We start from the raw sequence: 56,796 nt of genomic DNA, 5'->3' as shown, positions 1-56,796 counted from the left end.
CACAGGGTGCGCTTGCCGAGTTCCGCCAGATTCTCCAGCCCGTCGGTGATGGTGATGAAGTGGTTGCCGGCGAGCTGGCCCATCTTGCTGGAGAACTGGACGCCGCCATAGGCCAGCAGGATCTCGGTCTCGCTGATGCCGCCGGGATAGAGGATGAACTGGCCCGGCGCCGGGTGGCTGGTGTGGTTCTCGTAACCGAGGCCGAAATCGGTGTCGCCCAGCGGAATCCACACCCCTTCGCCGCTCCAGCGGACATGGACGATCTGGCCCTCGTAGGGCAGCAGGCTGCGGAACTTGGCGCAGGTCTTCGGCGCGGCGGCCGTCTCGAAGCGGGCGCCGAAGGTGAAGGGGCCGGCGGTGATGGTCAGGGCGTCCATGGTCGGTGATCCTCGTGTCTGAAATTCAGGAAAGGGCAGTCGTCTCTTCAGGCGGCGCCGACCTTCGGCCGTGCCAGATCCGGCGTGTCGCAGCGCAGGAAGGCGCCGCGGCCGGGCTGCGCCACGCAGGCGCCGCCCTCCACCACCACCTCGCCGCGCGACAGCACGGTCTCCGGCCAGCCGGTCACCTCCAGCCCCTCGTAGGGGGTGTAGTCGACATTGTGGTGCAGCATGGCGTTGGTGATGGTCACCTTGCGGTCGGGGTCGTAGATGACGATGTCGGCATCGGCGCCGATGGCGAGGCTGCCCTTGCGCGGGTGCAGGCCGTACATCTTGGCCGGGTTGGTCGAGGACAGCTCGACGAAGCGCTGGAGGCTGATCCGACCCTTCTTCACCCCCTCCGAGAACAGGATCGGCAGCCGCGTCTCGATGCCCGGCACGCCGTTGGGGATCCAGTTGAAGGGCGTGTCGGCGCCGTGCAGCATCTTGCCCTTGGGATCCTGGTAGCGGAACGGCGCGTGGTCGGACGACACGATGTGGAAGGTGCCGCCGGCCAGCGCGTCCCAGACCGCCGCCTGGTTGGCCTTGTCGCGGGGCGGGGGAGAGCAGATGCACTTGGCCCCCTCCATGCCGTGGCCGTGCAGGTCGTGCTCGGTCAGCACCATGTATTGCGGGCAGGTCTCGGCGTAGATGCGCATGCCGCGGCCCTGCGCCCAGTGGATCTGCTCGATGGCCTCGCGGCCGGAGACATGGACGATCAGGATCGGCACGTCGGCCAGCTCGGCCATGGCGATGGCGCGGTGGGTCGCCTCGCGCTCCACCAGCATCGGCCGGGACTCGGCGTGGTAGCGCGGCGCGGTGTGGCCGGCGGCGAGCAGCCTGTCGGTCAGCCAGCCGATGAAGTCGGCGTTCTCGGCATGGATCATCGCCATGGCGCCGTCGCGCCGGGCGACGCTGAGCAGCTCCAGCACCTGCCGGTCGTTCAGCTTCATGTCGTCGTAGGTCATGTAGATCTTGAATGACGTGTAGCCGTCATGGATCAGCGCCGGCAGGTCCTGGCCGAGCAGCTGGTCGGTCGGGTCGCTGACGATGAGGTGGAAGGCATAGTCGATCACCGCCTTGCCGTCGGCCCGGCGGTGGTAGTCGGTCACCGCGTCGCGCAGCGACTGGCCCTTGAACTGGCAGGCGAAGGGGATGACCGTCGTGGTGCCGCCGCAGGCCGCCGAGCGGGTTCCGGTCTCGAAATCGTCGGCCGACTGCGAGCCGTCGCTGGTCGGCTGGTCGAGGTGGCAATGGCCGTCGACGCCGCCGGGCATCACCAGCCTGCCGGTGGCGTCGATCTCGCGCGCGCCCGGTCCCAGCCCGGCCCCGATGGCGGCGATGCGCCCGCCGATCACGCCGAGGTCGGCGGCGAACACGTCGGACGCGGTGGCCAGCGTGCCGTTGCGGATTACGGTGTCGAACTGCGGCATGGAACTCTCCCTCGGTCCCGAAGGACGGGTCTTGCGGTTGCCGGGATCACGGAAAACCGGGATTACAAAAAATAGCCGCCCGGATTGGCCTCGGCGGCGATGGCGCGGCGGGCGTCGTCCTGGAGGTTGCGCAGATGCGCCAACATGGCAGCCTTGGCGGCGGCGGCGTCGCGCTGCTCCACCGCGTCCAGCACCGCCCGGTGTTCGGTGTCGATCTCGCCCTTGCGGTGGAAGCTGCTGGAGATGCGGAACAGGCGGGCGACCACCCGCATGCGCGTGATGGTCTCGGCCAGCGTCGCATTTCCGCTGACGCGGGCGAAGAAGCTGTGGAAATGGTTGTCGTAGAGCCAGTGCTGCATGTCGTCCTCGCCGCCCTCCAGCGCGTCGAGCCCGCGCCGCAGCCCGGCAAGATCGGCGTCGCCGATCAGCGGCACCGCGGTTTCGATGGCGTGGCACTCCAGCAGCTCGCGCATCTGCATGCACTCGAAGAACTCGCGGGCCGAGACGATGCGGACGCGGTAGCTGCGTTCGCTGGTGCGCTCCAGCAGCCCCTCGCCGACCAGCCGGACCAGCGCCTCGCGCATCGGCGTGCGCGACACGTTCAGCCGCTCGGCCAGCCGCCCCTCCGGCACCTCGGCGCCGCCGGGGATCTCGCGGCTGAGGATCAGCTCGCGCAGGTGCGCGAAGGCGCGGTCGCCGAGGTTGGCGGTTCGGGAGGATGGCGGGAGGGCCGGAGGGAGGGGAGGACTCATGGCCGAGCGCCTCTCACTGGCCGTCGACGATGGCGATGTTGCGGTAGGCGCGGCCGAAATGACGCTCGATGCGGCGCTGGACGATGTCCCACAGCGAGGTCATCAGCAGGTAATAGAGGGCGGCGACCGTGAACAGTTCCAGCACCATGAAGCGCTCCTGGATGAGCAGCTGGGTGCTGCGCAGCAGCTCCTCCATCGAGATGACGGAGGTCACCGAGGTGGTCTTCAGCAGCCCGTTCACGCTGTTGCCCAGCGCCGGAATGATGATGCGGACGGCCTGCGGCAGCACGATGTAGGCCATCACCTGCGCCGAGTTGAGGCCGAGCGCGCGGCCGGCGTTGCTCTGCCCGGCGGCGACGCCGAGGATGCCGCCGCGGATGATCTCGGCCAGATAGGCGGCCTCGTTGAGGATCAGGCCGATCAGCGCCGATTCCGTCACCGACAGCTTGATGCCGATCTGCGGCAGGCCGGTGTAGATGATGATGAGCTGGACCAGCAGCGGCGTGCCGCGGAACACCCAGATGTAGGTCTGCGCCACCCGTGCGATCCAGCGGTAGGGCGACAGCCGCAGCAGCGCCAGCACGCAGCCGAGCACGAGGCCGCCGGCGATGCCCGCCAGCGTCAGCCACAGGGTGGTGATCGCTCCGCTGAACAGGTACCCGTTGAACAGGTACTCGAAGAAACCGTCCCAGTTCCAGCCGCTGGTCATTCCGTCACCCTTTCACTCTTGTCCGATGCGCGGGCGGCGGCGGGGGCAGGTCCCGTCCGCCGCCGCCCGCGTTCCGCCTCTCACATGCCGGGGCCGTTGACCTTGAAGGCGCCGTCGTTGGGCAGCAGGCCGTACTCGTCCATCAGCTTCTTGTAGGAGCCGTCCTTCTGCATGTCGTTGAGGACGCCGACCACGGCCTCGCTCAGCGTCTTGCTCTTCATCGCCAGGGCGACCGGGGTCGGGAACAGGCCGTGCAGGGCGCGCTCGAAATCGCCGCGCTTGGCGTATTCGGCCGCCGTCGGGTCGATGGCCACCGAGGCCTCGGTCTGGCCGGCGCGCAGCGCCTGATAGGCCGTGGCGAAATTGTCGAAGGTCTTGATCTCGATGGGCTTCAGCCCCTTGGCGACCACCATCTTGTCGAGTTCGCGCAGCTTGCGCTCCTCGAAGCCGCCCAGCTCGACGCCGACCGGACGGCCCGACAGATCCTCCGGCTTGGCGATTTTCAGCGGGTTGCCCTTGGTCACCGAGATGCTGATCGCCTGCGATTCATAATTGATCATCGGCATCATCTTGGCCCGTTCCTCGGTCCAGAAGATGCCGGTGTTGATCAGGTCCCAGCGGCCGGCCTGGAGGCCGGGGATCATCGCCGAGAACTCGATGCGGACATATTCCGGGGTCAGGCACAGGCGCTTGGCGATCTCGTTGCCCAGCGTGATGCGCATGCCCTTCAGCTGGCCGCTGCTGTCGACGAACTGCATCGGCGGCAGGGTCGGGTTGGTCGACATCACCAGCGTGCCGGGCTTGACCAGCTCGGAATCGGCGACCGCCGGCTTGCAGGCGGCGGTTTGGGCGGCAGCGGGAAGGGCGAACAGGGTCAGGCCGGCGGCGATCAGCAGCGTGCGAATGGTCATCGTAAACCCCTTCTCTCGTGTTTGGATCTCGGATTCGGGCGGAGCGGTCAGGCGAGGGAATCGATCAGGCCGTAGGCCGCCAGATCGGCGCGCAGGGCCAGGGCGTCGGCCTCCGGCAGCGGCAGGCGCGGCGCGCGGGGGTCGCCGACCGGCAGCCCCATCATGCCCAGCCCGGTCTTGGAGGCGGCGACGTAGCGGTGGCCGCCGACCCAGCGGACGATGGGCAGCATCTTCTTGTAGAGCGCCAGCGCCTGTTCCTTGTCGCCATGGTCGGCCACCAGTTCGAACAGGCGGGCCGAATCGCGCGGGATCAGGTTGGAGCAGACGGCGACCCAGCCCTGGGCGCCGAGCCAGAAGGATTCGTAACCGAGGATGCCGGCGAACACCGTCATGCGGTCGCCGCACAGCTCGATGATGTCGCGGACCCGCGTCACCTCCAGCGTCGATTCCTTGATGTAGAGGACGTTGTCGATCTCGCTGAGCCGCGCGACGATGGGCGGGGTGAGGTCGACGTTGGCGGTCGCCGGGTTGTTGTAGATCATCACCGGCAGCGAGATCGCCTCGCCGATGCGGCGGTAATGGTCGAACAGTTCGTCGGGGGTCGGCGAGCTGTAATAGGGCGGGATCACCATCACCCCGTCGGCGCCCATGCTTTCCGCTTCCTTGGCCAGCGCGACGGCGTCGCGCGTCCATTCGGCGCCGGTGCCGATCAGAACGGGCACGCGGCCCGCCGCCTCGGTCACGCAGATCTCGATGACCTGCGCCCGCTCCTCCGGGGTCATCGACAGGAACTCGCCGGTGCTGCCGAGCGGGATCAGCCCGTGGATGCCCTGCTCGATCTGCCAGTTCACCAGCTTCTTCAAGGCCGGAACGTCCACTGCGCCGCCATCGGCGGTGAAGGGGGTGATGAGGACCGTGTAGGTGCCGCGCAATGCCGTCATGGGTTCCCCCAAGCTCCTGCCTAATTTTTGACCTTGCCTAAATACTACTCGTATACTACCTGTATACAGGAATCCAGCGCTATTTGACGCAGCCTCGAAAAGCGCTTTCCACCGCATCCGGACAAAGCCGACCGCCCATGCGCCTCGAACATCCAAGCGTCCGCCGCAATGGCGCTCCCATCGAGATCACCTATGACGGCGAGCGGATTGCCGCGCTGGCCGGGGAGACGGTGGCGGCGGCCCTGGCGGCGCACGGCGTCGCCGCCTACCGCCACAGCCGCGACGGCGGCCGGCGCGGCCTCTATTGCGGCATGGGCGCCTGCTTCGAATGCCTGGTGACGGTGGACGGCAAGGCGAGCCAGCGCGCCTGCCTGACCAAGGTGGCCGACGGCCAGACCATCCGCTCGCAGCCGCCGGCCGGCACGCCGGAGGACCCGCTGGTCCCGCTGGTGCCGCCGCCGGTGGGCGAAGCGCCGGAGGAACGCGTGGTCGATCTGCTGGTGATCGGTGCCGGCCCGGCCGGTCTGGCGGCGGCGGAAGCGGCGGCGCGGCGCGGTGCGGCCGTGGTGGTGCTCGACGAGCGGCCGCAGAGCGGTGGGCAGTATTTCAAGCCGCTCGCCCCCTCGCACCGTGCCGACCGACCGACCGATCGCCAGTTCCGCGCCGGCCTTGCCCTGCTCGACGCGGCGAAGGCGGCCGGCGCCGCCATTGTCCAGGAGGCGACGGTGTGGGGCGCCCATGCCCCCGACGAAGTCGTCGCCGTCGTCGGCGGGCGCGAGACCGTCTACCGGCCGCGCCGGCTGGTGATCGCCGGCGGCGCCTATGAGCGGCCGGTGCCTTTCGCAGGCTGGACGCTGCCCGGCGTGATGACGACCGGGGCCGGCCAGACCCTGGCGCGCGCCTACCGCGTCGCGCCCGGCCGCCGGGTGGTGGTCGCCGGCAACGGTCCGCTCAATCTGCAGCTGGCCTGCGAACTGGTGGAGGGCGGCGTCACGGTGGCCGCCGTGCTGGAGAGCGCGCCGCGCCCGTCGCCCGCCCAATGGCGGGAGATGCTGACCGCGCTACGCGCCGCCCCCGGCCTGATCGGCGACGGCGCCCGTTACCTGCTGAGGCTGCGGCGTGCCGGGGTGCCGGTGCTGTGGTCGCACGGGGTGGTCGCGGCGGAGGGGGAGGAGCGGCTGGAACAGGTGCGCTATGCGCCGCTCGGCGCCGACGGCGCTCCCGGGCTGGCCGAGACCGTCACCGTTGCCGCCGATGCGCTGTGCCTGGGCTACGGCTTCATCCCCTCGACCGAGATCGCCCGCGCGCTCGGCTGCGCCCACCGGCTGGTCGAGGATCGCCATCTCGGCTATCTCGCCACCGAGATCGCGGTGGACGGTGCCACCAGCGTGCCGGGGGTGTTCGCCGTCGGCGACGGCGTCGATCTCGGCGGGTCGAAGGTGGCGCAGGCGCGCGGACGCCTCGCCGGCATCGCCGCCGCCACCCAGCTCGGCCAGACCGACAGCGACCCGGAGGAGGGCCGGCGGGCGCTGGCCGACCTGCGGCGGGCCGAGGGCTTCCAGGCGGCGCTGTGGTCGATCTATCAAGCGCCGCCGCCGCGGCTCGACATTGTGCCCGACGAGGCGATGCTGTGCCGTTGCGAGGAGGTCACCTTCGGCCGGATCCGCGCCGAGATCGCCGCCGGCCATGACAGCCTCGCGGCGCTGAAGCGCAACACCCGGCTCGGCATGGGCCGCTGCCAGGGCCGCTATTGCGCCGCGACCGCCGCGCTGCTGCTGGAGCAGGCGACCGGCAGGAAGCGGGCGCCCGAGCAGTATCTGGCGCCGCGCCTGCCGGCCAAGCCGACGCCTGCTGGCGCCTTCGCCTTCGAGAAGCCGGAATGGGGCGGCCACCAGCGCGCCATCACCCCCAACCTCGCCCGCCCGCTGGAGGACGGTCCGCTGCCCGACCAGGAGGCCGAGATCCTGATCGTCGGCGGCGGCGTGGTCGGCTCCTGCCTCGCCTACTACCTGACCCAGGCCGGGCGCGACGTGCTGGTGGTCGAACGCGGCGACACCAATTTGCAGGCCTCGGGCGCCAATGCCGGCAGCCTGCACGTCCAGTTGCTGTCCTTCGACTTCGGCGCCAAGGCCGAGGCGGGTGGCGGACCGGCGGCGGCGACGCTGACGCTCGGCCCGCGTTCCATCGCGCTGTGGCGGGAGCTGGAGACGGCTTGCGGGGCGGACTTCGAGCTGGCCGTCACCGGCGGGCTGATGGTGGCGGACAGCACGGCCGGCATGGAGTTCCTGCGCGCCAAGGCGGCGCTGGAGCGGCGCTACGGCGTCGAGAACGCCATCATCGACGCGGCCGAGCTGCGTCGCCTTGCCCCCGCCCTATCGGATGGGCTGATCGGCGCCGAATACGCCCCGCAGGAGGGCAAGATCAACCCGCTGCGCGCGACCTATGCGGTGCTGGAGCAGGCCCGCCGCCAGGGCGCCCGCTTCCTGCGCGGGGTGAATGTCACGGGCATCGCCGCGGTTCCCGCCGCCACCGGAGTTGGGGGCGGCGGCTGGCGGGTCGAGACCTCGCGCTGCCGCATCCGCGCCAAACAGATCGTCAACGCCAGCGGCCCGTGGGCGCGCGAGACCGGGCGGCTGGTCGGGATCGACGTGCCGGTGCACAGCGCGCCCCTGCAGATGATCGTCACCGAGCCGGCGCCCAAGCTGGTCGGCCAGTTGGTCGCCCATGCCGACCGCCATCTCAGCCTGAAGCAGGCGGTCACCGGCGGGCTGATCATCGGCGGCGCCTGGACCGCCGTCTTCGACCCGGCGCGGCGCTTCAACACGGTGTCGCGCTCCAGCATCGAGGGCAATTTGTGGGTCGCCCGCCATGTGCTGCCGCAGATCGCCGGGCTGCATGTGGTCCGCGCCTGGGCGGCGATGAACATCAACATCGACGGCGCGCCGATCCTCGGCCCGGTGCCGGGATTGCCGGGCTTCTTCAACACGGTGACGTCCAACGGCTTCACCCTGGCGCCGGTCGTCGCCCGCATGACCGCCGACCTGCTGCTCGACGGCCGCACCGACATCGACCCGACCCCCTTCCTGATCGACCGGTTCGGCTGATCCGCTTCGCTCATCCGTTCAACGCCCCTCCCATCGCCAAGAGACTCCCCCATGATCGCCATCGAGAATGTCAGCAAGAACTATGGCACCTTCCAGGTCCTGAAGGACTGCACGACCACCGTGCGGAAGGGCGAGGTGGTGGTGGTCTGCGGCCCCTCCGGGTCGGGCAAGTCGACGCTGATCAAGTGCGTCAACGGGCTGGAGCCCTTCCAGTCGGGCCGCATCCAGGTGGACGGCATGGATGTCGGCGCGCCGGGCACGAAGATGTCGGCGCTGCGCGCCCGCGTCGGCATGGTGTTCCAGAATTTCGAGCTGTTCCCCCATCTGACCATCATGCAGAACCTGACCCTGTCGCAGCGCAAGGTGCTGGGCCGCCAGACCGCGGAGGCCGAGGCGAAGGGCGAGGCGTTGCTGGCGCGGGTCGGGCTGGCGACCCAGGCGCACAAGTTCCCCGGCCAGCTGTCCGGCGGCCAGCAGCAGCGCGTCGCCATCGCCCGCGCCCTGGCGATGGACCCCATCGCCATCCTGTTCGACGAGCCGACCTCGGCGCTCGACCCCGAGATGATCAACGAGGTGCTCGACGTGATGGTCGAGCTGGCGAACGAGGGCATGACGATGATCTGCGTCACCCATGAGATGGGCTTCGCCCGCAAGGTCGCCCACCGGGTGATCTTCATGGACCATGGCAGCATCATCGAGGACTGCACCAAGGCCGAGTTCTTCGAGACCCAGCGGTCGGAGCGCGCCGCCCAGTTCCTCGCCAAGATCCTGCAGCACTGACTCCTGCCCGGGAGGGGCGTCGGACCCTATCCCGCCGGTCAGGCCGATCAGAACCTTTGCAGGACAACGGTTCGTCTGCTTTGTTAGGAGAAGATCAGCGTCAGGTGGCAGGACTTGGTATGAGCATGGACATCGAAGCCTTCAAAGCCGCGACGCCGGCCGCAGCCGGCGTGAATCTGGCGAGCATGGCCTACCGCACCATCCTGGAGATGATCCTCGACCGCCGCATTCCCAGCGGCGAGGTGATCGTCGAAGACCGGCTGGCGACGGCGCTCAGCATCTCGCGCACGCCGATCCGCGAGGCGCTGGTGCGGCTGGCGAGTGAGGGGCTGATCCGCAAGGAGTTCAACCGCCCCTACCGGGTGCGCGAGGTCTCCAACCGCGAATATTTCCAGAGCATGCGGCTGCGCGAGATCCTGGAGGGGGAGGCCATCGCCGCCGCCGCCTCCAGGGTCGATCCGGTCCGCTTGCAGGCGATGAAGACCGAGATGCTTCGCCTGCGCGACGAGCCCAAGATCCGTTTCGAGGATCATTGGGCGGCCGACGAGGAACTGCACACCCTGATCGCCGAGGCGTCCGGCAACGCGGTGCTGGCGCAGATCATCCGCGACCTGCGGGTGACGACGCGCCTGTTCGAGCTGTCCGGCCTGCCGTCGCGCATCCGTCCCGACTGCGACGAGCATCTCGACGTCATCGCCGCGCTGGAGAGCGGTGACCCGGCGGAGGCCAGGGCCGCCATGGAGCGGCACATCCGCAGCCTCGCCAAGGATGTGCTGGGCGAGATCGCCAAGAGCTGAGCGGTCCCCTTGAGCGGTTCACTCAACCGCTCACTCCGCCGCCAGACGCTGTGGCGTCGTGGAGCGGAACTGCGCCGGCCAGTCGCGCAAGTCCATCTCCGCCTGGGCCATGGCCTTGTCCTTCACATGTCCATAGCCGCGGATCCGGTCCGGGATGCCGGCGATCCGCACGGCCAAATCCAGCTTTTCCGGGGTGAGACCGGCCAGCATTTCCGCGATGGCCCGCTCGTAATCCCCGATCAGCCGGCGTTCCGCCCGGCGCTCCGCGGTGCGCCCGAACGGATCGAGCGGCGTTCCGCGCAGTCCTTTGAGTTTCGCCAGCACCTTGAACACGGGCAGCATCCAGGGGCCATAGGCACTCTTCTTCAAGTGGCCTGTCCGCTCGTCGCGCCCTGCAAGCAGGGGCGGGGCCAGATGGAAGCGCAGGCGGAAGCCGGCCTCGAACTGCCCGGCCAGCTGCGCGAGGAAGGCGCCGTCGGTGTAGAGGCGGGCGACCTCGTACTCGTCCTTGTAGGCCATCGCCTTGTAGAAGGACCGGGCCACCGCCGCGGTCAGCCGGCTGCTGCCCGGCACCGCCGCCGTCTCGGCCCGGCGGACCCGGTCGACCAGCAGGCGGTAGCGCTCGGCATAGGCCGCGTTCTGGTAGGCGGTCAGCTGTTCGACGCGCCGGGCGATCAGCCCGTCGAGATCGTCGGGTGGCGGAGCGGCCACGCTCGAAGGCTTGGCCGGGTGCGCCGCCGCGAGCGCATTGGGATCGGCGGCCGCGCGGCGTCCCCAGGCGAATGCCGACCGGTTGCCGGCAACCCCGGTGCCGTTGAGGGCGATGGCCGTGTCGATGGCCGCGGCGGACAGCGGAATCAGCCCTTTCTGCCACGCGTAGCCGAGCAGGAAGAGGTTCGCCATGATCGCGTCGCCGAACAGCGCGGTGGCGATGGCGGTGGCGTCCAGCGCATCGACCGCCGCCGGGCCGCCGCAGGCGTCGGCGACCCGGCGCACCAGCAGCGGCAACGGCAGCCGCTCCTCCGGGTTGCGGGTGAAGGCGCCGGTGACCGTCTCGTGTTTGTTGAGCACCGCGCGGGTACGGCCGGCCTGCATGCGGCTCAGCCCGTCCTCGCCGGCCGCGACCAGCAGATCGCAGCCGAGAACGGCGTCGGCGCCGCCGGGGGCGATGCGGGCGGCATGGATCCGGTCGGCCCGACGCGCCAGCACGATGTGCGACATCACCGCACCGCCCTTCTGCGCCATGCCGGTCTGGTCGAGGATGGAGCAGGCCAGCCCCTCCAGATGTGCCGCCATGCCGAGGATCGCGCCGATGGTCACCACCCCGGTGCCGCCGACCCCGGTGACCAGCAGACGGTAGGGCTGTTCGAGCGGCGGTGCCACCGGGTCGGGCAGAGTGTCGGCTCCTGAGTTGGCATCGGCCCTGGCCTTGGCGTCTGGCGTCGGGGCGGCGGCCGGGCGCGCCTTGCGCAGCGTGCCGCCCTCCACCGTCACGAAGGACGGGCAGAAGCCGGTCAGGCAGGAGAAGTCCTTGTTGCAGGAGGACTGGTCGATCGTCCGTTTCGTCCCGAACTCGGTGTCGACCGGCACCACCGACAGGCAGTTCGACTGGGTCGAGCAGTCGCCGCAGCCCTCGCAGACCCGCTCGTTGATGACGACGCGGCGGCCGGGGTCGGGCAGCTTGCCGCGCTTGCGGCGGCGGCGTTTCTCGGCGGCGCAGGTCTGGTCGTAGATCAGCGCCGACACGCCCGGCACCTCGCGGAACTCGCGCTGCACGGCGTCGAGATCGTCGCGGTGGTGGATGGTGACGTAGGGCGGCAGGCCGGAGGACAGGCCGTACTTCTCCGGCTCGTCGCTGACCAGTGCGATGCGCTGCACCCCCTCGGCGCGCACCTGCCAGGCGATGGCCTGCGGGGTGAGCTGGCCGTCGTGGGACTGGCCGCCGGTCATGGCGACGGCATCGTTGAACAGGATCTTGTAGGTGATGTTGACGCCGCCGGCGACCGCCGCGCGGATGGCGAGCAGGCCGGAATGGAAATAGGTGCCGTCGCCGATGTTCTGGAAGATGTGGCGGGTCGGCACGAAGGGCGCCAGCCCGACCCAGTTAGCGCCCTCCGCCCCCATATGGGTGTAGGTCGCGGTGTCGCGGTCCATCGCCTGCGACATCCAATGGCAGCCGATCCCGGCATGGGCCCGCGAGCCCTCCGGCACCTTGGTCGAGCTGTTGTGCGGGCAGCCGGAACAGAAATAGGGCGTGCGCTTGGCAACCGGGCCGCCGGGGCGGGCGGCGGTGCCGCTGCCAGTGCTGTTTTGAAGGCGGGCCAGGGCGTCGGCGTCCACCTCCACGCCGCAGCGGGCGAGCCGCTTGGCGAACGCCACCGCGATCTCGGCGACCGACAGCTCGTCGTGGGAGCGTAGCAGGGGCGCGCCGGACTCGTCGTGCTTGCCGATGACGCGCGGGCGCCGATCCGCCGGCAGGCCGTAGAGGATGTCCTTGATCTGGCCCTCGATCAGCGGCCGCTTCTCCTCGACTACCAGGATCTCGTCGAGGCCGGTGGCGAAGCTGCGCAGGCTGTCCGGTTCGAGCGGCCAGGGCACCGCCACCTTGAAGATGGCGATGCCGAGCGCCGCCGCCCGGTCCTCGTCGATGCCGAGTTCCGCCAGGGCCTGCCGGACGTCGAGATACGCCTTGCCGGCGGTGACGATGCCGAAGCGCGCGTCCGCACCCCCGCCGCCACTGCCGAGCGCCACGCGGTTCAGGCCGTTGGCGCGGACATAGGCCAGCGCCGCCGGGATCTTGTGCAGGTGCAGGCGGGCCTCCTGCTCCTGCGGGCTGTCCGGCCAGCGGATGTTGAGGCCGCCGGGCGGCAGGACGAGATCGGTTGGCAGCCGGATGACGGGGAGGGCCGGGTCGAGGGTCATCGAGACGCTGCGGTCGGTCAGGTCGGCCGTCACCTTCATGGCGGTCCAGCAACCCGACAGGCGCGACAGCGCCCAGCCGTGCAGCCCGTATTCGATCATCTCCGGGATGCCGGACGGGCTCAGGATCGGCATCATCGCATCGACCAGCGCATATTCGCTCTGGTGCGAGGTCGTCGAGGATTTGCAGGTGTGGTCGTCGCCGGCCAGGACAAGCACACCGCCCCGCCCGGCCGAACCGGCAAGGTTGGCGTGGCGGAAGGCGTCGCCGGTGCGGTCCACGCCCGGCCCCTTGCCGTACCACAGGCCGAAGACGCCGTCCCAGTCCGGCTTGTCCTGGAGATGGATCTGCTGGCTGCCCCACAGCGCGGTGGCGGCCAGATCCTCGTTGACGCCGGGAACGAAGCGGATGTCGTGGGCGTCGAGGAAGCTCCGCGCCCGGCCCATCTCCATGTCGATGGTGCCGAGCGGCGAGCCGCGGTAGCCGCTCACCAGTCCGGCGGTGCGCAGGCCGGTGGCGCGGTCGCGCCGTTTCTGGAGCAGCGCCATCCGCACCAGGGCCTGCGTGCCGTTCAGGAAAACGCGGCCATGCTCGGCCAGATACTTGTCGTCCAGGGTCACCGCGCCCGTCATCGCCACGCCGTCCGGCATGTGCGTCCTCCCTCGGTGTCATTGTGTGTTCTGAAGTGTACACACTTTGCGGCGAGGGTCAACGGCGGTTCTGGAGCCGGTTCCGGAGACGGCGTTGCCGCAGCGGTCCTGCCGCTGTCCGGGCCGGTTCAGCTGGCCATGCGGCCCATGTAGATGCGCGCAAGTCCTTCCTTCATGGCAGACACCGCGTCGGCCACGCTGATGCCGATATGGTCCGACATGCAGGCCACCGCGCGGCCGCGGTCGCGCGCCTTCAGCGCCTCGGCAATTGCCAGATGCTCGTCGAAGGTGGTGGTGCGGCGTTGCGGGTTCTCGATCTCGATGCGGCGAACGAAGCGGATCCGCGCATTGATGCTCTCCAGCATGCGGACCAGCTCGGGATTGCCGCCCATCGCGGCGATGCGGATGTGGAACTCCTCGTCGCGGCTGGTCAGCTCCTCGGCGTCCATCGCCGCGCGGCTCGCCCGCACGCCGTTCCAGAAATCCATCAGCTCGGCGATGCGGACGTCGCTGGCGCGCTCGGCGGCGAGTTCGACGCTCAGCCGTTCCAGCGACGCCCGCACCTCGAACAGTCCGATGATCTGCTCGGCGTCGAAGGGGCGGCAGTAGAAGCCCTTGTTGGGCACCAGCGTGATCAGTCCTTCGATCACCAGCCGGTTCAGCGCCTCGCGCACCGGCGTCCGGCTGACGCCAAGGGTGGCGGCCAGTTCCACCTCGTTGATCCGCTGTTCCGGCCGGAATTCGAAATTCACCGCCATGCGCTGGATCGCGGCATAGACGCGGTTGACGCTGTCGGCGGCGCGCGGCGCGGGCGCCGCCTTGATGGTCTTCTTGCGCGGGGTTCCCGCCATGATCGTCCTATGTGCTTCCTGCGGTGCCGGTGGGACAACACCCGAATGCCGGTGCCGGGTTCCGGCGATGGAGTGTCCGGCGACGCACCGTTGCAGTGCGCCGCGCGGGACCATAGCACCGGTGGAATATGCAGGCCAGTATACACAACTGCGACCAATTCGGCGGGACGGGGAGGGTCAATGCACCGGTCCGGCTCCCAGATAGAGCTGGCCGACGGTTTCGTCCTCCAGGATTTCCTGTGCCGTGCCCTCGCGGTGGACCCGACCCATCACCAGCACATAGGCGCGGTCGGAGACCTCCAGCGATTCCGCCGCGTTCTGCTCGACCATCAGGACCGAGACACCCTCGCGGTCGCGGATGCGGCGGATGTGGGCGAACAGCTCGTCCATCATCAGCGGCGACAGGCCGGCCGACGGCTCGTCGAGCAGCAGGTGGCGCGGCCCCGGCATCAGCGCGCGGGCCAGCGCCAGCATCTGCCGCTCGCCGCCCGACAGGCTGTCGGCCCGCGCCCCGGCCTTGCGGCCGAGATTCGGGTAATGCTCCAGCAGCTGTTCCAGCCGGGCCCTGCGCGCGGGCGGCGCGACGAACTGGCCGCCCAGCTCCAGATTCTCGCGGATGGTCAGCGGTCCGAAGATGTTGTCGAGCTGCGGCACATAGGCGACGCCGCAGTCGCGGATCCGCCTGTGCACCGGGATGCCGGCGAGGTCGCGGCCGTCGGCGACCACCCGGCCGGCGCGCGGGCGGAGCTGGCCGACGACGGTCTTCAGCAGGGTCGATTTGCCCGATCCGTTGGGGCCGAGGATGGTGACGATCTCCCCCGGCTGCACTGTGATGGACAGGCTGTTCAGGATGTCGGCATCCGGCACGTAGCCGGCGCGCACCTCGTGCACGGAAAGCGTCATGCTCTGGCTCCACTGGTCCTGATGTCGACCGCCCCTCCAACCGCACCGCCGGCGACGACCCGCAGCGGGACGCCGGGCCGGCGGCGGCCGAGATAGGCCTCGACCACCTGCTGGTTGCCGCTCAGTTCGTCGGGGCGGCAGTTGGCGATCACCGCCCCCTTGTCCAGCGCGAGGCAACGGTCGCAGAGGTCGCCGATGAAGCCCATGTCGTGCTCGACGATGACCAGCGCGGTGCCGCCCTCGCGGATGCGGCGCAGATGATCGGCCATGCGCCGGCGCAGCGACGGGTTGACGCCGGCCGTCGGCTCGTCGAGTAGCAGCACCGCCGGGTCGTCCATCAGCGCCGCCGCCAGCCCGAGCAGCTTCTGCTGCCCGCCCGACAGGCCGCCGGCCGGATGGTCGGCAAGGCCGGCGAGGTCGACCTCTGCCAGCAGTCCCATCGCCTTGCCGATGAAGGCCGCCTCTTCGCGCCGCACCGCTCCCGGCGTCAGCAGTGAGCGCCAGGGCGAGGCGCCGGCGGGCAGCCGTCCGCCGGCCAGCATCACCTCCAGCACCGACATGCGGGCCGGCAGCTTGGGAAGCTGGAAGGTGCGGCGCAGGCCGAGCCGGCTCGGCTGCCAAGCGCGCCGCGCGCGGACAGCGGTGCCGTCGAAGCGGATCTCGCCGCTGGTGGGGGCGAGGAAGCCGCTCAGCAGGTTGAGCAGGGTGGTCTTGCCGGAGCCGTTGGGGCCGACCAGACCGACGATCTCGCGGGCCCCGATCTCCAGGCTGACATGGTTGACCGCGGTCAGCCCGCCGAAGCTGCGGGTGACGTCATGGGCGCTGAGCATGGAACCTCCGCAGCCGTTCGGGGACCAGCCCCTGGGGTTTCAGCATCAGGACGGCCAGCACGATCGAGCCGATGGCGAAGACGCGCAGGCTGCCGGTCAGATCGGACGGAAGGGCGACGACATCCTTCAGGAAGGGAATGCCGGCATAGAGCGTGGTGACCAGCAGGGCGCCGAGCACCGCCCCCGCCACGTTGCCCAGCCCGCCGAGAACCACCATCGTCCAGATCAGGAAGGTCTCGAAGGGCAGCAGCTGGTCCGGCCCGATGAAGGCGAGGTAGAGGGTGTAGAGCCCGCCGGCCAGCCCGGCCATCGCACCGCCAATCGCCAGAACCTTGACCTTGCAGGCGACGATGTCGTGGCCGAGCGCGGTGGCGAGGTCGGGATTCTCCCGCATCAGCCGCAGCACGCGGCCGAACTGGGTTTGCCCAAGCCGCCGCGCCGCCAGCGCGGTGCCGAGCAGCAGCAGCGCCGCCAGCGCCAGGGTGGCAAGCGCGCGCGCCACGCCGTCGAGGCCGGGGAACAGTCCGCCGATGCCGCCGATGCCCTGGGGACCGCCGGTCAGCCAATCCTCGTTGAGGGCGACCAGCCGCACCAGCTCGGCCACCGCCAGCGTCGCCAGCGCCCAATATTCGGCGGCGAGGTCGCGGCCGAGACGGCCGATGGCGAAGCCGCCCAGTGCTGCCGTGCCCATGCCGGCGAGCAGGGCGGCCGGCCAGGGCAGCCCGGCGCGGGTCAGGATGGCGACCGCATAGGCGCCGATGCCGAACAGGGCGATCTGGCCGAAATTCAGCAGGCCGCCGGTGCCGGCCTGGAGGTTGAGGCTGACCGCGGCGATCCCGAAGATCGCCGACATGATCAGCACATGCAGGCAGAACTCAAGCACGGCGTCCTCCCCGGCTCAGCAGCCCTTCCGGGCGGTATACGAGGGTCACGACGATGAGCGCGAAGCCGATGCCGGTCAGGTAGCCGAGCGGCAGGTAGCGCGGCCCGTCGGCGGCGAGCAGGCCGAAATCGATGCGCATCACCAGCGTCTCGGCGAGCGCGATGGCGAAGGCGCCGATCACGGCGCCCGGCAGGCTGCCGAGCCCGCCGACGATGGCGGCGGCGAAGACCGGCAGCAGCAGCATCTGCCCCATGCCGATGTCGAGCTGGGTGACCAGCGCCAGCAGGATGCCGCCGATGCCGGCCAGCGTGCCGCCGAGGAAGACGGTGACCAGCGTGACGCGGCGGGCGTCGATGCCCGACGCGGTGGCCAGCGCCGGATTGGCGGCGATGGCGCGGATCGAGCGGCCGAGCGGCGTCAGCCGCAGCATGGCGAAGAAGCCGATCAGGCAGACGGCGGTGATGGCGATGGCGGCGATCTGCAGATCGGACAGAATGGCGCCCCACAGGTCGTGCGGCGGGGTCAGCGGCGTGTCGAACTGCTGCGGCCGTGTGCCGAAGACCGCCTGCAGGCCGGCGCGCAGCATCATGGCGATGGCGAGCGAGCCGATCAGCGCGCTGGCCGGACCGACGCCGGCGAGCCGTTCGAAGGCGAAGCGGTGCAGCAGCATCGCCGCCAGCCCGGCGGCGAGCGCCCCGGCGATGGCGGCGCCGACCAGCCCGCCGCCGGGAAGCAGGGCGGCCACCGCCAGCGCCACCGCCGCGCCCAGCGGAGCCATCTCGACATGGGCGACGTTGGGGAAACGGCTGACGCCGTAGGACAGGTTGAGGCCGAGCGCGATCAGGGCGAGGTCGCTCGTCCGGATCAGGGTGTCGATCAATATCTGGATCACGGGACGTGTCTCCGGTAGGGCGGGGCAGAGCCCCCGGCCGGGCGGCCGGGGACCCTTCGCGTGCGGGAGGTCCGATCTGGAGCGGCGGCGCCTACTTGGCGGCCGTCTTCAGCTCGCCGCCTTTGTAGGAGACGACGATGTAGGGCTGGGTCTTGCGCTGGCCCTGGGCGTCGAAGGCGATGGGTCCGGTGGCGCCGGCATAGTCGCCGAGCGCGGCCAGCGCCTCGCGGATTTTGGCGGGTTCGGTGCTGCCGGCCTTGTTGATCGCGGCGGCGGCCATCATCACGGCGTCGTAGGTGTAGCCGCTGAAGGTGGTGGCGAATTCCTTGCCGAACTTCTTCCGGTAGGCATCGCGGTACCAGGCGCCGTCGGGGCCGACATAGTTGACCTCCATGCCCATCTGGCCCTCGACCGTCTCCGGCCGGGAATCGGCGGTGCACATCGACAGATAGATGCCGAACCAGGGGGTCTTCGACAGGCCGAGTTCGAAGGCCTCGCGGTTGATCGTCGCCGCCTCCTGGCCGTAGCCGGAATAGATGATGACGTCGGGTTTGGCGGCGGCGATGCGCTGCAATTCGCGCCGGTAGTTCGACTGCCCCTCGGTGAAGAGCAGGTTGGCGACGATCTGGCCGCCCAGTGCCTCGAAGGCCGCCTTGGTCTCGCTGTAGACGCCCTGGCCGTAGGCGTTGTTGGGGGCGAGGAAGACCGCCTTGCGGTGGCCCATCCCGTAGACCGCCTGGGCGGTGAACTTCCCGGCGACGTCGTCCAGCCCGATGGTGCTGAAGGAGCGGTCGCCGATGGTTTTGATCGCCGGCGAGGAGGAGCCGGGGTTGATGTGGACGATCCCCTCGCGCTGGAGATACTGGCCGACCGGGATGGTGTTGCCCGAGGAATATTCGCCGATCACCACCGGGGTCTTCGACACCGAGACCAGCTTGCGCGCCGCATCGATGGCGCTCTGCGCCCGGCCGCCGGAATCCTCGACCGCCACCGCCAGCTTGCGGCCGAGCACGCCGCCGTCGGCGTTGACCTTCTCCACCGCCAGTTCGATGCCGCGGCGCTGGTCCTCGCCGATGGTGGCGCTGGCCCCGCTCAGCGGCAGGACCGCGCCGAGCGTCACCGTGTCCTGCGCCCGCGCCGCACCGCTGCCCAGCATCGCCAGCGCCACCGCGCCCAGCAGCGCGCCCCCCGCCGAGCGCCGCGTCATGCCGTTCATCCTCGCCATCGCACATCTCCCTGCCGGTGAATGTTAAGCTGAATGACAATCTGTATACACTTAAGCGTATCGTCGTCCGCAAGGGGGCGTCAACGACTTTGTTGATGGGGCGAACATTTGTGCAGTTGCACAGGGATCGGGCCCGATTTTTGGGCGATGCAGCATCGGAAAAATTCTGTGGACTATTCTGTATACAGTTGCGTATCGTGTGAAAGGAGGGCGGTGCCGCCTCCCGGCCCGCCGGCTTTTGGGGAGAGAATCATGAGCATCCAGCGTATCGAGGTCGGCCCGCGCATGAGCCAGGCGGTCGTCTGCGGCGGTCTGGTCCACACGGCGGGCGTGGTGGCGCTCAGGGCGCCGGGCGCCCCGGTGGCCGAGCAGACCACCGACATCCTCGGCAGGATCGACGAGCTGCTGGCCGCCGCCGGCACCGACAAAACGAAGCTGCTGACCGCCACGATCTGGCTCGCCGACATTGCCGGCTTCGCCGAGATGAACGGGGTGTGGGACGCCTGGGTCGCGCCGGGCAACACGCCGGTGCGCGCCTGCGTCGAGGCCAGGCTCGCCGCCCCGCAATTCACCGTGGAAATCCAAGTGACCGCGGCGCTGTGACCGCTCTGGCCAGGGGGCTTTCAGGCCAGGGAGGCGTTCATGCCAAGGAGGCGTTTATGAAGGTCATCGTGATGGGCAGCGGGGTCGTCGGCGTGACGACGGCCTACTGCCTTCTCAAGGATGGGCACGAAGTCACCGTCGTCGAGCGGCATGACGGCGCCGCTGACGAGACCAGCTTCGCCAATGCGGGGCTGGTGGCGCCGGGGCACGCCTACACCTGGGCGTCGCCGAAGGCGCCGAAGATCCTGCTGAAGTCGCTGTGGCGCAACGACCAGGCATTGCGCTTCCGGTTGCGGCTGGACCCGGCGCTGTGGTCCTGGTCGCTGAAGTTCCTCGGCAACTGCCGGTCGGACCGGGTGGCGGTCAACACCGCCCGCAAGGTGCGGCTCAGCCTCTATTCGCAGGACATGCTGCATCAGGTGGTCGAAGACACCGGGGTTGCCTTCGACGGCGCCAAGGGCGGGCTGCTCTACCTCTACCGCAGCCCGGCGGCCTTCGACGCCGGTGTCGCCAAGATGAGGATCCTGACCGACAACGGCCTGCCGCTGGAGGTGGTCGACCGCGACCGCGCCGCCGCCATCGACCCAGCGCTGTCGGCCACCAAGGACCGCATCGTCGGCGGCATCTACGCCCCGTCCGACGAGAGCGGCGATGCCCGGCTGTTCACCCGCAACCTCGCGGACTGGTGCGCGGAGCGGGGCGTCCGCTTCCTCTACGGCACGACGATCCGCGGCGTCGAAACCGCCGCCGGCGAGGTGACCGGGCTGGTCACCGACAAGGGCACGCTGACCGCCGACGCCTATGTGCTGGCGATGGGCTGCCAGAGCGCGGCGCTGGCGAAGCCGCTCGGCCTGTCGCTGCCGATCTATCCGATCAAGGGCTATTCGGTCACCGTGCCGGTGGCCGGGCGCAACAACACGCCGCGCATCGGCGGGGTGGACGAGGAGAATCTCGTCGCCTACGCGCCGATGGGCGACCGGCTGCGCATCACCGCGACCGCCGATTTCGCCGGCTACGACAAGCGCCACAGCCCGGCCGACTTCCAGGCCATGCTGGCGGCGGCGCGCGATCTGTTCCCCGACGCGGCCGACTACAGCCGGCCCAGCTATTGGGCCGGTCTGCGGCCGATGACGCCGGAGGGAACGCCGATCTTCGGCCGCGGGCGCCAGCGCAACCTGTTCCTCAACACCGGACACGGCCACATGGGCTGGACCATGTCCTGCGGGTCGGCCCGCATCACCGCCGACCTGATCGCCGGCCGCACCCCGGCCATCCCGCTCGACGGCATGCAGGCCGTCCACTGACAGGTGCGCGGGCGGCGTCAAAGCCGTGCCGGTGCGTCCGCGCCACTCCTCCGCGCCACCCCTTCGCGATACTGGGAGAATCCCCGACATGGATACCAACGTCACCGTCGCCGAGGAAGGCGCCGGTTCTCCGGCCGCCACCCTGGTGCTTCCCTTCGCGACCGATGGCGGCCTCGCCGCCCGCGCCGCCATCGGGCTTCTGGTGCTCGCCACCGACCAGACCATCGAGCATGAGTGGCGCTTCCTGCTCGGAGAGCCGGGGATCGCCGTCTACAACGCGCGTCTTTGGAACGACAAGGAGATCGCGCCGGAAACGCTGGCGCGGATGGAGCAGGACATTGCACCGACGACCCGGCTGATCCTGCCCGGGCTGGAGTTGAACGTCGTCGCCTTCGGCTGCACGTCGGGCAGCATGGTGATCGGCCCGGAGCGTGTCCGCGAGCATATCCGCGAGGCGCGGCCGGGCATCGCCACCACCACGCCGGTGGAGGCGGTGGACGCCGCGCTCGGCTCCCTCGGCGCGCGGCGCATCGGTCTGGTCGCGCCATACCAGCGCCGCGTCGGCGAGGCGATGCGCGATTACTTTGTGAAGGCCGGTTACGAGGTGCCGGTGCTGGCGATCTTCGACGAACCCGACGATACCATCGCGGCCCGCATCGCCCCGGACTCCATCGCCGCGGCGGTGGCGCAGGCCGCCGCCCACTCGGAGGTGGACGCCGTCTTCGTTTCCTGCACCAGCCTGCGCGTTGCCGAGGCGGTCGAGGCCTTGGAGGCACGCACCGGCAAGCCGGTCACCTCGAGCAACCATGCGTTGGCGTGGCACAGCCTGCGCCTTGCCGGCGTCACGGATGTGCTGGAGGGCCGGGGGAGGCTGTTCCGCACCCAGCTGCGGTAGACAAAGCGGTTTGCCGGCGGTCTCCGCTTGCGGCAGTGTGGCCAGGGACGAGTGTGGCCAGGGACGACTTGATGGGAAAGGGGGCGGACCAACCTCTAACCCCAGGGGCCGCCATCTCAGATGGTCGCCATCCCAGGGCCGCCCAAGAGGAGACCGCTGCAATGGCCGAAACCGCCGTAGGCCGCTTCACCACCGGTTCGCCGATGCGCCATGTGATGGTGATGACCGCCACCGGCTCGGTCGGGCTGATCGCGGTGTTCGCGGTCGATCTGCTGAACCTGTTCTACATTTCGCTGCTGGGCGAACGCGAGCTGGCGGCGGCGGTGGGCTTCGCCGGCACCGTCCTGTTCCTGCAATCGTCGCTGTGCATCGGGCTGTCGATCGGCGCCGGAGCGCTGGTCGCACGCGCCATCGGCGGCGGCCGGCGCGCAGAGGCGGCGAGGCTGGCGGGATCCAGCCTGATTCTCACCGCGCTGGTCGCTGCAGCGGTCGGCCTGCTGACCTTGCCGCTGCTGGGACCGGCGATGGATCTGCTGGGCGCCAGGGGAGCCACCAGGGATCTTGCCGTCGGCTATCTGACCATCCTGTCGCCGACCCTGCCGCTGCTCGGCCTCGGCATGGGCTGTTCGGCGATGCTGCGGGCGCAGGGCGACGCGCGCCGCGCCATGACCGTCACGCTCTATGCGGCGCTGTTCACCGCGGCGCTGAACCCGATCCTGATCTTCGGCCTGCGGCTGGACCTGACCGGTGCCGCGGTGACGGTCGTGCTGTCGCGCTGCCTGCTCGCCGCCGTCGGCTGGCACGGCGTGGCGCGGGTGCACCGGCTGCTCGCCGTCCCGGGCTGGACCGGTCTGCTGACGGATGCCGGGACCCTGGCCGGCATCGCCGGTCCGGCGGTCCTCACCAATCTCGCCACCCCGATCGCCGGCGTCTATGTCACCACCAGCATGGCGCGTTTCGGCGATGCGGCCATCGCCGGGGCGGCCATCGTCGACCGCATGGTTCCGGTCGCCTTCGGCACCATCTTCGCCCTGACCGGCGCAGTCGGCCCGATCCTGGCGCAGAATCTGGGTGCCGGGCGCCCCGACCGGGTGCGCGCGACCCTGCGGGCCAGCCTGGTGCTGATGGTCGTCTGGGTGCTGGCGGTCTGGCTGGGCCTGTTCCTTGCCCGCGATCTGGTGGTGAGCGCCTTTTCCGCCAAGGGCGTGTCGGCCGATCTGGTCCGCCTGTTCTGCACCGCAGTGGCCGGTGGGTTCTTGTTCGTCGGCTTCCTGTTCGTCGGCAACGCCGCCTTCAACAATCTGGGCTTTCCCCTGCTGGCGACCGGGTTCAACTGGGGCAGGGCGACGCTGGGGACCATACCGTTCGTTGCGGTTGGCGGCTGGCTGGGCGGGGCGCCGGGGGTGCTGATCGGACAGGCGGCGGGATCGGTGCTGTTCGGTATCGCGGCGGTCCTGGTGGCGTTCCGGGTGACCGGGCGGCTCGGCCAGAGCGGAGGCGGCCTGGCACCGGAGGCCGTGGCGGTGCCGGCTGACGTTCCGCTGTCCGGCAAGGCGGCGGTCGCGCTGGCCGTGCAGGTGAACCGGCCGTAAGGCGGCAGCCGGGGAACTCCACACTCTCCTGCACGTCGGCTCAGCTATCGCGACAAGGCCGACAGCCTCGCCCTGCGCTGGGTGAAATATTGTGCCGGCGTGCTTCCCAGGGCCTTCTTGAACATCGTGATGAAGGCGTTGACCGACTCGTAGCCGAGCGTGTCCGCCACCGTCTGCACCGCGGCCCCGCCGGCCAGTTCGCGAAGCGCCACGACAAGGTGCAGCTGCTGCCGCCAGCGTCCGAAGGTCAGGCCGGTCTCGCGGAGCATCAGGCGGGCCAGCGACCTCTCGCTCATGGCGACGCGCTTGGCCCAGTCCCCCAAGGTGCTGCGGTCGGACGGTTCGACCGTCAGGGCGTCGGCAATCGTCCGGATCTTCGGATCGTTGGAGATGGGCAGGTTGAAGTGTTCGCGCGGCATCCCGGCCAGCTCGTCCAGCGTCACCCGTGCAAGCCGGGCGGCATGGCTGTCCGGCAGATAGTCCAGAACCTCGCCGGTCAGCCGGTTGACCAGCTCCCGCACCAGGGGAGAGATCGACAGGGTGCAGCAGACCTCGGGCAGGTTTGCCGCTCCCGGCTCGACGAACAGGTAGCTGAGCCGGGCATTCGCCGTCGTTCTGACGCTGTGCGGCATGCCGCCCGGAATCCACACGCCGCAATCGGGCGGCACGATCCAGATCTCGTCGTCCGCGGTGCAGGTGACGGCGCCATGCAGCGCCAGAATCAGCTGTCCCCGCCGATGCACATGCACCGGCACTTCCGCCTCGTAGTCCGCGAAGTCGAGCAGGCGTGCGACGGCAGGCCGGTCCGCAAGATCGGGATCGAAGACGGAAACGGCGGACCGTGACCCGGAGATCGCATTCGGCATGGTCGGTTTTGGCATGATTAAGGGATTTTTTGACAGGATACCTAATTTATCTGGATGCGCAATGCGGCGATACTCGGGGGCATGAGAACCCACCATCCTTCGAACCGGCTCCTGACGGCCACCGGGATCGCGCTGCTGCGGACGGATGCGGACGCGCTGCTCTTCTCGGCGAAAAGCTTCGCCGCGGCGATGCTGGCCTATTACATCGCGCTGCGCGCAGGGGTGCCGAAGCCCTCCTGGGCCATCGTCACCGTCTACATCGTTTCGCAGACCTCGGCCGGCGCGTCGCTCAGCCGCGGCGTCTACCGTTTCGCCGGCACGATTGTCGGTGCGGCGGCGACCGTGGCGATCATCCCCTGTTTCGTGAACGATCCGCTTGTCTGCAGCGTGGTCCTCGCCGGCTGGATCGGCCTGTGCCTCTTTCTCTCGCTGCTCGACCGCACCGCGCGGGCCTATGCCTTCGTTCTGTCCGGCTACACCGCCAGCCTGATCGGCTTTCCCGGTGTGTTCAATCCCGCCGCCATCTTCGATACGGCGTCGGTGCGGGTCCAGGAGATCTCCATCGGGATCCTCTGCGCCGTCCTGGTCCATCGCTTCGTCCTGCCGAAACGCATGACCGGCCAGTTCACCGCCAAGCTGTCGGCGACGCTGCGGGACGCCCGCCGGCTGGCGGGCGATGCGCTCCGCGGAAGCTCCGGGCCGGAGATCCGCCGCGACCGCGACCGGCTTGCGGGCGATCTTCTCGCCCTGCAAGGGCTGGCCGGTCACCTGCCCTACGATCCGGTCCCGGTGACGCCGAGCCGCGAGACGCTGCACCTGATCCATGACCGGCTTGCACGGCTGCTGCCGCTGGCGACGGAGGTCGGGGACCGCATCCATGCGCTGCGCAGCGGAGACCGCAGTCTGCCCGACGAACTTGCCGACGAACTGGCCGCGCTGCTGGATGAGGCGGGGCGTTGGCTCGCTGCCGCCGACGCGTCCGGGCGGGATGCCGTCGCGGTCCGGCTGATCGACCGCGCCCGGACGCTGCGGGCACGCATTGCCGCGGAGGCCGCGACGGCTGGCGACAGGCTCGCGGCCAACCTCGCCGGCCATCTCGCCGAGATGATCGGCCTGCTTCACGAGTGCGACCGGCTCGGACGGATCGTTGGGCGGAGCAGCGCCCGGACCGCCATTGCCACCACCATGCTGCCGGACGCCGCATCGCACCGCCGCGCCGGGCGCGCGACAGGCTATGTCTATCACCGCGACCCCTGGATGGCCGCCCGGACCGCGCTGGGCGCGGTCGCCGGCATCGTCATCGGCTGCGCGTTCTGGATCTGGTCGGCTTGGCCGGAGGGCGGACTGGCGGTGTCGATCCTGGGCGTCTGCTGCGCCCTGTTCGGCAACGTCGACACGCCGGCGCCGAATGTCGTCAAATACATGACCGGCTCGGTCGTCGGGGTGGCGGTCAGTCTCGTCTACAGCTTCGCCATCCTGCCCCGCGTGACGGATTTCGCCGGTCTCGCCGCGGTACTCGCGCCCGCCTTCCTGGTCGCCGGCTCGCTGCAAGCCCGGCCGCCGACGACCTACATGGCGCTCGGCATCACTTTGACGATCCCGATCCTGTCGGGACTGGGCGCCAGCTATGCCGGCGACTTCGCCGGGTCGCTCAACAGCGTCGTCGCGCTGTTCGCGGCGACAGGATTTGCCGTCGTCAGCATGAGCCTGTTCCAGACCATCCTGGTCGATGCGGCAATCGGCCGGCTGCTTCGGCTGAACCGGCGGGATGTCAGGCGGCGGGCCCTGGGCGGCGCACCCGACGAGGCGCTCTGGACGAGCCTGATGATCGACCGGACGGCGCTGCTGCTGCCGAGGCTCCGGCTGTCCGGGGCATCCCACCCGGATGTGCTCGACGACACCCTGCACCATCTGCGCGTCGGTCACGCCGCCGGCCGGCTTCATCGGGCGATCCGACATCTCGACCCAAGTGACGGCGCCAGCGACAGCAGCCGGATCGTCAAGGACGGGATCGAGCTTCTCACGGCGATTGCCCTGCGCTTTGGCCCCGGATACCGGGCGGGACCTTCCGATGCCGCTGCACTGCACCGGCGCATCGAAGCGCTGACGGCGCGGATCGCCGATTCTCCGATTGCTGATGGCCCGATTGCCGGCCGTGCTCTGCTGCTCGACCTGCTCATCGACCTCCGGTTCGCCCTCGGTCCGGGCGGTGCGGTGACTTGGGAGAACGACCGATGATCCTCGATCTCGATTTCGGGGGCGTCTTCCTCCCCGGTCTCTTGGTGCTTGCCCTGGCGGCGCTCGCCGGCACCGTCGCGCTGGTCCGTCTCTTCGCGGCTGCGGGGCTCTTCCGCCTGACCGCCAGCCGGCCGCTCGTCGAACTCGCCACCTTCGCCCTCCTCTACGGCCTGCTTTTGCAGGCTCTGCCCTCCAGCGGAACATTCCAATGAAAGCTGTGCTGTCCCTGCTCGGGCGGTATGCCCTGACCCTTTGCTTCGGTACGGCTGCCGCTGTCGTGGCGTTGCAGGTGTGGAACCGTCACGAGCAGACGCCGTGGACGCGGGATGCCCGGGTGAGCGCGGAGGTGGTCCAGATCGCGCCGGAGGTCTCCGGGACCGTGGGCGCCGTCTCCGTTTCCGACAACCAGTATGTGCATCGGGGCGATGTCCTCTATGCGATCGACCCCAGGCGGTTTTCGCTCGCGGTGGCGTCCGCACAGGCCGAGGCCGAAGCCCGGCGCCAGGACATGCTTGTCCGGCAGGCGGCGGCGCGGCGGCGAAGCCAGCTCCGCGAGGTCATCTCGCAGGAGGATGTGCAGCAGACGGCCGGGGCCGCAGCACAGGCGGCGGCGACCTATGACGGCGCAGTGGCGGCGCTCGATCTCGCCAAGCTCAACCTCGCACGGGCGACGATCCGGGCGCCGGTCGACGGGTATGTCACCAATCTGCGGCTGCGGCCCGGCGACTATGCCACGGCCGGCGTGACGAAGATCGCCATCCTCGACGCCACCAGCTTCTGGATCACCAGCTATTTCGAAGAAACGAAGCTGCGGCGGATCCGTGTCGGCAGCCCGGCGCAGATCATGCTGATGGGCTTCGACGAACCGCTGTCCGGCCATGTCGAAAGCATCGGCCGGGGCATCGAGGACAGCAACGGAACGCCCGGCCACCTCGGCCTGCCGAATGTCGAGCCGACCTTCAGCTGGGTCCGCCTCGCCCAGCGCATCCCGGTGCGCATCCGCATCGACCGGGTGCCGCCCGGCGTCGAACTGGCGGCGGGCATGACGGCGACCGTCGCCATCGGGTCCGCAACCGCTGCCGACGCGCTGTGACCGGCCGCGTCGGACGGCTCGGCTGCCGCTCAAGGCGGCGGGGGCAGCCGGCCGCGGGCGATTTCGACCGGGTAATCGGCGAAGAAGACCGGAAAGGTCCCATGCTCCGCTTCCCCCAGCATGGCGACATACCAGCCGGCATAGGCCCAGTCCGCACCCTGGCCGTCGCGGGCGATCTCGGGAAACCGCTCGACGAACTTCGCGGCGAGATGGCGGGCGGAATCCTGCGCCGAATCCTCCCATCCGAAATAGCGGTCCTTCTGGCCCGTGCTGTAGCTGGCGACCTGCCGGCTCCAATCGAGCGGCTCCCATCCGTTCGGGGCCACATTGCCCGCCGGCGTGACGTGGCAGCGCCAATGGCATCCGGACGGGGCCATGCCGGGCGCGATCCTGAGGCGCTGGTACCCGACCTTGTGAAGCTCGCCCACCATGGCGAGCAGGCGGCCGGCCCAGCGGATGGCCGGATCGGTGGGCGGAGACAGCGACACCGGCATGACTTGCGCCCCGTCCATCCGCATCTCCTCCCACGATTGGCCGATCACCGATTCAGCCATCGCCGTTCCGGCCTTGCAAGCGTCCCGGGACAGCCCGGCCCCCGACCGTCAAGCGGCGGTTCCGCGCAGCCCCCGCGGTTTCGCGGTGTTCCGGAGTTCAACCGGCCTCGGCCATCCATGCTTCGGCATCGGCGCCTGCGGGGATGCGCAGCGGTGCCGACGGATCGGTCGCGGTGCGCCAGATCGCCTGCGCGACATCCTCGGCATGGGTCACCGGACCCGAGCCGTTGCGCATTGCCGCCAGCATGCGTTCGATCAGCGGCTGGTAATCGGGGTCGTCGAGGCCGCGCAGATGCTGGCGCGCGCTTTCGCCGAACTTCGTTTCGGGCGAGCGGCCGGGCATCACCAGATGCACCCGGATGCCGAAGGGCTCCAGTTCGACCGCCAGGGATTCGGTGAACGCATCCACCGCGGCCTTGCTCGCGCGATAGACGCCGATCAGCGGCAGCGGCTTGAGGAGGGCGGCCGAGGTGACGTTGATCACCACGCCCGCACGGCGTTCGCGGAACTGCGGCAGTGCGGCCTGGAGCATCGCCAGCGTGCCGAGCGTGTTGGTCTCGAAGAGGGATTTCGCCGTTTCCGGGCTCGTCAGCTCCACCGGGACGGGTGCGCCGAAACCGGCATTGTTGACCAGCACGTCGATTGGACCGGCATCGCCGATCAGCTGATCGATGCTGCTCCGGTCGGTGATGTCGAGCGGCAGGACGCGCAGACGCTCGGACGCGGGCAGCATATCCGCGCGCCCGCTGCGCGTTGTCGCGACGACAGTCCAGCCGCGGTCGAGGAAGAGCCGGACGGTCTCAAGGCCGAAACCGGATGAGCAGCCGGTGATGAGGATGGTGGACATGCGAGGCCTCGTTTCATGGGTGCGGCCTGTATGCTAGCCAGAGGGGGCAGGACGGTATACGGTTAGGCGTCCTCATTTCTACGCAGATGGTCCTGATTTGCGCGTCGATCCGCTTGCCGAAGTCGTCAGCCTCCTGAAACCCGCCGCGCGGTTTTCAAAATTCGTGGAGTGCGCCGGGTCCTGGCGCATCCGTCGCGAGGGCACCGGCGAGCCGTTCTATTGCGCGATCCTGGAAGGCAAATGCCGGGTGATGGTGAACGGCCATACCCTGACGGTGCTCGAAGCCGGGGATTTCGTCATGGTCCCGGCCATGCAGGAATTCATCAACGAGAGTCCGGTGCCGCCGCCGCCCGGTGTGTTCGAAAGGCCGGCGGAGATCGGGCCCGGTCAATTCCGGGCGGGCCAATTCCGGGCCGGATTTGCGGAAGGGTCTCCGGATCTGCGCATGCAGGTCGGGCACTGCGTTTTCGATTCGCCCGACGCCCCGCTTCTGGTGCCCCTGCTGCCCCGCACCGTGATCGTCCGGGGCGAACCCCGTCTTCTGACGGTGATGCAGCTTGTCAGCGACGAATCGCAGGCGCGCAGGTCGGCCCGCGACCTTGTCCTGGAGCGGTTGCTGGAGGTGCTGCTGATAGAGGCGTTCCGCTGTGCCGGCAGCGTGGATGGCGCACCGGGCCTGGCGCGCGGGCTTGCGGATCCGCGGCTGGCCGACGCGTTGGGCGCGATGCACGCCGAGCCGGGCCGCAGCTGGACGGTGGCGGAACTCGCCGCCGAAGCGGGGATGTCGAGATCCGCCTTCTTTGCCCGCTTCGACCGGGTCGTCGGCGTGGCACCGATGGAATATCTGCTCTCCTGGCGCATGGCACTGGCCAAACAGCTTTTGCGCGACAGCGAATTCGGGGTCGAGGAGGTTGCGGAGCGTGTCGGCTACAGCTCGGCCAACACGTTCACCGTCGCCTTCACGCGCTTCCAGGGCGTTTCGCCGGCACGCTACTCACGGTCGCCCGAGACTGGCGACGGCCCGATGCCAGTGGGGGATCGACGCTGAGTTTTCAAATCCGCGCGGCACTCAGCTCCCGCTCCAGACCGGGGGGCGCTTTTCCAGGAACGCGGCGATGCCTTCCTGATAGTCGGCCGACAGGTAGCAGCGGCGCAGCAGGTCGCCGTCGATGCCGCGCGGCAAATCGTTGTCGCGCAGCCGGCGCAGCCCCTCGCGCGTCGCCCAAAGGGTCAGGGGGGCCAGCGCGGCCAGTTCCTCCGCCACCTGCTGCCCATGGGCGGTCAGCTCGTCCTCGCCGGCGACGACGGTGCGCACCGCCCCGGCTGCCGCCAGATCGGCAGCGCTCAGCAGGCGGGCGCTGAAGATCATCTCCCGTGTCCGCGCGGTGCCGAGCAGCATCGACAGCCTCGCCAGATTCTTGACGCTCAGGCAGTTCCCCACCGTGCGGGCGATGGGGAAGCCGAAGCGCACTGACGGCGAGGCGATGCGCACGTCGCAGCAGGAGGCCAGCAGCGCCCCCTCGCCGATGCAGGGGCCGGAGAGAACGGCGACCGTCGGCACGCGCACCGCTTCCAGGGCCATCGCCGCCGCCTCGGCGCGAGTCTCCAGGATGGTGAAATCCTCGGGCGAGGAGACGCTTTGCAGGCAGGACAGATCGGCCCCGGCCATGAAGGCCGGCTTGTCGCCGGCCGCGCCGGTCAGGGCAAGCGCCTTCACGGTGGGATCGGCGTCGACCGCCCGGCAGATCTCGATCAGCCGGTCTTCCATCCAGGGGGTCATGGCGTTGCGGGCGCGCGGACGGTTGAAGATCACCCACTCCACAGCACCGCGCCGCTCCGTCAGGATTTCGGGTGCAGGCTCGGGGGCGGCGCCCGTTGGGGCGCCGGTCGTCAGATCGGTCATGATCGCGAATATCCTCTAAAGGCCGCCAGGGAAGGTCGTCAGGCGGAGGGGGCCAGGATCTGGCAGGCGTCGATGGGGAGATGGACCGTCGTCACCGCTCCCGGTCCGTAACGCCGCTCCGGCGGCACGAAGGCGCGGATCGTCCGCCCCTCGCCGATGTCGACCAGCACGTCGCGATGCTCGCCGAGATAGGCGGAGCGGATGATCGTGCCGGGCAGGCTGTTGCAGGACAGGCCGCCGTCATCGTCCAGCCGCACCTTGGAAGGGCGCACGCAGAGCGAGACGGAACCGCCGCGCGCCACCCCGCTGCGGTCGGGAGCGGTCAGCACGCGGTCGCCGATGCGGATGCTGCCCTCGCCCTCGCCGGTGCCGGGCAGCTCGTTGTTCGAGCCGATGAAGCGGGCGACGAAGGCGTTGGCCGGCCGCTCGAACACATCCTCGGGCGTGCCGAACTGCTGGACCGCTCCCGCCTTCATCACGGCGATGCGGTCGGCGGTGACCAGCGCCTCCGACTGATCGTGGGTGACATAGACGGTGGTGATGCCCAGAAGGTCGTGGACCTGCCGGATCTCGAAGCGCATCTCCTCGCGCAGATGGGCGTCGAGGTTGGACAGCGGCTCGTCGAGCAGCAGGATGGAGGGCTCTACCACCAGCGCACGGGCCAGCGCGACGCGCTGCTGCTGGCCGCCCGACAGCTCGGACGGGTAGCGGTCGCGCAGGGCCTCCAGCCGGACGGTGCGCAGCGCGCGGGTCAGCCGCTCGGCGATCTCGGCCTTGGGCAGGCGGCGGATGCTGAGCCCGAAGGCGACATTCTCGGCCACCGTCTTGTGCGGCCAGACCGCGTAGTTCTGGAAGACCAGCGAGATGCCGCGCCGCTCCGGCGGCAGCACCCCGCGTGGCGAGGAGAGCAGCACGTCGTCGGCCCAGATCTCGCCCTCGGTCGGGCTTTCGAAGCCGGCCAGCAATTGCAGGGTGGTCGATTTCCCGCAGCCCGACGGCCCCAGCAGCGCCAGCAGCGTGCCGTTGGGAACCTGGAGGTCGATGCCGCGCAGCGCGGTGTAGCTGCCGAAGGACTTGCGCAGATTGGTGATGCGGATGCCGCTCATGAGGGAACTCCGGCCGCCGTGGCGGTCTTGCGGGAGGTGCGCCGGGCGCCGGTCAACCCGGCGAGCGGGCGGGCCACCGCCACGAGGAACAGCGTGATCAGGAGGAGAAGGACGCTCATCGCGCAGACGGCTTCGTAATTGCCGCCGTCCTTGGCGTTGTAGATCAGCGTGGTCATCACGTTGGTCTTCGGCGTGATCAGGAAGACGGCGACCGACAGCTCGCGGATGATCGGGATGAAGACCAGGAACCAGCCCGACACCAGCCCACCGCCCATCAGCGGCAGGGTGATCGACAGGAAGGTCCGCGCCTCGCCGGCGCCCAGGCTGCGGGCGGCGCGCTCCAGCTCCGGCCCGATGCCCTTCAGGATCGACCCGCCGTGGGAATAGGCGATGGGCAGGAAGGTGGCGGCGAAGGCGGCGATCAGCAGCAGCGGCGTGCCGTAGAGGTTGAGGGGGGCGCGGGTGTAGGCGGCGAAGAAGCCGACCGACAGGACGATGCCGGGGATGACGATGGGCACCGTCGCCACCGCCCCCAGCAGGGAGGCGCCGACCATCAGCCGCCGCTCGACGATGTAGGCGACCACCGTGCCGAGCGCCACGCACAGCGTCGCCCCCAGCGTCGAATAGACCAGCGAGTTGACGATGGCGGTGTGGGTTTCCGAATTGCCGAAGATCGCCCACCAGTACCAGTAGAGCGACAGGTTCTCCCAACTCAGACCCTGGCCCCAGGCGCGGGTCAGCGACACCAGCAGCAGGGCGGCATAGGGCAGGAAGACCGACGCCAGCGGCATGAGCAGGGCGAGGAACAGCGCGGGCCAGCGCCAGCCGCCGAGACGGATCTGCCGCCCGGCGCGCGTCTTGCCGGAGATGGTGACGTACTGCTTGCGGCCGAGATAGCGGCGGCGCATCCAGAACAGGGCGCCGGTGACCAGCAGCAGCGGCATGCAGTAGGCGGCGGCCAGATAGATTTCCGGCGGGAAGAGCTGGTAGAACTCGGCCAGCTTGGTGGTGACCACCGGGATGCCGGTCGGCGTCAGCAGGAAGGCCGGGACGCCGAACAGCGTCAGACCCTGGATGAAGGACAGGATGAAGCTGGCGATCACCGCCGGTGCGGCCAGCGGAATGGTGATGCTGACCATCGTCCGCAGCACCCCGCAGCCCAGCGTCGTCGCCGCGTCCTCCAGCTCCACCGCCATCTCGTCGAGCGCGCTCGACACCATGGTGAAGCTGTAGGGGACGGTGTAGATGCCGCAGACGAAGATGGCGCCGGCCATCGAATAGATGTTCAGCGGCGCCCCGGCACCGTCGCCGGCCAGCCAGCGCCACGCCGTGTTGAGCCAGCCCGAATTGGGCGCGGCCAGCAGGATCCAGCCGGTGGCGCCGATGAAGGACGGGGTGACGAAGGCGGTCAGCGTCAGGACGCGGATGGTGCGGCGGAACGGCAGGTCGGTGCGCGACACCAGCCAGGCCAGCGGCACGCCGATGCCGACCGCGATCAGCGCCGTGGCGGCGGCCAGGATCAGGGAATTGACCAGCGGCTCGATCAGCTCGGCCGACTGGACGACACGCGCGTAATTGTTCAGGGTCCAGGCGCCGGTCGCGTCGTCGTGCAGGCTGTTGAACAGCACCCAGCCGACGGGCTGGACCACCAGCAGCACCAGGAGAAGGATGACGGCGCCGAGGACCGCCGCCCTGACGAGCGGCACCCGCGCCATGACGGGACGGGATTCGGCGCTGCGGGAACTGGTTGAAATGACCCCCATTGGGTCCGCCTCCCGTTGCCAGGGATGGGCCCTGCGGCCCAGCATGATGGAGTGTTCCCGAACCTGCGGCCGGGTGGCAACCGCCGCCGGTCCGAGATTTGGAGTCTTTCGGGGAGGCTAGCGCACCAGTTCCTTCCACTTGGCGATGCCCTCGGCCACTTCGGCGGCGAGGTCGTCGCCGCTGTTGCGGTACCATTTCAACTGGTCCAGCGAGCGGCCCTCGGCCCAGGCGACGTCGGTGCGTAGCGTCGGCCAGTAGTTCTTCGACAGGATGTCAGAGACCTCCTTGGAATAGAGGAAGTTAGTGAACAGCCGGGCGGCGTTGGGGTGGGGCGCCTTCACCGGGATGCCGGTCAGGCCGAGATTGAGGATGGCGTCGTCGGTCGGCACGCTGACGTCGATGGGGTTGCCCGCAGCCTTCTGGGCCAGCGTGTAGCTGAAGGGCGCGCCGGAGCCGACCACGCGCTCGCCGGCCAAAATGTCGGTGACGGTGTCGACGTTGGACTGGCCGACCTTCGGCTTCTGCTGGCCGAAGCGGCGCAGATAGTCGTCGCCGTACTTGCGGCGGATGGCGACCACCCAGCTCGCCACGTCGCCGGAGAAGGCGGGGCTGCCGGTGGTGATCTTGCCCTTCCATTGGTCCTCCAGCAGCGCCATCCAACTCGTCGGCGGGGCGGAGACCTTGCCCGGTGCGTAGTTGATGCTGGTCAGGCTGATGGCGCCGACATGGTACATGGCATCCTTGTCCAGCCCCTTGAAGGCGGCGGGCAGCATGGCCGCGTCGGGCGGGTCGTAGGCGGCGAGCGCGCCGATCTTCTTCAGCTCGGTGTAGTGCAGCAGGTTGGTGGTGCCCAGGGAGTCGCATTCGGCGACGCCGTTCTGCAATTCCAGCCGCAGGCGGGTGTAGACGGTCTGCGAGGCCTGGCGGAGAAGCTGGACCTCGATGCCGGGATACTTCGCCTTGAAGGCGTCGCGGATCGCCTCCATCGTCTGCTGCTCGTAGGAGCCCCAATAGAGAGTCAGCGCGCCTTCCTTGCGGGCGGCGGCGTAGAGCGGATCGTCTTGCGCGGCCGCCAGCCGGGCGAAGCCGGTCCCGGCGAGGCCGCCGGACAGCAGCGCCGCCCCGGCCAGTCCGCCCGTCTTCAGAAGCCCGCGGCGAGAGATGTCCGTCATGTTCGTCGTCCCTGTTCGGTGTTGCGTGGATGCCGTTTTCGGCTTCGTTGGTTTTAGTGCTCAGTAGTCGCCGGTGGTGGCGCCGCCGTCGGCGACGATGGTCTGGCCGGTGATGTAGGACGCATCGTCCGACGCCAGGAAGGCGACGATGGCGGCGATCTCCTCCGGCTTGCCGAGGCGGCCGATGGGGGTCTTGCCGACCCATTGCGCGCGGATCGCCTCCGGCACGCCCTCGACAATGCTGGTCTCGACCACGCCGGGGGCGACGGCGTTGACCAGTATGCCGCGCCGGGCGCCTTCCAGCGCCGCCGTCCGCGTCAGCCCGACCACGCCGGCCTTGGAGGCCGAGTAGTTGGCCTGCCCGAAGGTGCCGAGCATGGCGGTGGAGGCGATGTTGACGATGCGGCCCCAGCCGCGGTCGCCGACCAGCCCGAAGGCGGTCTGGCAGCCGAGCCACGTGCCGCGCAGATTGACGTCGAGGACGGCGCTCCAGTCCGCGTCGCTCATCTTCACGAGCGAGCGGTCGCGGACGATGCCGGCGACGTTGACCAGGATATCGACGGCGCGGAACGGCTCGGGCAGGGCGGCGACGGCCGCCTCCCAGCTCGCCCGGTCGGCCACGTCGAGCTGCACGGCGAAGGCGTCGGCGCCGCCGTCGCGCAGGGCCGCGGCGACCCGCTCGGCCGGTTCCAGGCCGATGTCGGCGACGATGACGGCGGCGCCCTCGGCCGCCAGCCGCCCGCACACCGCGCGGCCGATGCCGCCGCCGCCGCCGGTCACGAAGGCCGTGCGGCCCGTCAGACGATCCTGCATGCTCATGCCGTCACCTGCCCCTTGGCCTGGCGTCCGATGGAGAAGACATCCTCCCCCTCCTGCACCGTGTCGCCCGTCTGGTTGCGGACGGTGATGCCGACGCGGACGATGCCGCGGTCGGGCTTCGACGCGCTGGGGCGGACCTCCAGCACCTCGGCCTCGTACTGGATGGTGTCGCCGGCGAAGACCGGGCCGACGAAGCGGCGGCGGGTCTCCAGGAAAGCCAGGATCGCCCAGTCGTCGATGGCGGAGCGCAGGCCGGTGCTCATCGAATGGGTCAGCATGCCGTGGGCGATGGTGCGGCCGAAGCCGTTCGCCCTGGCCGCCTCGGCGTCCATGTGCAGCGGGTTGAAATCACCGGTCAGCCCGGCGAACCAGACGATGTGCGCCTCGGTCACGGTGACGCGGCTGGACAGCGCGCGGGCGCCCGGTTCGATGTCGTCGAGGTGGATGGTCTCGGTCATGCGTCGCTCCCTCCTGCGGTGCTTGGGGGCCGGCAAACGGGGGGCCGGAAAATCGGCAGGCTGATGGTGTCGTCCAGGCGGTGGAAGGCGACGGCGAGCGGCAGGCCGCTGCGCAGATCGGCCTCCGCGACGCCCTCGATCCGCGAGAAGACGGTGACGCCCTCCTCCAGCCGGACCAGGGCGCAGGTGTAGGGATCGCCGCGCGTGTTGCCGCGATGGACGATGGAATAGCTGAGCAGTTCGCCCCGCCCGCTCGCCTCGACCCACTCCGGGGTGGCGTGGGGCGCGTGGATCGAATGGGCGCGCGGGTACCACTGGTACCGCCCGGTCTCCGGGCAGCGCTGGATCAGGAAGCGCCCCTCACGCGCGGCCTCCCAGAAGAGGGCGGAGGTTTCGTCGGGGATGGGCAGAACGGTCATCACGGTCATGGAGGATGCCCCCTTACACGGCGAGGATGGCGGTGGCGGCGGAGCAGAAGGTGCCGCCCAAGCCATGGGCCAGCGCGACCTTGGCGTCCGGCACCTGGATGCCCGGGGCGTCGCCGCGCAGCTGGCGGACGCTCTCGATCAGGGTGAAGATGCCGCGCTTGCCCGGATGGTTGGAGGACAGGCCGCCGCCGTCGGTGTTGGTCGGCAGGCTGCCGCCATCGGCCGCCAGATTGCCGGCCGCGACGAAGGGGCCACTCTCGCCGCGTCCGCAGAAACCCAGATCCTCCAGCGCCAGCATCGGCGTGATGGTGAAGGCATCGTAGATCTGCGCCACGTCGATGTCGGCGGGGGTCATCCCGGCCATGGCGAAGGCGCGCGGGCCGGACAGCGCGGCGGGTGTCGTCAGGTCGTCAGGGATCTGGCTGTTCTGGGTCCGCGCGACGGCAGCGCCATAGCCGGCGAGATAGACCGGGCGGCGCTTCAAATCGCGCGCCCGTTCGCGGCTGGTCATCACCAGCGCGCCGCCGCCGTCGGTGACGACGCAGCAGTCCAGCCGGTGCAGCGGCGAGGCGATCGTCGGCGAGGCCAGCACGTCCTCCACCGTGATCGGCTTGCGCAGCCGGGCCTGGGGGTTGGCGGCGGCGTGGCCGCGGAAGGTGACGGCGACCTGGGCCAGCTGTTCCGGCGTCGTGCCATAGAGGTCCATGTGGCGCCGGGCGAACAGCCCGTAGGTGGAGATCAGCGTCGGCGCATAGGGGATCTCGTACTGGCCCGGCCCGGCCGGGAAGACGAAGGGGTCGAAGGACGGGGTGGAGAGCGGCCACCAGCGCGGGCAGGCGGCATAGCTGATGACCACGACCTCGGCCAGCCCGGTGGCGATGGCGGCGGCGGCCTGACCGGCCTGGAGGATATAGGAGCAGCCGCCGACGTCGGTGCTGTTCACGTAGGTCGGCTGGATGCCGATATACTCGGCCAGCTCGATGACGTCCATCGTGCCGCCGCCCTCGGCCCAGTCGCCCGACGCCGCGCAAAGCCCGTCCACATCCGTCAGCGTCAGCCCGGCGTCGTCGAGCGCGCCCAGGATGCACTCCATCTGGAGGGCGAAGGGATGAACGCGCGGTGCGTCCCGGCGGGGGGACTCATAAGCGCCGACGATGGCGGTCTTGCCCGAAAGCTGCTTCACGCGCTGGTCGTCCTTTCACGGTTGCAGGAGCCCTTGCGCCGGCGGTGGGGCGCCGGCGTGCAAAGATGGGTCCATCGAACAAGTATTGGAAGACGAGGCGACGGGGCGGCACGGGGAACGCGAAGATGTCCCGGCGTCCATCATAGAACTCGATCGCCGCCGGTGCGCTCCCGGCACAATCGAGAATACCGGACACCCTCCGTGTCACAAGCAGAAAAAAGTCTGCGCTCCGGTGCATGGAGCGCACCAATGACAGGGTGCCGTCCGGTGCGTTTGCTGCACCGGATTGGGCCAAACTAAGCGATTGTTTTCGGAGCGCCGCGGCGCAAGCCTTTGGGCATGCCTTTCCCGTCCAAATCCTGGTCGGCGCCTTGCGGCGCGGCCATCTCCGGCCCGGACCACCGGCGTCCGGCAGCCCCGAAGGACCGCTCATGACCAACACGGAAACCCAACGCCGGGACGGCCCGCTGGCCGGCGTGCGCGTTGTCGATCTCACCCACATGTTGGCCGGCCCCTACAGCACTTGGCTGCTCGGCGCGCTGGGGGCCGACGTCATCAAGATCGAGCGTCCGGGCAAGGGCGATTTCACCCGCGTCATCGCCCCCTTCAGCGACGACGAGAGCATTTACTTCATGAGCGTCAACCGCAACAAGCGGAGCCTTACGCTCAACTTGAAGGAGGAGAAGGGAAAGGAGATCTTCAGGCGCATCGTCGCCACCAGCGACGTGCTGGTGGAGAACAACCGGGCCGGCACGATGGACCGGCTGGGGCTGGGCTACGACGACCTGAAGCCGGTCAACCCGAAACTGGTTTACGCCTCGATCTCCGGCTTCGGGCAGGGCGGCCCCTACCGCCACCGGCCCTGCTTCGACGTGGTGGCCCAGGCGATGTCCGGCATGATGAGCATCACCGGCGAACCCGGCGGCCAGCCGGCCCGCGTCGGCGCCTCCATCGGCGACATCGGGTCGAGCCTGTTCGCCACCATCGGCATCCTGTCGGCCTTGCAGAAGCGGGCTGCCACCGGGGAGGGCAGCTTCATCGACGTGGCGATGCTGGATTGCCAGCTGGCGCTGATGGAGAACGCCATCGCCCGCTATCTGAATGCCGGCGACGTGCCGCGCGCGCTGGGCAGCCGCCATCCGCTGATCGCCCCCTTCCAGTCCTTCCCCACTGCCGACAAGCCCATCGCCGTCTGCGTCGACACCAACGAGCAGTGGGAGCGGCTGGTCGGCGCCATGGGGCTGCAACATCTGCTCGCCGACCCGCGCTTCCTCACCGGCTCCCTGCGCAACGCGCACCATGCGGAGCTTGAGCCGCTGCTGGTTCCGGTCTTCGCCGGCCGCACCCGCGACGAGTGGCTGGAGCGGCTGGAGGCGGCGGACGTGCCGTCCAGCCCGATCAACAGCGTGGCCGACGCGCTGATCGACCCGCAGGTGGTCCACCGCGGCATGGTGGTGGAGGTGCCGCCGAACTCCGGCAAGCGCTTCGCCGCCGTGCCGATCCACATGCAGGGCGCCCCGCTGGCGGCCGAGGCCCCGGCGCCGCGGCTGGGCGAGCACACCGACGCCATTCTGGCCGAGCTGGGCTTCGCCGCCGCCGACATCGAGGCGCTGCGCAGCGCCGCGGTGGTGTGAGGATGGGCGGGCGGACGCCGAAGGAGGGGGGCGGAAACGGCGCGCGTGCGGTGCTGGCGAAAATGCTTCATGATGGCATCGGATCCGCCCCGTTGCACACTGCCCCGCCTTACACCGCCCCGATGACCCAGCCCCGCATGGCGCGCCGCCTTCCTCCGCTCCTCGCGCTTCGCGCCTTCGACGTCTTTGCCCGGCTGGGCACCGTCCGCGCCGCCGCCGACGAGCTGGCGGTGTCGCACACCGTGGTGTCGCGCCACATCCAGAACCTGGAGCAGTCCGTCGGCGTCAAGCTGGTGACCAAGTCGGGGCGGGGCCTGTCCCTGACCCGTGAGGGCACCCGCTTCGCCGCCCAGATGCACCGCGCCTTCGATCTGATCGCCGACGCCAGCAACGAGCTGCGCAACGGCGGGATCGAGGCGGTGCACATCTGCTGCCTTGCCGGTCTGGCCTCGCGCCGCCTGCTCGGCCGGCTGCCGGACCTGGAGGCGGCGATGGACGGGCGCGAGGTGATCCTGCAACCGACCTCCGCCCGGCCCGATTTCAGCCGCGGCGAGGCCGATGTCGAGATCATGTATCTGGAGGACGGTGCCGCCACCGTCGCCGAGGGGCTGCGCGCCGAGATGTTCGCCAAGCCGCGCATCCTCGCCATCGCCAGCCCGGAGTTCAAGGCGCGCTATCCCGACGTGCGGACCGCCGCCGATCTGGTCGGGCTGCCGCTGATCCACGAGCAGTCCACCGGCATGTGGGAGGCGTGGCTGGAGGAGGCCGGCGTCGGCGACCTGCCGCGGCTGCGCGGTCCGCGCCTGTGGCAGGCCCATCTGACCATCGAGGCCGCCCGGCTCGGGCGCGGGGTGGCGCTGGTCAGCGACCTGCTGGTCATCGACAATCTCGCCAGCGGCGAACTGGTGGAGATGGTGCGCAGCGACGTCACCATCGGCGGCTACTACCTCATCGCTCCGGCGCAGAAATGGAACACGCCGGTCATCGCCGCGATCCGGCAATGGCTGCGCGACGTGTTCCCGCCGTCGGAGGCCCAGTCGATCTCCTGACTTCCATCATCCGGGGCGGCACCGTCCGGCTCCCGGCCATCGCGGAACCCGACCATGTCCCACACCCTTTTCGACCATCTGCTGAACCCGGTCATCGACCCCACCCGCCTTGCCATCGAGACGGCGGACGGCGGACGGCTCTCCTATGGCTCGCTACGCGCCGCCACCGGCCGCATGGCGAATGCGCTGGCCGCCGCCGGTGTGCGCCCCGGCGACCGCGTCGCCGTGCAGGTCGAGAAGTCGGTCGAGGCGCTGGTGCTGTATCTCGCCTGCCTGCGGGCCGGAATGGTCTATCTGCCGCTGAACACCGCCTATACCCCGGCGGAGCTGAGCTATTTCGTCGGCGACGCCGAACCGGCCCTGGTGGTCTGCGATCCGGCGCGTCTCGATGCCACGGTGGCGCTGGCCGGGACCATCCCGGTGCGCACGTTGGACGCGCGCGGGCAGGGCAGCCTGATCGAGGCGGCGGCCGGACAGCCGGACAACTTCGCCACCGTTCCGCGCGGGCCCGACGATCTGGCCGCCATCCTCTACACCTCGGGCACCACCGGGCGGTCGAAGGGGGCGATGCTGACGCAGGAGAACCTGCTGTCCAACGCGCGGGTGCTCCAGGCCGAATGGCGCTTCGGCCCGGACGACGTGCTGCTGCACGCCCTGCCGATCTTCCACACCCACGGGCTGTTCGTCGCCTGCAACCTTGTGCTGCTGTCCGGCGCCTCGATGGTCCTGCTGCCGCGCTTTGACCCGGTCGACCTGCTGGCCCGGCTGCCGGCCGCCACGGTGATGATGGGGGTGCCGACCTTCTACACCCGCCTGCTCGGCCAGGAGGGGTTGACGCCCGCGGCGTGCCGGTCGATCCGGCTGTTCGTCTCCGGCTCCGCCCCGCTGCTGGCCGAGACCCACCGCGCCTGGGAGGAGCGCACCGGCCACCGCATCCTGGAGCGCTACGGCATGACCGAGACCGGCATGCTGACCTCCAACCCCTATGACGGCGACCGCGTGGCCGGCACCGTCGGCTTCCCGCTGCCCGGCGTCGCGCTGCGCATCGCCGACCCGGCGACCGGCGCGCCGCTGCCGGGCGACGCCATCGGTGCCATCGAGGTGCGCGGCCCCAACGTCTTCAAGGGCTACTGGCGCATGCCGGAGAAGACGGCGTCGGAGTTCCGGCCGGACGGCTTCTTCATCACCGGCGACCTCGGCCGTGTCGACGGGCGGGGCTATGTCCACATCGTCGGGCGCGGCAAGGATCTGATCATCAGCGGCGGCTTCAACGTCTATCCCAAGGAGGTCGAGGGCGAGATCGACGAACTGCCCGGCGTGCTGGAAAGCGCCGTGATCGGCATCCCCCATCCCGATTTCGGCGAGGCCGTCGTCGCCGTCGTGGTTGCGGACGGGACGGCGCCCGTCACCGAGGCCGCCATCGCCGCCGCCCTGAAGGACCGGCTTGCCCGCTACAAGCAGCCCAAGCGCGTGGTGGTAGTGGACGAGCTGCCGCGCAACAGCATGGGCAAGGTGCAGAAGGCGCAGCTTCGCGATACCCACGCGGGGGTGTTCGGATGAGCGGCGCCGTCCTGCCGCCGCTTCCCACCGAAATCCTGACCTCCGGACCGCTGCGGGTCGCGGAGGAGTGGATCGACCTCTACGGCCACATGAACATGGCGCGCTATGTCGCCCTGTTCGACGAGGTCGGCTGTGCCCTGCAAGAGCGCTGGGGGCTGGGGGAGACCTACACCGGCGAGGCCCGGAAGGGGCTGTTCGTGGTCGACGTCGCGGTCAGCTACAAGCGGGAGCTGACCGCCGGCACGCCGCTGACGCTGGCGCTGCGGCTGCTGGAGGCCGACGCCAAGCGTCTTGTCAGTCTGATGGAGCTGCGCCGCGCCGACGACGGCACGCTCGCCGCGACGATGGAGCAGCTGTCCGTCCATGCCGATCTGACGACGCGGCGGGTCGTCCCGTTCGAACCGCCGGTGGCGGAGCGGCTGCGCGACCTCGCGGCTATCCATGGCGCGCTGCCGTTGCCGGCCGGTCACCGCCGCCGGCTGACCTGCCGGGGGTGAGACCGGCGGCCGGCATCGGCGGCGGCGCCACCGGCCGGAATTTTGCTGGCTATCAAAACAATACTGCCGCATGCAAGCTGTCCCGCATTGGGAAGTCGTTGTCGGTGGACGCAGCATGGTCGGTCGTCTTGGCGTTTGGGTGGTGCGGACGGTGGCGGGCATGGTCCTGCTGCTGCCGGGTGCCGGGGCTTCCGGCCAGGAGCTGCCGGGCGGGGCGGAGGCGATCACCGTCCTGACGTCCTTTCCCGCCGCCTTTTACGAGCCGGTGCGCGACGCGTTCGAGCAGGCTTATCCCGACCAACGCCTGCATGTGATCAACACCAAGACGACCGCGGCGATCACCCAGTTGCAGGATCGCGTGGCGAAGGACGTCGACCTCTTCTGGGCCTCGGCCCCCGACGCCTTCGAGGTGCTGAAGGCCGCCAGGCTGCTGGCGCCGGTGGCGCCGCGTCCGACCGGCGCCCCGGCGACCGTCGGCAACCAGCCCATCGACGACCCCGACGGCCTCTATCTCGGCTTCGCGCTATCGGGATACGGGCTGATCTGGGACCAGTCCTATCTGGACCGCCATGGCCTCACCGCCCCGCGACGCTGGGAGGATCTGCGCCGGCCCGGCTATGCCCGGCATCTTGGCATCACCTCGCCGTCGCGCTCCGGCACCATGCATCTGATGGTGGAGACGGTTCTGCAACTGCATGGCTGGGAGCGCGGCTGGGCGACATGGCTGGAGATCGCCGGCAATCTGGCGACCGTGACGGCGCGCAGCTATGGCGTGGTGGAGGGCGTCGGCAAGGGGCGCTTCGGCATCGGGCTGGCCATCGATTTCCTGGGGCAGGGGACCCGGCAGGAGTCCGGGCCGCGCGAGGGCGGGGAGCAGGGAGACACCAAACCGGACAACCGCGGTCTGCGTTTCGCCTATCCGGCCGACGGCGTGTTCCTGCCCGCCAGCGTGGCGATCCTGCGCAGCGCCCCCAATCCGGCGGGGGCGAACCTGTTCATCGATTTCCTGCTGTCGCCGGCCGGGCAGACCCTGATGCTGCGTCCCGACATCGGGCGCTTGCCGGTGCGCCCTGACGCCTACGCCGCGGCACCCGCCGGCTATCCCGCCCCTTACGCGCGGGAGACCGGCGACGACCTGTTCCTCTTCGACCGCGCCCTGTCCGGCCGCCGCTATGAGCTGGTCAACCTGCTGTTCGACGAGTTGATCACGTTTCGCGTGAAGACGCTCAACCGCGTCTGGCACCTGATCCATCAGGGCGAGAGCCGTCTCGCGGCCACCCCCGATCCGACCGCGCGCGACCTGCTGCGCACGGCTCGCGAGGCGGCGACGGCGGTCCCGGTCGATGCTGCCCAGGCCATCGACCCGGCCTTCTCGACCGCCCTGCGCCGGCCGGCGCGCGGCATGCCGGTGTCCGCCCGGCAGGGCGAGTTGGAGGAGGAATGGCGCGCCTTCTCGCAGGCCCGGCTGGAAACGGCGCTGTCGGCGGCCGAACGCGCGCTGGTGATCCTGCGCGCGGCGGCCGGCGAAGGGGTCTGGCCGTGAGCGCGTTGGCGCCGCCCACTTCCGGCGGTCTGGCGGACCAGCCGGACAGGCTGCGCTTCGGCATCCGGGTCCGCCTGTTCCTCGCCTTCGTCGCGGTTGCCACCCTGTCGGTGGTGGCCTGCGCGCTCGGCTGGCTGTCCTACGACCGGCTGGGCGGCACGCTGGACGAGTTCGCCGAAAGCCACCTGCCGGCCCTGGGCGTCGCCGCCAAGCTGGCGGAGGAGGGCGGCGCCATCATCGCCACCGCGCCCATCCTGGCCGGCAGCCGGACCGAGGACGAGATGGACGCGATCCGCGACGCGCTCGGCCGCCGCCTGACCACCCTGAGGGCGCTGACCGACGCCATCGAGGGCGGCGTTCCCGGTCTGCGCCCGGTGGTGGACTCGCTCGGCCGCAATCTGTCGGAGCTGGACGGCACGGTGCGCCAACGGCTGGCGCTCGCCCGCCGGAACCAGGAGGCTATCGAACGGCTGCGCTGGCTGCATGCCGATTTCCTCGACGAGATCGATCCGCTGGTCGCCGACGCCCGCTTCAACATCCAGAGCGCGCTCGCCACGGTGGAGAGCGGGAGGCCGTCGGCCGATGCCGTCCGCATCCTGCGCGAGGAGAACCGGCGCAGCGAGGCGCTGTTGCAGATCAGCGCCAACGGAAACCTCGCGGTCGGGCTGGTCGCGCGGGCGGCGACGCTCGCCACGGCGGAGCTGCTCGACGACAATGCCGGTTTCCTGGACGAGACCGCCGACCGGCTGCAACGCGACCTGACGGCGCTGGCCGGCTGGGCGGACGGCGTCTCGCTGCGGCAGCTGGTGGGCCAGCTTCTCGACCTCGCGCGCGGGGCCGACGGCAGCGTGCCGGCGCTGCGCCGGGAAGAGCTGGAGACGGCGGCGCGCGGACAGGCCCTGCTGGCGGAGAACCGCGACATCGTCGCCCGGCTGAACGGGTTGATCGCCCGGCAGGTCCAGGCGGTGGAGCAGGATTCCCGCGCCGCCGCCGCCCGGTCCGCCGGGGCGGTGGCGTTCGGCCGCTCCGCCCTGCTGGCGAGTGCCGCGGTCAGCCTGCTGGTGGCGGTGCTGGTGGCCTGGCTCTACGTCAACCGCAACCTGATCTCCCGCCTGACCCGGTTGGGCGATGCCGCCCGCGCCATCGCTGCCGGCGACCTCAAGGCCGACATTCCGCTCGGCGGCGGCGACGAGCTGTCGGACATGGCGGCGGCGCTGCTGGTCTTCCGCGACACCGCCATCGCGGTGGAGGAGGCGAACGCCCAGGCGATCATCGACAATGCGCAGGCCGGGCTGGCGATCACCGACGCGCAGGGCGTGATCGAGTTCGTCAACCCGCTCGCCGCCGCTCTGATCGCGCCACCGCCCGGCGGCCGGGCCCGTGAAGGGGAGGGAGGGGGAGCGGACGCCGGGCGCCTCGCCGACCGTCTAGACGCGGAGGCCGCAGCCCGCCTCGCGGCCTTCTTCGCCCAGGTGCCACAGGCCCAGATGCCCGGCGGGGGCGACGGTCCGGCGCCCACCCTGTCCATCCTGGCGACCGGGCGCCGCCCGGACGGCGGCGCGGTTCCGGTGCAGGTCGGCGTCCGTCCCTTCTGGCGGCGCCAGCGGCAGCGCTTCATCGTCACCCTCACCGACATGACCGAGCGGCTGGAAGCCCAGCATGTGCTGGAGCGCACGGTGCAGGAGCGCACCACCGACCTGCGCGCCACCAACGACCGGCTGGAGCGCGCCATCGCCGAACACCAGCGTACCGAACGCGAGCTGCGCGAGGCGCAGGCGGAGCTGGTGCAGGCCGGCAAGCTGGCGGCGCTCGGCCAGCTCGCTGCCGGGGTCGGGCACGAGCTGAACCAGCCGCTCGCCGCCATCCGATCCTACGCCCACAACGGCCGCAAGCTGATCGGGCTGGGCCGAGTGGAGGAGGCCGAGGGCAATCTCGGCAAGATCGCCGACCTGACGGCCCGCATGGCGAACATCACCAACCATCTGAAGCGCTTCGCCCGCCGTCCCGACAGCCGGCTGGGCGCGGTGGAGCTGGCGCCGGTGATCCAGGGCGCTTTGTCGCTGTTCGGCAACCGCCTGCGCGAGGAGGCGGTCGCGGTCGAACTGGCGCTGCCGGATGCCGACCCCGCCTCCGGCACGCCCTTGCGGGTCCGCGCCGAGGAGGTGCGGCTGGAGCAGGTTCTGGTCAATCTGCTGAGCAACGCGCTGGACGCCGTGGCCGGCGCGCCGGTCCGCCACATCCTGATCCGCGCCGAGGTTATTGAGGACGGGGAGGACGGGGAGAAGAGCAGGGGCGAGGAGGGTGGCGCCGTCCGCATCGAGGTGCGCGACAGCGGATCCGGCATCGCCGCCGATCCGGTCGCCCAGGTCTTCGATCCCTTCTTCACCACCAAGCCGGTGGGGACGGGGCTGGGTCTCGGCCTGTCGATCTCCTACAACATCGTCCGCGACTTCGGCGGCGTGCTGTCGGTGGCCGAGAGCGGCCCCGATGGAACCGCCTTCGTCCTCACCTTGACCCGCGCGTGAAAGTCTTGCCCATGACTGTCCTGCTGATCGACGACGATCCGGAAGTGCTCGATTCCAGCCGCCAGACGCTGGAGCTGGAGGGCTTCGCCGTCGAGGCGGTGACGGAGCCGGAGGCCGGGCTGGCCCGGCTCGGGGCCTCCTGGCCCGGCGTGGTGGTGACCGACGTGCGCATGCCGGGGATGGACGGCTTCGCCCTGCTGGAGCGGGTGCGCGCGGCGGACGCGGAGGTGCCGGTGGTGCTGGTCACCGGCCACGGCGACATCGCCATGGCGATGCGCGCGGTCCGCGAGGGCGCCTACGACTTCATCGAGAAGCCGGCCGAGCCCGACCATCTGGTCGAGGTGGTGCGGCGCGCGCTCGTCCATCGCGGGCTGGTGCTGGAGAACCGCCGCCTGCGGGCGCAACTGGCCGAGGGCGGGCCGGAGGGGCGGATCATCGGCCGTTCGCCGGCCATCGAACATCTGCGGGCCGCCGTGGCGAACCTCGCCGACGCCGAGGTCGACGTGCTGCTGTTCGGCGAGACCGGGACGGGGAAGGAGCTGGTCGCGCGCAGCCTGCACGAGGGCGGCCGGCGGCGTGCCGGCAATTTCGTGGCGCTGAACTGCGGTGCCATGCCCGACACCATCATCGAGAGCGAGCTGTTCGGCCACGAGCCGGGCGCCTTCACCGGGGCGCAGGCGCGGCGCATCGGCAAGCTGGAATATGCGGCCGGCGGCACCCTGTTCCTCGACGAGATCGAGAGCATGCCGATGCATCTCCAGGTCAAGCTGCTGCGCGTGTTGCAGGAGCGGGCGATCGAGCGGATCGGCGGCAACCGGACAATCCCGCTGGATCTGCGGGTGGTGGCGGCGACCAAGGTGGATTTGCTGCGGCTGGCGGCGGAGGGGAAGTTCCGCGAGGATCTCTATTACCGCCTGAACGTCGTCACCGTGCCGCTGCCGCCCTTGCGCGAACGGCGCGGCGACGTGGCGCTGCTGTTCCGCCATTTCCTCGACGCGGCCCTGGCGCGGTCGCGCCGGACGCCGCCGCCGCTCGACCCCGCCTTGCTGGCGCGCCTCGCCGCCCATGGCTGGCCCGGCAATGTCCGCGAGCTGCGCAACGTCGCCGAACGGGTGGCGCTCGGGCTGGGCGACGGGCTGGCACCGGTCGGCGCTTCCGCCACATCTGCCGGCATGGCCGGATCGGCGGAGATCGAGCCGCTGGCCGACCGGCTCGACCGCGTCGAGAAGCAACTGATCGAGGACGCGCTGGCCCGCTGCGGCGGCCGGGTCGGCGAGACGGCGGAGCGGCTGGGCATCACCCGCAAGACCCTCTACCTGAAGATGCGCCATCACGGCCTGAGCCGGGACGATTTCGCGGAAGAGTGAAAAAGCGGGGGGCCGGGGATGTTCCCCGCATTACCCAGGAAAGCCGGGCGATGTTCCCGTCCTGACCCATCGATGCCGTGCAAAGCCAGAGCGTGCAAGGGCTGACCGTCTGGCACACCGATTGCTGAACAGACGAGCATAAGATATCAAGGGAGGGACAACACCCATGCTTCGCACCTCGCGCACCGTGCGCAACGCCGCCGCCGCCCTGGCCGTCCTGCTGCTGTCCGGAACCGCCGCCTTCGCGCAGGATGCCAGCGGCAAGCTGGTCATCGTCACCTCCTTCCCCAAGGACATGACGACTGCCTTCCAGCAGGCCTACCAGAAGGCCAACCCCAAGGTCACAGTCGAGATCCTGAACCGCAACACCAACGCGGGCGTGAAGTATCTCCAGGAAACCGCGTCCAACAACGGCGTCGACCTGTTCTGGGCGTCGGCTCCCGACGCCTTCGAGGTGCTGAAGGGCGCCGGGCTGCTCCAGCCCTACAAGCCCAAGGTCGAGGGCATTCCCGAGAAGGTCGGCGCCTATCCGGTCAACGATCCCGAGGGGATGTATGCCGGCTTCGCCGCGTCCGGCTACGGCATCATGTGGAACAGCCGCTACATGAAGGCCAACGACCTGCCGATCCCCAAGGAATGGGCCGACCTGACCAAGCCGGCCTATTACGACCATGTCGCGATATCCGCCCCGTCGCGCTCCGGCACGACGCACCTGACCATCGAGACGATCCTCCAGGGCGAGGGCTGGGAAAAGGGCTGGCGCACCAACAAGGAGATGGCCGGCAACTACCGCACCATCACCGAGCGCAGCTTCGGCGTGCCGGACGGGGTGAATTCCGGCGCCTTCGGCGTCGGCATCGTCATCGACTTCTTCGCGCTGTCGTCGCAGGCCTCGGGCTTCCCGGTGGAGTTCGTCTATCCGACCGTCACCACCATCGTCCCGGCCAATGTCGGCGTCGTGAAGAACGCTCCCAACAAGGCCGCCGCCGAGGGCTTCGTCGATTTCCTACTGTCGCCCAAGGGGCAGGAGGTCCTGCTGGAGCCGGCGATCCGCCGCCTGCCGGTCAACCCGGTCACCTACGAGAAGGCCCCCGCTGGCTATCCCAACCCGTTCAAGGACAAGTCGCTGGGCGCCCAGGTGAACTTCGACGTCAACGTCTCGCAGGCCCGCTACAATGTGGTGGACGCGCTGTTCGACCAGCTCGTCACCTTCCAGCTCGACGACCTCAAGGCGGCGACCCAGGCCATCCACAAGGCCGAGGCGGCGCTCGCCAAGAAGCCGAACGACAAGGCCAAGACCTTGCTGGGCGAGGCGCGCGACCTCGTCGCCGCCATGCCGGTGACGGCGGAGCAGGCTGCCGACCCGCAGCTGGCCGGCGCCTTCACGGTGGAGCGCAAGTCGGCCAAGGACGCGGTGCCGGAGCGTCAGGCGCAGGTCGAGCAGAAGTGGGCCGCCTTCGCCAAGGAGAACTACGCCAACGCCCGCAAGAAGGCCGACGAGGCGGCTGCCCTGGCGCGCTGACGCGCCGGCGCGCCGTGCATGGGGGACGCGCCGGTCGCGCCCCCTCCCTCCTCCCCAGTTCACGGGCCTTTCCATGACGTCACTTGCGCTCACGCGCGACCGCATCGCGCGCGTGCGGCCGGGGCCGGCGCTGGCCGCGCTGCTGATCGCCGCATTCCTGCTGCTGTTCCTGGTCGTTCCGGTGGTCCAGGTCATCTTCGTCGCTTTCCAGGACAAGACGACCGGCGCCTTCACCCTGGTGAACTTCGCCGACTTCTTCCAGAACGACCTGTTCATGCGGTCGTTCGGCAACTCCTTCTACGTCTCGGCGATGTCGGTGGTGGTGGCGAGCCTGCTGGCGCTGCCGCTGGCCTACCTGACCACACGCTTCGAGTTCCGCGGCTCGGTGCTGATCCAGAGCCTGGGCATCATCCCGCTGATCATGCCGCCCTTCATCGGCGCGGTGGCGATGCAGCTGCTGTTCGGGCGCAACGGCTCGGTCAACCTGCTGCTGCGCGACCATTTCGGCTTTTCGATCCCCTTCATGGAGGGGCTGAACGGCGTCATCTTCGTCCAGAGCATCCATTATTTCCCCTTCATCCTGATCAACCTGTCGGCCAGCCTGAAGAACATCGACCGGGCGATGGAGGAATCGGCGCAGAATCTCGGCTGTCACGGTTTCCGCCTGTTCCGCCGCATCGTCTTCCCGCTGGCGATGCCGGGCTACGTCGCCGGCGCCTCGCTGGTCTTCATCAAGGTGTTCGACGATCTCGGCACGCCGCTGCTGCTGAACGTCAACGACATGCTGGCGCCGCAGGCCTACCTGCGCATCTCCTCCATCGGCATCGCCGACCCGATGGGCTACGTCATCTCCGTCGTGCTGATCGCCTGCTCGCTGCTGGCGCTCTGGGTGTCGGCGCTGGCGATGCGCGGCAAGGACTACGCCACGGTGCAGCGCGGCGGCGGCGGTCTGGCCAAGCGGCGCTTGAAGCCACTGGAGATGGTGGCGGCCTATGGCATCGTGCTGCTGATCCTGGTGCTGGTGCTGGCGCCGCATGTCGGGCTCGGCCTGCTGTCCTTCGCCACCATCTGGTCCTTCAGCCCGCTGCCCGACGCCTTCACGCTGAAGCACTACCACACGGTCTTCTCCGAGAGCGGGCAGTACATCACCAACACGCTGCTCTACGCCTCGCTGGCGGCGCTGCTCGACGTGGTGATCGGCACCGCCATCGCCTATCTGGTCCTGCGCACCAAGCTGCCGGGGCGGCAATGGCTGGATTACATCGCGATGGCGGCGCTGGCGGTGCCGGGCGTCGTGCTGGGCATCGGCTATCTGCGCAGCTTCTACGGCGTGCCGATGCCCTTCACCGGCCAGCCGCTGTCGAACTTCTGGCTGATCCTGGTCTTCGCGCTGGCGATCCGCCGTCTGCCCTACGCGTTGCGCGCCTGCACCGCCGCCTTGCAGCAGGTCAGCTCCTCGCTGGAGGAGGCGGCCGAGAATCTCGGCGCCACCAAGCTGCGCACCGTCGGGCGCATCGTCGTGCCGCTGATGTCCGGCGGCATCTTGGCCGGCTTCGTCACCAGCTTCGCCACCGCGGCGGTCGAGCTGTCGGCGACCATCATGCTGGTGCATTCGCAAAGCGACGCGCCGCTGGCCTACGGCCTCTACGTCTATATGCAGTCGGCGGCCGGGCGCGGTCCGGGGGCGGCGCTTGGCATCTTCGCCGTCATCATCGTGGGCTTGGGCACCTACCTGTCGCACGTCGTCATCGAGCGCGGCCGCCGTGAGCGCGGCCAGGACCACTGAGGGAAGCCATCGCCATGAACCACCAGTTTTCCCCGGCAGCGCTCGCCGCGCAAATCCAGAGCGTCGGCGTCGACATCGAGGGCGTCAACCTGTCCTACGGCAGCAACCATGTGCTGAAGGACGTGGACCTCGCCATCAAGCCCGGCGAGTTCTTCGCCTTCCTCGGCCCCTCGGGCTGCGGCAAGACCACGCTGCTGCGCCTGATCGCCGGCTTCAACACCGCCCAGCGCGGCGAGGTCCGCATCGGCGGGCGCGACATCTCCGGCCTGCCGCCGCACCGGCGCGACGTCGGCATGGTGTTCCAGAGCTACGCGCTGTGGCCGCACATGACCGTGCGCCGCAACGTCGCCTTCGGGCTGGAGGAGCGCCGCGTCTCCCGCGCCGAGATCGAGCGGCGGGTGGACGCCGCCCTCGAACTGGTCGGGCTGAAGCATCTGGCCGACCGCCGCCCCTCGCAGCTGTCGGGCGGCCAGCAGCAGCGCGTCGCGCTGGCCCGCACCATCGTGATCGAGCCGAAGGTGCTGCTGCTCGACGAGCCGCTGTCGAACCTCGACGCCAAGCTGCGCGTGCAGATGCGCCAGGAACTGCTGAGCCTCCAGCGCAAACTCGGCCTGACCACCATCTTCGTCACCCACGACCAAGAGGAGGCCAACACCATCTGCGACCGCATCGCGGTGATGGAGGACGGGCGGGTGCAGCAGGTCGGCACCCCGCAGGATCTCTACGACCATCCGGCGAACCTGTTCGTCGCCGGCTTCCTCGGCACTGCCAACGTGCTGGACGGTGCCGTGCGGGACGACGGGGCCGGGGGCCGCGCCTTCGTCGGCAACGGCTTCACCCCGGTGACGCTGCCGGCGGTGGAGGCGGGAGCGGGAATTGGGGCTGGCGGCAAGCTGATGTTCCGGCCGCAGAACCTCGCCATCCGCGCCGACGGCCAGCCGCCGACCCCCGGACAGGCCCGGCTGACCGGCACCGTCCGCCACCGCGAGTTCCTCGGCGCCTCCATCCGCTATGCGGTGGATGTCGGCGGGCAGCTGGTTCAGGTGGACGCGCCGCATCAGGCGGGCGATGCTCTGCTCCCCCCGGATGCCCCGATCATCCTCGACCTCGCGGCCGACAAGGCCCGCTTCCTTCGCCAGTAAGGTGCCGCAATCGTGACCGATACCGCCGACAGCCTCAACCGCCCCGCCATCCGCGCCGTCGCCTTCGACCTCGACGGCACGCTGGTGGACAGCGTGGCCGACCTGATGCATGCCTCCAACGCCCTGCTCGCCGAGCTGCGACGCCCGCCGGTCGATCTGGCGGCGGTGCGCTCCTTCGTCGGCGACGGAGCGCCCAAGCTGGTGGAGCGCGTGCTGGCCGCCACCGGCGGGGTTCCGGCTGCGGACGAGGCCGCCCGCTGTCTCGAACGCTTCCTGGCGATCTACGGGGCCGACCCCAGCGCCCACAGCACGCTCTACCCCGGCGTCGCCGAAACGCTGGACCGGCTGGCGGAGGCCGGGCTGCGGCTCGGCGTCTGCACCAACAAGCCGATGGCGGCCACCCTGCGGCTGCTCGACGATCTGGGCATCGCCGGCCGCTTCGCCGCGGTGGTCGGCGGCGACAGCTACCCGTCCCGCAAGCCGTCGCCGGAACCGGTGCTGGGGCTGCTGGAGCGGCTGGGGGTCGAACCGGCGCAAACCGTCTTCGTCGGCGACAACGAGCATGACGTGGCAGCCGCCCGCGCCGCCGGGGTGGCGCGGGTGCTTGTGGTTCCCTACGGCTATGCCCGCGTCCCGCTCGACGGCCTGCCGCATGACGGCATCCTCGGCGGCTTCGCCGATCTGGCGGAGCGGCTGTCATGCTGAGGTCGGTAATCTTCTGCCGGCACGGCGAGACGGAGAGCAATCTCGGCGGCTGGCTCGCCGGCTCGAAGGACGTGGCGCTGACCGAGCGGGGCCGGGCGCAGGCGCGGGAGGCCGCCGCTGGCCTGCTCGCAGGGGGACAGTCAGTGACTGCGGTCCACAGCAGCCCGCAGCGCCGGGCCCTGGAGACGGCGGGCATCCTGGCGGAGGCGCTGGGCGTTCCGGTGGTTCCCGTGGCCGGGCTGGAGGAGCGGCGCTGGGGCGATCTCGAAGGCGGCGCCATCCCGGCCGACCTGCTGCGGGAGGAGGTGCCGAACGGCGAAAGCCTGACCGGCTTCCGCGCCCGCGTCACCGCGGCGCTCGACGGGCTGCCGGTGCCCGGCGACGGCAGTCCGCTGCTGATCGTCGCCCATGCCGGCACCTGGCCGGTGCTCTGCCGCTGGATGGGGGTCGAGTCCGACCTGCTGTGGCCGCCCAACGCCTCGCCGGTCACCCTGACGCGGGAGGGGGTGGCGGCCCTGTGAGCGGCCCTTCGAGCCGATGCCGCGCAAAACAGGAGTCGCCAAACAATCCGGCCTTGTCATAGTATGGGGGCACATATCTGTCCGACGTCACGCCAGGGGGCCGCGGCTGGGTTTCAGCGGGTCCCGACGTGATGGAGCGGGCCGGAGCAATGGCGCTCCAATCCGGGCCGACCGCCCTGATTGGGGTTTTTTTTGTTTTATTTTAAACCGGATCGCCACCGGTTGGCCTGGGTGCGGATTGCGGCTGCGAGTTCGACGAAGAGGTGGATGCAGATGGATTGTACCCCCAAGAGCGGTGAACCGTGGAGAGTCGGCGTGCTGTTCTCGCAGACCGGGGTCACGGCGGGAATCGAACGCACCCAGCTCCAGGGCACGCTGATGGCGATCGAGGAGATCAATGCCGGCGGCGGGGTCAACGGCCGCGAGATCCTGCCCATCGTCGAGGATCCGCAATCCGATCCGGCGCTGTTCGCGGCGCTCGCCGAGCGGCTGATGACCGAGGAGCGGGTCAGCGTCCTGTTCGGCTGCTACATGTCGAGCACGCGCAAGGCGATCCTGCCGGTGGTGGAGCGGCGCAACGGGCTGCTGCTCTATTCGACCCTCTACGAGGGGTTCGAATGCTCGCGCAACGTCATCTACACCGGCGCCGCCCCCAACCAGAACGGCCGGCAGCTGGCCGACTATCTGACGCGGGAATATGGCAGCCGCGTCTACATGGTAGGGTCGGATTACATCTATCCCTATGAATCCAGCCGGATCATGCGGGAACTGGTGCTCCAGCGGTCGGGCAAGATCCTCGCCGAGAAGTACCTGCCGCTGAATGCGACGCAGAAGGCGTTCGCCCCGGTCATCCGCGACATCCGGCGCAAGCAGCCGGACTTCATCTTCTCCACCGTGGTCGGCGCCGCCACCGCCCATCTCTACCACGCCTATGCCGAGGCGGGGTTCGATCCGGCGCGGATGCCGATTGCCAGCCTGACCACCAGCGAGGCGGAAATCAGCGACATCGGCGTCGCCGCCTCGCGCGGGCATGTCACCGCCGCCCCCTATTTCGATTCCATCGACAGCGAGGCGAACCGCCGTTTCGTCGCCCGCTACCGCGAGCGGTTCGGGGAGCATGAGCGGACCAACGCGTCGTGCGAGGCCGCCTATTTCCAGGTCCATCTGTTCGCCCAGGCCCTGCGCATCGCCAACTGCATGGACACCGACCGGCTGCGCGACGCCATCTTCGGGCAGGAGTTCGATGCGCCCCAGGGGCGGGTGCGGATCGATCCCGACAACAACCACACCTACCTGTGGCCGCGTGTCGGCCGGGTCGATGCGGATGGCCGGTTCGAGATCGTCGCGGACTCGCCGGTGGCGATGAAGCCCGATCCGTATCTGGTGGATCACAACGCTGCCGACGAGGCGGACATCCGCTGGCGGCGGCAGGCCGCGGTCTGACTGCAAACGGGGCGAACGCCGCATGTCGATCAACCTGCTCCGCGACATCCGCTCGTTTCGCGTCGTGGTCATCCACCCGCAGGACGCCGAGGCGGAGGAGCTGCTGCGCCAGCTCCACCGCATCGGCTGCCAAGCCCGGTCCGAATGGCCGCCGCCCAAGGACCGCCCCAGCGGCGTCGATGTGATCTTCCTCGACATGACCCAGCTGCTGTCGGGACAGGGACGGCTGTCCTGGTCCAGCGCCGACGACGGGCCGCCCATCGTCGCCGTGCTCGATTATGAGAGCCCGACCGTGCTGAAAGCCCTGGTCGATTACGGGGTGCGCGGCTTCGTCAGCAAGCCGATCCGCGCCTTCGGCCTGCTGACCACCATGTTCATGGCCCACCGCGCCGCGGAGGGCGAGCGCAGCATGCGCAAGCGCCTCCAGAAGGTCGAGCAGCGGCTGGACGGCATCAAGAAGGTGAGTAAAGCCAAGTCGATCCTGATCGAGCAGCGGCGGATCACCGAGGAGGAGGCCTACCGCTTCATCCGCGAACGCGCCATGGCCCGGCGGACGACCATCGAGGCGGTCGCCGCCGCCATCATCGACGCCAGCGAAATGCTGATGGCGGAAAATCCGAGCCGCTGACCATTTTTGATATTGACGGTGAGGCGGCGCGCTGTGCATCTTACTAAGCAAGTGAAGCAAATCGCCCGCGTCCGCCAATGATGTCGGATCGACGGGCAGGCGATGAAGCCCCTGAAGGTGTGACAGCCTTGCCGGGGCTTTTTTTGTGTTCGAACCTGACGTACCGACGCGCACTCCAGCACCACAGATGCGAGGGACGCCGATGGATGGGTTTGTGCAGGGATAGATCCGACCGTTCAATGCTTATGGCTCGACGCGGCGAATCCGTTGCCGCGCAACAGCTCCTTTTATCCGGCGCCCGATCCATTCGGGGCTGGCAGGAATGATACTTGATAATAGACGCTATTATTCGTTGAATATTTTAAAACCAGCTCACACATCTTGAGACCGCACCAGGCACACCCCCGCCGATGACGCCGGGAGTTCGTGCCGAGGCAATGAAGCCCCAGCAGGCCGCCGGCCTGGGTGGGGCTTTTTTTGTGCGCTCTCCTGTCCGTGCCGAAGAACTGCCAAGAACAGGCAAACGAGGAGGAAACACGTCATGACCTTCACACGGCGTAATTTTCTGAAATCGACGGCTGTCGCCGGGGTGGCCGGATCGGTCGGCTTTCCGCACATCTGGATCAAGGACAGCGGCGTCGCCTGGGCGGCGAACGGCGAGATCAAGGTCGGCGTCCTCTTCTCGCTGACCGGCACCACCGCGGTCGTCGAGAAGTCGATGCACAACGCCACCATGATGGCCATCGACGAGATCAACGCCGCCGGCGGCATCAACGGGATGAAGCTGACCGCAATCGTCGAGGATCCGGCCTCTGACCCCGCCACCTTCGCCGACAAGGCCAACAAGCTGGTGCTGAACGACAAGTGCGTCAGCGTCTTCGGTTCCTACACCTCCGCCTCGCGCAAGGCGGTGCTGCCGGTCTTCGAGAAGCGTAAGAACCTCTACTGGTACCCGACGCTCTATGAAGGCCGCGAGTGCTCGAAGAACGTCATGTACACCGGGGCAGTGCCCAACCAGCAGCAGAAGGACTTCATCCCCTGGCTGGTCAAGA

General features: G+C 69.6%; 50 protein-coding genes (2 of these 50 only partly in view). 26 read left to right on the top strand and 24 right to left on the bottom strand.

Features of this window, described 5'->3' with window-relative positions:
* The 6 genes from ABNQ38_RS30660 to dapA form a co-directional block, all read right to left on the bottom strand.
* Positions 1-377, bottom strand: partial view of a DUF3830 family protein gene (locus ABNQ38_RS30660; RefSeq protein WP_098737321.1) — the 5' portion only. It extends 40 nt beyond the left edge of the window; 377 of the gene's 417 nt are visible here — the first part of the coding sequence; the start codon lies at positions 375-377; the stop codon falls past the left edge of the window.
* Between the two features lie 47 nt (positions 378-424).
* The gene (hydA, locus tag ABNQ38_RS30655) at positions 425-1,849 is read right to left on the bottom strand and encodes a dihydropyrimidinase (protein WP_377811068.1); all 1,425 of its coding nucleotides are present in this window, start codon (positions 1,847-1,849) and stop codon (positions 425-427) included.
* A gap of 62 nt (positions 1,850-1,911) precedes the next feature.
* Positions 1,912-2,601 carry a GntR family transcriptional regulator gene (locus tag ABNQ38_RS30650; RefSeq protein ID WP_377811067.1) on the bottom strand — a complete coding sequence of 230 codons (690 nt, stop codon included), beginning with the start codon at positions 2,599-2,601 and terminating at the stop codon, positions 1,912-1,914.
* Between the two features lie 13 nt (positions 2,602-2,614).
* Positions 2,615-3,310 (bottom strand): amino acid ABC transporter permease, encoded by a 696-nt coding sequence (locus ABNQ38_RS30645; RefSeq protein ID WP_377811066.1) that lies wholly within the window; start codon positions 3,308-3,310, stop codon positions 2,615-2,617.
* Positions 3,311-3,390: 80 nt separating this feature from the next.
* A complete protein-coding gene (locus ABNQ38_RS30640; protein ID WP_377811065.1) occupies positions 3,391-4,221 on the bottom strand; it encodes an ABC transporter substrate-binding protein in 831 nt (276 codons plus the stop codon).
* A 47-nt stretch (positions 4,222-4,268) separates the two neighbouring features.
* Positions 4,269-5,162, bottom strand: coding sequence for a 4-hydroxy-tetrahydrodipicolinate synthase (dapA, locus tag ABNQ38_RS30635; RefSeq protein ID WP_377811064.1), 894 nt, complete (start codon positions 5,160-5,162; stop codon positions 4,269-4,271).
* Positions 5,163-5,299: 137 nt separating this feature from the next.
* Between dapA and ABNQ38_RS30630 the strand changes: the two genes are divergently transcribed.
* From ABNQ38_RS30630 to ABNQ38_RS30620, 3 genes are all read left to right on the top strand, one after another.
* Entirely contained in the window at positions 5,300-8,266 is a 2,967-nt protein-coding gene (locus ABNQ38_RS30630) for an FAD-dependent oxidoreductase (RefSeq protein ID WP_377811063.1), read from the top strand.
* 51 nt (positions 8,267-8,317) lie between these two features.
* Positions 8,318-9,046, top strand: coding sequence for an amino acid ABC transporter ATP-binding protein (locus ABNQ38_RS30625; protein WP_377811062.1), 729 nt, complete (start codon positions 8,318-8,320; stop codon positions 9,044-9,046).
* Between the two features lie 119 nt (positions 9,047-9,165).
* Positions 9,166-9,843: a GntR family transcriptional regulator gene (locus ABNQ38_RS30620; protein ID WP_377811061.1), complete on the top strand. Its 678-nt coding sequence runs from the start codon at positions 9,166-9,168 to the stop codon at positions 9,841-9,843.
* Positions 9,844-9,873: 30 nt separating this feature from the next.
* Here ABNQ38_RS30620 and ABNQ38_RS30615 read toward each other — a convergent pair whose 3' ends face one another.
* The 7 genes from ABNQ38_RS30615 to ABNQ38_RS30585 all read right to left on the bottom strand — a co-directional run bounded on the left by ABNQ38_RS30615 (position 9,874) and on the right by ABNQ38_RS30585 (position 18,997).
* Positions 9,874-13,413 (bottom strand): indolepyruvate ferredoxin oxidoreductase family protein, encoded by a 3,540-nt coding sequence (locus ABNQ38_RS30615; RefSeq protein WP_377811060.1) that lies wholly within the window; start codon positions 13,411-13,413, stop codon positions 9,874-9,876.
* A gap of 128 nt (positions 13,414-13,541) precedes the next feature.
* Positions 13,542-14,264, bottom strand: a complete 723-nt coding sequence (locus ABNQ38_RS30610) for a GntR family transcriptional regulator (protein WP_377811059.1) — start codon at positions 14,262-14,264, stop codon at positions 13,542-13,544.
* Positions 14,265-14,441: 177 nt separating this feature from the next.
* The gene (locus ABNQ38_RS30605; protein ID WP_377811058.1) at positions 14,442-15,167 is read right to left on the bottom strand and encodes an ABC transporter ATP-binding protein; all 726 of its coding nucleotides are present in this window, start codon (positions 15,165-15,167) and stop codon (positions 14,442-14,444) included.
* The gene (locus ABNQ38_RS30600) at positions 15,164-15,997 is read right to left on the bottom strand and encodes an ABC transporter ATP-binding protein (RefSeq protein ID WP_377811057.1); all 834 of its coding nucleotides are present in this window, start codon (positions 15,995-15,997) and stop codon (positions 15,164-15,166) included. The genes ABNQ38_RS30605 and ABNQ38_RS30600 overlap by 4 nt, the downstream gene beginning before the upstream one ends.
* A complete protein-coding gene (locus ABNQ38_RS30595; RefSeq protein WP_377811056.1) occupies positions 15,981-16,880 on the bottom strand; it encodes a branched-chain amino acid ABC transporter permease in 900 nt (299 codons plus the stop codon). Before ABNQ38_RS30595 ends, ABNQ38_RS30600 begins: the two co-directional genes overlap by 17 nt.
* On the bottom strand, positions 16,873-17,772 hold the full coding sequence (locus tag ABNQ38_RS30590) for a branched-chain amino acid ABC transporter permease (RefSeq protein ID WP_377811055.1): 900 nt from the start codon (positions 17,770-17,772) through the stop codon (positions 16,873-16,875). Before ABNQ38_RS30590 ends, ABNQ38_RS30595 begins: the two co-directional genes overlap by 8 nt.
* A gap of 91 nt (positions 17,773-17,863) precedes the next feature.
* Entirely contained in the window at positions 17,864-18,997 is a 1,134-nt protein-coding gene (locus tag ABNQ38_RS30585; protein ID WP_377811054.1) for an ABC transporter substrate-binding protein, read from the bottom strand.
* Positions 18,998-19,249: 252 nt separating this feature from the next.
* Between ABNQ38_RS30585 and ABNQ38_RS30580 the strand changes: the two genes are divergently transcribed.
* The 4 genes from ABNQ38_RS30580 to ABNQ38_RS30565 all read left to right on the top strand — a co-directional run bounded on the left by ABNQ38_RS30580 (position 19,250) and on the right by ABNQ38_RS30565 (position 23,391).
* Positions 19,250-19,600, top strand: coding sequence for a RidA family protein (locus ABNQ38_RS30580; protein ID WP_377811053.1), 351 nt, complete (start codon positions 19,250-19,252; stop codon positions 19,598-19,600).
* A gap of 56 nt (positions 19,601-19,656) precedes the next feature.
* Complete coding sequence (locus ABNQ38_RS30575; RefSeq protein WP_377811052.1) at positions 19,657-20,904, top strand: D-amino acid dehydrogenase; 1,248 nt, start codon at positions 19,657-19,659, stop codon at positions 20,902-20,904.
* Between the two features lie 88 nt (positions 20,905-20,992).
* Positions 20,993-21,799, top strand: coding sequence for an Asp/Glu racemase (locus tag ABNQ38_RS30570; protein WP_377811051.1), 807 nt, complete (start codon positions 20,993-20,995; stop codon positions 21,797-21,799).
* 161 nt (positions 21,800-21,960) lie between these two features.
* A complete protein-coding gene (locus ABNQ38_RS30565) occupies positions 21,961-23,391 on the top strand; it encodes an MATE family efflux transporter (protein ID WP_377811050.1) in 1,431 nt (476 codons plus the stop codon).
* Positions 23,392-23,435: 44 nt separating this feature from the next.
* On the opposite strand, the gene ABNQ38_RS30560 is transcribed toward ABNQ38_RS30565, so the two are convergent.
* A complete protein-coding gene (locus ABNQ38_RS30560; protein ID WP_377811049.1) occupies positions 23,436-24,272 on the bottom strand; it encodes an AraC family transcriptional regulator in 837 nt (278 codons plus the stop codon).
* A gap of 66 nt (positions 24,273-24,338) precedes the next feature.
* Between ABNQ38_RS30560 and ABNQ38_RS30555 the strand changes: the two genes are divergently transcribed.
* Genes ABNQ38_RS30555 through ABNQ38_RS30545 form a run of 3 tightly spaced genes read left to right on the top strand, consistent with a single transcriptional unit; the run spans position 24,339 to position 27,588 of the window.
* Positions 24,339-26,495, top strand: a complete 2,157-nt coding sequence (locus ABNQ38_RS30555) for an FUSC family protein (protein ID WP_377811048.1) — start codon at positions 24,339-24,341, stop codon at positions 26,493-26,495.
* Complete coding sequence (locus ABNQ38_RS30550) at positions 26,492-26,707, top strand: DUF1656 domain-containing protein (protein WP_109046862.1); 216 nt, start codon at positions 26,492-26,494, stop codon at positions 26,705-26,707. The genes ABNQ38_RS30555 and ABNQ38_RS30550 overlap by 4 nt, the downstream gene beginning before the upstream one ends.
* Positions 26,704-27,588 (top strand): efflux RND transporter periplasmic adaptor subunit, encoded by an 885-nt coding sequence (locus ABNQ38_RS30545; RefSeq protein ID WP_377811047.1) that lies wholly within the window; start codon positions 26,704-26,706, stop codon positions 27,586-27,588. The genes ABNQ38_RS30550 and ABNQ38_RS30545 overlap by 4 nt, the downstream gene beginning before the upstream one ends.
* A gap of 29 nt (positions 27,589-27,617) precedes the next feature.
* Here ABNQ38_RS30545 and ABNQ38_RS30540 read toward each other — a convergent pair whose 3' ends face one another.
* Positions 27,618-28,142, bottom strand: coding sequence for a hypothetical protein (locus ABNQ38_RS30540; RefSeq protein WP_377811046.1), 525 nt, complete (start codon positions 28,140-28,142; stop codon positions 27,618-27,620).
* A gap of 97 nt (positions 28,143-28,239) precedes the next feature.
* Positions 28,240-28,989 carry an SDR family oxidoreductase gene (locus tag ABNQ38_RS30535; protein ID WP_377811045.1) on the bottom strand — a complete coding sequence of 250 codons (750 nt, stop codon included), beginning with the start codon at positions 28,987-28,989 and terminating at the stop codon, positions 28,240-28,242.
* Between the two features lie 97 nt (positions 28,990-29,086).
* Between ABNQ38_RS30535 and ABNQ38_RS30530 the strand changes: the two genes are divergently transcribed.
* Complete coding sequence (locus ABNQ38_RS30530; RefSeq protein ID WP_377811044.1) at positions 29,087-30,037, top strand: AraC family transcriptional regulator; 951 nt, start codon at positions 29,087-29,089, stop codon at positions 30,035-30,037.
* Between the two features lie 21 nt (positions 30,038-30,058).
* Here ABNQ38_RS30530 and ABNQ38_RS30525 read toward each other — a convergent pair whose 3' ends face one another.
* From ABNQ38_RS30525 to ABNQ38_RS30490, 8 genes are all read right to left on the bottom strand, one after another.
* A complete protein-coding gene (locus tag ABNQ38_RS30525; protein ID WP_377811043.1) occupies positions 30,059-30,892 on the bottom strand; it encodes an enoyl-CoA hydratase in 834 nt (277 codons plus the stop codon).
* A 38-nt stretch (positions 30,893-30,930) separates the two neighbouring features.
* On the bottom strand, positions 30,931-31,998 hold the full coding sequence (locus tag ABNQ38_RS30520; RefSeq protein ID WP_377811042.1) for an ABC transporter ATP-binding protein: 1,068 nt from the start codon (positions 31,996-31,998) through the stop codon (positions 30,931-30,933).
* The gene (locus ABNQ38_RS30515) at positions 31,995-33,761 is read right to left on the bottom strand and encodes an ABC transporter permease (protein WP_377811041.1); all 1,767 of its coding nucleotides are present in this window, start codon (positions 33,759-33,761) and stop codon (positions 31,995-31,997) included. Before ABNQ38_RS30515 ends, ABNQ38_RS30520 begins: the two co-directional genes overlap by 4 nt.
* A 117-nt stretch (positions 33,762-33,878) precedes the next feature.
* Positions 33,879-34,934, bottom strand: coding sequence for an extracellular solute-binding protein (locus ABNQ38_RS30510; RefSeq protein WP_377811040.1), 1,056 nt, complete (start codon positions 34,932-34,934; stop codon positions 33,879-33,881).
* A gap of 60 nt (positions 34,935-34,994) precedes the next feature.
* Positions 34,995-35,753, bottom strand: a complete 759-nt coding sequence (locus ABNQ38_RS30505; protein ID WP_377811039.1) for an SDR family oxidoreductase — start codon at positions 35,751-35,753, stop codon at positions 34,995-34,997.
* On the bottom strand, positions 35,750-36,211 hold the full coding sequence (locus tag ABNQ38_RS30500; protein ID WP_377811038.1) for a MaoC family dehydratase: 462 nt from the start codon (positions 36,209-36,211) through the stop codon (positions 35,750-35,752). The genes ABNQ38_RS30505 and ABNQ38_RS30500 overlap by 4 nt, the downstream gene beginning before the upstream one ends.
* The gene (locus ABNQ38_RS30495) at positions 36,208-36,639 is read right to left on the bottom strand and encodes a Zn-ribbon domain-containing OB-fold protein (RefSeq protein ID WP_377811037.1); all 432 of its coding nucleotides are present in this window, start codon (positions 36,637-36,639) and stop codon (positions 36,208-36,210) included. The genes ABNQ38_RS30500 and ABNQ38_RS30495 overlap by 4 nt, the downstream gene beginning before the upstream one ends.
* Positions 36,640-36,652: 13 nt before the next feature.
* Positions 36,653-37,822, bottom strand: coding sequence for a hypothetical protein (locus ABNQ38_RS30490; protein ID WP_377811036.1), 1,170 nt, complete (start codon positions 37,820-37,822; stop codon positions 36,653-36,655).
* 431 nt (positions 37,823-38,253) lie between these two features.
* Here ABNQ38_RS30490 and ABNQ38_RS30485 point away from each other — a divergent pair, with 431 nt between their 5' ends.
* From ABNQ38_RS30485 to ABNQ38_RS30415, 15 genes are all read left to right on the top strand, one after another.
* Entirely contained in the window at positions 38,254-39,456 is a 1,203-nt protein-coding gene (locus ABNQ38_RS30485) for a CaiB/BaiF CoA transferase family protein (protein WP_377811035.1), read from the top strand.
* Positions 39,457-39,548: 92 nt separating this feature from the next.
* Entirely contained in the window at positions 39,549-40,505 is a 957-nt protein-coding gene (locus tag ABNQ38_RS30480; protein ID WP_377811034.1) for a LysR substrate-binding domain-containing protein, read from the top strand.
* A 54-nt stretch (positions 40,506-40,559) separates the two neighbouring features.
* Positions 40,560-42,065 (top strand): malonyl-CoA synthase, encoded by a 1,506-nt coding sequence (locus ABNQ38_RS30475; protein WP_377811033.1) that lies wholly within the window; start codon positions 40,560-40,562, stop codon positions 42,063-42,065.
* Positions 42,062-42,562, top strand: coding sequence for a thioesterase family protein (locus ABNQ38_RS30470; protein ID WP_377811032.1), 501 nt, complete (start codon positions 42,062-42,064; stop codon positions 42,560-42,562). The genes ABNQ38_RS30475 and ABNQ38_RS30470 overlap by 4 nt, the downstream gene beginning before the upstream one ends.
* A gap of 115 nt (positions 42,563-42,677) precedes the next feature.
* Positions 42,678-44,105 carry an ABC transporter substrate-binding protein gene (locus tag ABNQ38_RS30465; RefSeq protein WP_377811031.1) on the top strand — a complete coding sequence of 476 codons (1,428 nt, stop codon included), beginning with the start codon at positions 42,678-42,680 and terminating at the stop codon, positions 44,103-44,105.
* Complete coding sequence (locus ABNQ38_RS30460; protein WP_377811030.1) at positions 44,102-46,630, top strand: ATP-binding protein; 2,529 nt, start codon at positions 44,102-44,104, stop codon at positions 46,628-46,630. The genes ABNQ38_RS30465 and ABNQ38_RS30460 overlap by 4 nt, the downstream gene beginning before the upstream one ends.
* A gap of 11 nt (positions 46,631-46,641) precedes the next feature.
* Positions 46,642-47,997, top strand: coding sequence for a sigma-54-dependent transcriptional regulator (locus ABNQ38_RS30455; protein WP_377811029.1), 1,356 nt, complete (start codon positions 46,642-46,644; stop codon positions 47,995-47,997).
* A gap of 166 nt (positions 47,998-48,163) precedes the next feature.
* A complete protein-coding gene (locus ABNQ38_RS30450; protein ID WP_377811028.1) occupies positions 48,164-49,519 on the top strand; it encodes an extracellular solute-binding protein in 1,356 nt (451 codons plus the stop codon).
* A 73-nt stretch (positions 49,520-49,592) separates the two neighbouring features.
* Positions 49,593-51,305 carry an ABC transporter permease gene (locus ABNQ38_RS30445; RefSeq protein WP_377811027.1) on the top strand — a complete coding sequence of 571 codons (1,713 nt, stop codon included), beginning with the start codon at positions 49,593-49,595 and terminating at the stop codon, positions 51,303-51,305.
* 14 nt (positions 51,306-51,319) lie between these two features.
* On the top strand, positions 51,320-52,447 hold the full coding sequence (locus ABNQ38_RS30440; protein ID WP_377811026.1) for an ABC transporter ATP-binding protein: 1,128 nt from the start codon (positions 51,320-51,322) through the stop codon (positions 52,445-52,447).
* 12 nt (positions 52,448-52,459) lie between these two features.
* Positions 52,460-53,152 carry a phosphoglycolate phosphatase gene (gph, locus tag ABNQ38_RS30435; RefSeq protein WP_377811025.1) on the top strand — a complete coding sequence of 231 codons (693 nt, stop codon included), beginning with the start codon at positions 52,460-52,462 and terminating at the stop codon, positions 53,150-53,152.
* Positions 53,146-53,673 carry a histidine phosphatase family protein gene (locus ABNQ38_RS30430; RefSeq protein WP_377811024.1) on the top strand — a complete coding sequence of 176 codons (528 nt, stop codon included), beginning with the start codon at positions 53,146-53,148 and terminating at the stop codon, positions 53,671-53,673. Before gph ends, ABNQ38_RS30430 begins: the two co-directional genes overlap by 7 nt.
* A gap of 267 nt (positions 53,674-53,940) precedes the next feature.
* On the top strand, positions 53,941-55,116 hold the full coding sequence (locus ABNQ38_RS30425) for a transporter substrate-binding domain-containing protein (protein WP_377811023.1): 1,176 nt from the start codon (positions 53,941-53,943) through the stop codon (positions 55,114-55,116).
* 22 nt (positions 55,117-55,138) lie between these two features.
* Positions 55,139-55,744: an ANTAR domain-containing response regulator gene (locus ABNQ38_RS30420; RefSeq protein WP_377811022.1), complete on the top strand. Its 606-nt coding sequence runs from the start codon at positions 55,139-55,141 to the stop codon at positions 55,742-55,744.
* Positions 55,745-56,285: 541 nt separating this feature from the next.
* Positions 56,286-56,796, top strand: the start of a protein-coding gene (locus tag ABNQ38_RS30415; RefSeq protein ID WP_377811021.1) for a transporter substrate-binding protein. Its footprint extends 737 nt past the window's final position; 511 of the gene's 1,248 nt are visible here — the first part of the coding sequence; it begins with the start codon at positions 56,286-56,288; the stop codon falls past the right edge of the window.

Origin of the sequence: Azospirillum sp. A29 (assembly GCF_042604625.1) — a bacterium.
Lineage (GTDB): Bacteria > Pseudomonadota > Alphaproteobacteria > Azospirillales > Azospirillaceae > Azospirillum > Azospirillum palustre.
This window is presented reverse-complemented; position numbering and strand designations above follow the sequence as displayed.

Coding starts and splice junctions, on each gene's coding strand:
- ABNQ38_RS30600 (WP_377811057.1), bottom strand. CDS start 15,997: ATGCTCAGCGCCCATGACGTCACCCGCAGCTTCGGCGGGCTGACCGCG.
- ABNQ38_RS30430 (WP_377811024.1), top strand. CDS start 53,146: ATGCTGAGGTCGGTAATCTTCTGCCGGCACGGCGAGACGGAGAGCAAT.
- ABNQ38_RS30625 (WP_377811062.1), top strand. CDS start 8,318: ATGATCGCCATCGAGAATGTCAGCAAGAACTATGGCACCTTCCAGGTC.
- ABNQ38_RS30545 (WP_377811047.1), top strand. CDS start 26,704: ATGAAAGCTGTGCTGTCCCTGCTCGGGCGGTATGCCCTGACCCTTTGC.
- ABNQ38_RS30605 (WP_377811058.1), bottom strand. CDS start 15,167: ATGACGCTTTCCGTGCACGAGGTGCGCGCCGGCTACGTGCCGGATGCC.
- ABNQ38_RS30565 (WP_377811050.1), top strand. CDS start 21,961: ATGGCCGAAACCGCCGTAGGCCGCTTCACCACCGGTTCGCCGATGCGC.
- ABNQ38_RS30560 (WP_377811049.1), bottom strand. CDS start 24,272: ATGCCAAAACCGACCATGCCGAATGCGATCTCCGGGTCACGGTCCGCC.
- ABNQ38_RS30505 (WP_377811039.1), bottom strand. CDS start 35,753: ATGAGCATGCAGGATCGTCTGACGGGCCGCACGGCCTTCGTGACCGGC.
- ABNQ38_RS30580 (WP_377811053.1), top strand. CDS start 19,250: ATGAGCATCCAGCGTATCGAGGTCGGCCCGCGCATGAGCCAGGCGGTC.
- ABNQ38_RS30425 (WP_377811023.1), top strand. CDS start 53,941: ATGCAGATGGATTGTACCCCCAAGAGCGGTGAACCGTGGAGAGTCGGC.
- ABNQ38_RS30450 (WP_377811028.1), top strand. CDS start 48,164: ATGCTTCGCACCTCGCGCACCGTGCGCAACGCCGCCGCCGCCCTGGCC.
- ABNQ38_RS30645 (WP_377811066.1), bottom strand. CDS start 3,310: ATGACCAGCGGCTGGAACTGGGACGGTTTCTTCGAGTACCTGTTCAAC.
- ABNQ38_RS30470 (WP_377811032.1), top strand. CDS start 42,062: ATGAGCGGCGCCGTCCTGCCGCCGCTTCCCACCGAAATCCTGACCTCC.
- ABNQ38_RS30570 (WP_377811051.1), top strand. CDS start 20,993: ATGGATACCAACGTCACCGTCGCCGAGGAAGGCGCCGGTTCTCCGGCC.
- ABNQ38_RS30630 (WP_377811063.1), top strand. CDS start 5,300: ATGCGCCTCGAACATCCAAGCGTCCGCCGCAATGGCGCTCCCATCGAG.
- dapA (WP_377811064.1), bottom strand. CDS start 5,162: ATGACGGCATTGCGCGGCACCTACACGGTCCTCATCACCCCCTTCACC.
- ABNQ38_RS30475 (WP_377811033.1), top strand. CDS start 40,560: ATGTCCCACACCCTTTTCGACCATCTGCTGAACCCGGTCATCGACCCC.
- ABNQ38_RS30620 (WP_377811061.1), top strand. CDS start 9,166: ATGAGCATGGACATCGAAGCCTTCAAAGCCGCGACGCCGGCCGCAGCC.
- ABNQ38_RS30515 (WP_377811041.1), bottom strand. CDS start 33,761: ATGGGGGTCATTTCAACCAGTTCCCGCAGCGCCGAATCCCGTCCCGTC.
- ABNQ38_RS30575 (WP_377811052.1), top strand. CDS start 19,657: ATGAAGGTCATCGTGATGGGCAGCGGGGTCGTCGGCGTGACGACGGCC.
- ABNQ38_RS30540 (WP_377811046.1), bottom strand. CDS start 28,142: ATGGCTGAATCGGTGATCGGCCAATCGTGGGAGGAGATGCGGATGGAC.
- ABNQ38_RS30500 (WP_377811038.1), bottom strand. CDS start 36,211: ATGACCGAGACCATCCACCTCGACGACATCGAACCGGGCGCCCGCGCG.
- ABNQ38_RS30440 (WP_377811026.1), top strand. CDS start 51,320: ATGAACCACCAGTTTTCCCCGGCAGCGCTCGCCGCGCAAATCCAGAGC.
- ABNQ38_RS30555 (WP_377811048.1), top strand. CDS start 24,339: ATGAGAACCCACCATCCTTCGAACCGGCTCCTGACGGCCACCGGGATC.
- ABNQ38_RS30510 (WP_377811040.1), bottom strand. CDS start 34,934: ATGACGGACATCTCTCGCCGCGGGCTTCTGAAGACGGGCGGACTGGCC.
- ABNQ38_RS30465 (WP_377811031.1), top strand. CDS start 42,678: ATGGTCGGTCGTCTTGGCGTTTGGGTGGTGCGGACGGTGGCGGGCATG.
- ABNQ38_RS30495 (WP_377811037.1), bottom strand. CDS start 36,639: ATGACCGTGATGACCGTTCTGCCCATCCCCGACGAAACCTCCGCCCTC.
- ABNQ38_RS30525 (WP_377811043.1), bottom strand. CDS start 30,892: ATGACCGATCTGACGACCGGCGCCCCAACGGGCGCCGCCCCCGAGCCT.
- ABNQ38_RS30520 (WP_377811042.1), bottom strand. CDS start 31,998: ATGAGCGGCATCCGCATCACCAATCTGCGCAAGTCCTTCGGCAGCTAC.
- hydA (WP_377811068.1), bottom strand. CDS start 1,849: ATGCCGCAGTTCGACACCGTAATCCGCAACGGCACGCTGGCCACCGCG.
- ABNQ38_RS30640 (WP_377811065.1), bottom strand. CDS start 4,221: ATGACCATTCGCACGCTGCTGATCGCCGCCGGCCTGACCCTGTTCGCC.
- ABNQ38_RS30610 (WP_377811059.1), bottom strand. CDS start 14,264: ATGGCGGGAACCCCGCGCAAGAAGACCATCAAGGCGGCGCCCGCGCCG.
- ABNQ38_RS30535 (WP_377811045.1), bottom strand. CDS start 28,989: ATGTCCACCATCCTCATCACCGGCTGCTCATCCGGTTTCGGCCTTGAG.
- ABNQ38_RS30420 (WP_377811022.1), top strand. CDS start 55,139: ATGTCGATCAACCTGCTCCGCGACATCCGCTCGTTTCGCGTCGTGGTC.
- ABNQ38_RS30445 (WP_377811027.1), top strand. CDS start 49,593: ATGACGTCACTTGCGCTCACGCGCGACCGCATCGCGCGCGTGCGGCCG.
- ABNQ38_RS30455 (WP_377811029.1), top strand. CDS start 46,642: ATGACTGTCCTGCTGATCGACGACGATCCGGAAGTGCTCGATTCCAGC.
- ABNQ38_RS30550 (WP_109046862.1), top strand. CDS start 26,492: ATGATCCTCGATCTCGATTTCGGGGGCGTCTTCCTCCCCGGTCTCTTG.
- ABNQ38_RS30485 (WP_377811035.1), top strand. CDS start 38,254: ATGACCAACACGGAAACCCAACGCCGGGACGGCCCGCTGGCCGGCGTG.
- ABNQ38_RS30585 (WP_377811054.1), bottom strand. CDS start 18,997: ATGGCGAGGATGAACGGCATGACGCGGCGCTCGGCGGGGGGCGCGCTG.
- ABNQ38_RS30615 (WP_377811060.1), bottom strand. CDS start 13,413: ATGCCGGACGGCGTGGCGATGACGGGCGCGGTGACCCTGGACGACAAG.
- ABNQ38_RS30650 (WP_377811067.1), bottom strand. CDS start 2,601: ATGAGTCCTCCCCTCCCTCCGGCCCTCCCGCCATCCTCCCGAACCGCC.